Origin of the sequence: Roseofilum acuticapitatum BLCC-M154, assembly GCF_030068475.1 — a bacterium.
In the GTDB taxonomy this organism is placed as follows: domain Bacteria; phylum Cyanobacteriota; class Cyanobacteriia; order Cyanobacteriales; family Desertifilaceae; genus Roseofilum; species Roseofilum acuticapitatum.
Window position 1 is genome coordinate 115,344 of record NZ_JAQOSP010000116.1, and the last position, 56,484, is coordinate 171,827.

The 56,484-nt window shown below is 45.6% G+C and carries 61 protein-coding genes, 1 tRNA gene and 1 pseudogene (2 of these 63 running past the window's edge); 39 read left to right on the plus strand and 24 right to left on the minus strand.

All coding sequences use genetic code 11. From position 1 onward, the window contains the following. From PMG71_RS18695 to puuE, 6 genes are all read left to right on the plus strand, one after another. Positions 1-821 carry the 3' portion of an ABC transporter substrate-binding protein gene (locus PMG71_RS18695; RefSeq protein WP_283755236.1) on the plus strand. 712 nt of this gene lie to the left of the window's left edge, so the window shows 821 of its 1,533 coding nt (coding positions 713-1,533); the start codon falls outside the window, past its left edge; the stop codon is at positions 819-821. A 31-nt stretch (positions 822-852) separates the two neighbouring features. Beyond that, positions 853-2,529 carry a SpoIIE family protein phosphatase gene (locus PMG71_RS18700; protein WP_283755237.1) on the plus strand — a complete coding sequence of 559 codons (1,677 nt, stop codon included), beginning with the start codon at positions 853-855 and terminating at the stop codon, positions 2,527-2,529. 26 nt (positions 2,530-2,555) lie between these two features. Next, positions 2,556-3,446: a GGDEF domain-containing protein gene (locus PMG71_RS18705; RefSeq protein ID WP_283755238.1), complete on the plus strand. Its 891-nt coding sequence runs from the start codon at positions 2,556-2,558 to the stop codon at positions 3,444-3,446. Positions 3,447-3,743: 297 nt separating this feature from the next. Then, complete coding sequence (locus PMG71_RS18710; protein WP_283755239.1) at positions 3,744-4,319, plus strand: slr1658 family protein; 576 nt, start codon at positions 3,744-3,746, stop codon at positions 4,317-4,319. Between the two features lie 78 nt (positions 4,320-4,397). Next, a complete protein-coding gene (locus PMG71_RS18715; protein ID WP_283755240.1) occupies positions 4,398-4,760 on the plus strand; it encodes a slr1659 superfamily regulator in 363 nt (120 codons plus the stop codon). 20 nt (positions 4,761-4,780) lie between these two features. Next, positions 4,781-5,710 carry an allantoinase PuuE gene (gene puuE, locus PMG71_RS18720; RefSeq protein WP_283755241.1) on the plus strand — a complete coding sequence of 310 codons (930 nt, stop codon included), beginning with the start codon at positions 4,781-4,783 and terminating at the stop codon, positions 5,708-5,710. 23 nt (positions 5,711-5,733) lie between these two features. Here the strand turns inward: puuE and PMG71_RS18725 are convergent, their stop codons facing one another. Beyond that, positions 5,734-6,099: a DUF6464 family protein gene (locus PMG71_RS18725; protein ID WP_283755242.1), complete on the minus strand. Its 366-nt coding sequence runs from the start codon at positions 6,097-6,099 to the stop codon at positions 5,734-5,736. 337 nt (positions 6,100-6,436) lie between these two features. On the opposite strand from PMG71_RS18725, the gene PMG71_RS18730 reads away from it, so the two are divergent. Beyond that, the gene (locus PMG71_RS18730) at positions 6,437-6,907 is read left to right on the plus strand and encodes a M23 family metallopeptidase (protein WP_347179336.1); all 471 of its coding nucleotides are present in this window, start codon (positions 6,437-6,439) and stop codon (positions 6,905-6,907) included. Between the two features lie 80 nt (positions 6,908-6,987). Here the strand turns inward: PMG71_RS18730 and PMG71_RS18735 are convergent, their stop codons facing one another. Both PMG71_RS18735 and PMG71_RS18740 read right to left on the minus strand, forming a co-directional pair. Then, positions 6,988-7,968, minus strand: a complete 981-nt coding sequence (locus PMG71_RS18735) for an aldo/keto reductase (protein WP_283755244.1) — start codon at positions 7,966-7,968, stop codon at positions 6,988-6,990. Between the two features lie 27 nt (positions 7,969-7,995). Beyond that, positions 7,996-8,439 (minus strand): VOC family protein, encoded by a 444-nt coding sequence (locus tag PMG71_RS18740; protein ID WP_283755245.1) that lies wholly within the window; start codon positions 8,437-8,439, stop codon positions 7,996-7,998. 43 nt (positions 8,440-8,482) lie between these two features. Here PMG71_RS18740 and PMG71_RS18745 point away from each other — a divergent pair, with 43 nt between their 5' ends. Next, entirely contained in the window at positions 8,483-8,914 is a 432-nt protein-coding gene (locus tag PMG71_RS18745) for a molybdenum cofactor biosynthesis protein MoaE (RefSeq protein WP_283755323.1), read from the plus strand. 31 nt (positions 8,915-8,945) lie between these two features. Here the strand turns inward: PMG71_RS18745 and PMG71_RS18750 are convergent, their stop codons facing one another. The 3 genes from PMG71_RS18750 to PMG71_RS18760 all read right to left on the minus strand — a co-directional run bounded on the left by PMG71_RS18750 (position 8,946) and on the right by PMG71_RS18760 (position 11,235). After that, positions 8,946-9,374 carry a hypothetical protein gene (locus tag PMG71_RS18750; RefSeq protein WP_283755246.1) on the minus strand — a complete coding sequence of 143 codons (429 nt, stop codon included), beginning with the start codon at positions 9,372-9,374 and terminating at the stop codon, positions 8,946-8,948. An 87-nt stretch (positions 9,375-9,461) separates the two neighbouring features. After that, positions 9,462-9,857: a nuclear transport factor 2 family protein gene (locus tag PMG71_RS18755; RefSeq protein WP_283755247.1), complete on the minus strand. Its 396-nt coding sequence runs from the start codon at positions 9,855-9,857 to the stop codon at positions 9,462-9,464. 193 nt (positions 9,858-10,050) lie between these two features. Continuing rightward, a complete protein-coding gene (locus PMG71_RS18760; RefSeq protein ID WP_283755248.1) occupies positions 10,051-11,235 on the minus strand; it encodes a hypothetical protein in 1,185 nt (394 codons plus the stop codon). A gap of 243 nt (positions 11,236-11,478) precedes the next feature. Here PMG71_RS18760 and PMG71_RS18765 point away from each other — a divergent pair, with 243 nt between their 5' ends. Further along, on the plus strand, positions 11,479-12,384 hold the full coding sequence (locus PMG71_RS18765) for a S66 peptidase family protein (RefSeq protein ID WP_283755249.1): 906 nt from the start codon (positions 11,479-11,481) through the stop codon (positions 12,382-12,384). 428 nt (positions 12,385-12,812) lie between these two features. Here PMG71_RS18765 and rbp read toward each other — a convergent pair whose 3' ends face one another. The 5 genes from rbp to PMG71_RS18790 form a co-directional block, all read right to left on the minus strand. After that, positions 12,813-13,082: an RNA-binding regulator gene (gene rbp / locus PMG71_RS18770; protein WP_283755250.1), complete on the minus strand. Its 270-nt coding sequence runs from the start codon at positions 13,080-13,082 to the stop codon at positions 12,813-12,815. A gap of 547 nt (positions 13,083-13,629) precedes the next feature. Beyond that, a tRNA-Leu gene (locus tag PMG71_RS18775) sits at positions 13,630-13,711 on the minus strand. A 169-nt stretch (positions 13,712-13,880) separates the two neighbouring features. Beyond that, on the minus strand, positions 13,881-14,789 hold the full coding sequence (locus tag PMG71_RS18780) for an NF038130 family PEP-CTERM protein (protein ID WP_283755251.1): 909 nt from the start codon (positions 14,787-14,789) through the stop codon (positions 13,881-13,883). Positions 14,790-15,120: 331 nt separating this feature from the next. Then, the gene (locus PMG71_RS18785) at positions 15,121-16,293 is read right to left on the minus strand and encodes an LL-diaminopimelate aminotransferase (protein ID WP_347179337.1); all 1,173 of its coding nucleotides are present in this window, start codon (positions 16,291-16,293) and stop codon (positions 15,121-15,123) included. A gap of 58 nt (positions 16,294-16,351) precedes the next feature. Then, positions 16,352-16,675 (minus strand): thioredoxin family protein, encoded by a 324-nt coding sequence (locus PMG71_RS18790; RefSeq protein WP_283755253.1) that lies wholly within the window; start codon positions 16,673-16,675, stop codon positions 16,352-16,354. Between the two features lie 220 nt (positions 16,676-16,895). On the opposite strand from PMG71_RS18790, the gene PMG71_RS18795 reads away from it, so the two are divergent. The 14 genes from PMG71_RS18795 (at position 16,896) to PMG71_RS18860 (ending at position 27,045) form a co-directional block, all read left to right on the plus strand. Then, on the plus strand, positions 16,896-17,795 hold the full coding sequence (locus PMG71_RS18795; protein ID WP_283755254.1) for an alpha/beta fold hydrolase: 900 nt from the start codon (positions 16,896-16,898) through the stop codon (positions 17,793-17,795). Between the two features lie 164 nt (positions 17,796-17,959). Beyond that, positions 17,960-18,220 (plus strand): DUF4258 domain-containing protein, encoded by a 261-nt coding sequence (locus tag PMG71_RS18800; RefSeq protein WP_283755255.1) that lies wholly within the window; start codon positions 17,960-17,962, stop codon positions 18,218-18,220. Continuing rightward, on the plus strand, positions 18,217-18,441 hold the full coding sequence (locus PMG71_RS18805; RefSeq protein WP_283755256.1) for a DUF2283 domain-containing protein: 225 nt from the start codon (positions 18,217-18,219) through the stop codon (positions 18,439-18,441). Before PMG71_RS18800 ends, PMG71_RS18805 begins: the two co-directional genes overlap by 4 nt. 214 nt (positions 18,442-18,655) lie before the next feature. Beyond that, entirely contained in the window at positions 18,656-18,880 is a 225-nt protein-coding gene (locus PMG71_RS18810) for a DUF433 domain-containing protein (RefSeq protein WP_283755257.1), read from the plus strand. After that, positions 18,868-19,215 carry a XisI protein gene (locus tag PMG71_RS18815; RefSeq protein WP_283755258.1) on the plus strand — a complete coding sequence of 116 codons (348 nt, stop codon included), beginning with the start codon at positions 18,868-18,870 and terminating at the stop codon, positions 19,213-19,215. Before PMG71_RS18810 ends, PMG71_RS18815 begins: the two co-directional genes overlap by 13 nt. Positions 19,216-19,341: 126 nt before the next feature. Next, a complete protein-coding gene (locus tag PMG71_RS18820; protein ID WP_283755259.1) occupies positions 19,342-20,274 on the plus strand; it encodes an RpnC/YadD family protein in 933 nt (310 codons plus the stop codon). 167 nt (positions 20,275-20,441) lie between these two features. Further along, positions 20,442-21,875 (plus strand): hypothetical protein, encoded by a 1,434-nt coding sequence (locus tag PMG71_RS18825; RefSeq protein ID WP_283755260.1) that lies wholly within the window; start codon positions 20,442-20,444, stop codon positions 21,873-21,875. Between the two features lie 376 nt (positions 21,876-22,251). Then, entirely contained in the window at positions 22,252-24,174 is a 1,923-nt protein-coding gene (locus tag PMG71_RS18830; RefSeq protein ID WP_283755261.1) for an FtsK/SpoIIIE domain-containing protein, read from the plus strand. Positions 24,175-24,207: 33 nt separating this feature from the next. Further along, on the plus strand, positions 24,208-24,423 hold the full coding sequence (locus PMG71_RS18835; protein ID WP_283755262.1) for a hypothetical protein: 216 nt from the start codon (positions 24,208-24,210) through the stop codon (positions 24,421-24,423). Positions 24,424-24,425: 2 nt separating this feature from the next. Then, entirely contained in the window at positions 24,426-25,112 is a 687-nt protein-coding gene (locus tag PMG71_RS18840; RefSeq protein WP_283755263.1) for a GIY-YIG nuclease family protein, read from the plus strand. A gap of 4 nt (positions 25,113-25,116) precedes the next feature. Continuing rightward, positions 25,117-25,350, plus strand: coding sequence for a type II toxin-antitoxin system HicB family antitoxin (locus tag PMG71_RS18845; RefSeq protein WP_283755264.1), 234 nt, complete (start codon positions 25,117-25,119; stop codon positions 25,348-25,350). 21 nt (positions 25,351-25,371) lie between these two features. Continuing rightward, entirely contained in the window at positions 25,372-25,608 is a 237-nt protein-coding gene (locus PMG71_RS18850; RefSeq protein ID WP_283755265.1) for a DUF433 domain-containing protein, read from the plus strand. Then, positions 25,605-25,958 (plus strand): DUF5615 family PIN-like protein, encoded by a 354-nt coding sequence (locus PMG71_RS18855; RefSeq protein WP_283755266.1) that lies wholly within the window; start codon positions 25,605-25,607, stop codon positions 25,956-25,958. Before PMG71_RS18850 ends, PMG71_RS18855 begins: the two co-directional genes overlap by 4 nt. Before the next feature lie 151 nt (positions 25,959-26,109). Next, entirely contained in the window at positions 26,110-27,045 is a 936-nt protein-coding gene (locus tag PMG71_RS18860) for a hypothetical protein (RefSeq protein WP_283755267.1), read from the plus strand. A 92-nt stretch (positions 27,046-27,137) separates the two neighbouring features. Here PMG71_RS18860 and PMG71_RS18865 read toward each other — a convergent pair whose 3' ends face one another. Further along, the gene (locus PMG71_RS18865; RefSeq protein ID WP_283755268.1) at positions 27,138-27,755 is read right to left on the minus strand and encodes a Uma2 family endonuclease; all 618 of its coding nucleotides are present in this window, start codon (positions 27,753-27,755) and stop codon (positions 27,138-27,140) included. A gap of 85 nt (positions 27,756-27,840) precedes the next feature. Here PMG71_RS18865 and prfB point away from each other — a divergent pair. Next, positions 27,841-28,957, plus strand: a protein-coding gene (prfB, locus tag PMG71_RS18870) for a peptide chain release factor 2 (RefSeq protein WP_347179329.1) whose coding sequence is annotated in 2 segments (ribosomal slippage) — positions 27,841-27,912 and positions 27,914-28,957 — 1,116 coding nt in all. Because the reading frame shifts where the segments join, the coding sequence is not laid out codon by codon here. 159 nt (positions 28,958-29,116) lie between these two features. On the opposite strand, the gene PMG71_RS18875 is transcribed toward prfB, so the two are convergent. Next, positions 29,117-30,568 (minus strand): hypothetical protein, encoded by a 1,452-nt coding sequence (locus tag PMG71_RS18875; protein ID WP_283755269.1) that lies wholly within the window; start codon positions 30,566-30,568, stop codon positions 29,117-29,119. A gap of 67 nt (positions 30,569-30,635) precedes the next feature. On the opposite strand from PMG71_RS18875, the gene PMG71_RS18880 reads away from it, so the two are divergent. After that, entirely contained in the window at positions 30,636-31,823 is a 1,188-nt protein-coding gene (locus PMG71_RS18880) for an FAD-dependent monooxygenase (RefSeq protein ID WP_283755270.1), read from the plus strand. On the opposite strand, the gene PMG71_RS18885 is transcribed toward PMG71_RS18880, so the two are convergent. Then, entirely contained in the window at positions 31,802-32,455 is a 654-nt protein-coding gene (locus PMG71_RS18885; protein WP_283755271.1) for a Crp/Fnr family transcriptional regulator, read from the minus strand. The two genes, PMG71_RS18880 and PMG71_RS18885, sit on opposite strands and share 22 nt — an antisense overlap. A 151-nt stretch (positions 32,456-32,606) precedes the next feature. Between PMG71_RS18885 and PMG71_RS18890 the strand changes: the two genes are divergently transcribed. Further along, complete coding sequence (locus PMG71_RS18890) at positions 32,607-34,298, plus strand: serine/threonine protein kinase (protein WP_283755272.1); 1,692 nt, start codon at positions 32,607-32,609, stop codon at positions 34,296-34,298. Between the two features lie 15 nt (positions 34,299-34,313). Here the strand turns inward: PMG71_RS18890 and PMG71_RS18895 are convergent, their stop codons facing one another. Together PMG71_RS18895 and xth are read right to left on the minus strand one after the other, a co-directional pair. Next, the gene (locus PMG71_RS18895; protein WP_283755273.1) at positions 34,314-34,949 is read right to left on the minus strand and encodes a response regulator; all 636 of its coding nucleotides are present in this window, start codon (positions 34,947-34,949) and stop codon (positions 34,314-34,316) included. A gap of 13 nt (positions 34,950-34,962) precedes the next feature. Continuing rightward, positions 34,963-35,754 carry an exodeoxyribonuclease III gene (gene xth / locus PMG71_RS18900; RefSeq protein WP_283755274.1) on the minus strand — a complete coding sequence of 264 codons (792 nt, stop codon included), beginning with the start codon at positions 35,752-35,754 and terminating at the stop codon, positions 34,963-34,965. 240 nt (positions 35,755-35,994) lie between these two features. Here xth and PMG71_RS18905 point away from each other — a divergent pair, with 240 nt between their 5' ends. Continuing rightward, positions 35,995-36,381 (plus strand): DUF2237 family protein, encoded by a 387-nt coding sequence (locus PMG71_RS18905; RefSeq protein ID WP_283755275.1) that lies wholly within the window; start codon positions 35,995-35,997, stop codon positions 36,379-36,381. A gap of 56 nt (positions 36,382-36,437) precedes the next feature. Beyond that, positions 36,438-37,298: an Rpn family recombination-promoting nuclease/putative transposase gene (locus PMG71_RS18910; RefSeq protein ID WP_283755276.1), complete on the plus strand. Its 861-nt coding sequence runs from the start codon at positions 36,438-36,440 to the stop codon at positions 37,296-37,298. A gap of 141 nt (positions 37,299-37,439) precedes the next feature. On the opposite strand, the gene PMG71_RS18915 is transcribed toward PMG71_RS18910, so the two are convergent. Beyond that, positions 37,440-37,913, minus strand: coding sequence for a hypothetical protein (locus tag PMG71_RS18915; RefSeq protein ID WP_283755277.1), 474 nt, complete (start codon positions 37,911-37,913; stop codon positions 37,440-37,442). Between the two features lie 442 nt (positions 37,914-38,355). On the opposite strand from PMG71_RS18915, the gene PMG71_RS18920 reads away from it, so the two are divergent. The 5 genes and pseudogenes from PMG71_RS18920 (at position 38,356) to PMG71_RS18935 (ending at position 41,184) form a co-directional block, all read left to right on the plus strand. After that, a complete protein-coding gene (locus tag PMG71_RS18920) occupies positions 38,356-38,859 on the plus strand; it encodes a cyclic nucleotide-binding domain-containing protein (RefSeq protein WP_283755278.1) in 504 nt (167 codons plus the stop codon). Further along, a pseudogene (locus PMG71_RS24020) lies at positions 38,859-39,203 on the plus strand (cyclic nucleotide-binding domain-containing protein); the annotation flags it as partial. The gene PMG71_RS18920 and the pseudogene PMG71_RS24020, both read left to right, overlap by 1 nt. Positions 39,204-39,242: 39 nt before the next feature. Beyond that, positions 39,243-39,932, plus strand: coding sequence for a Mo-dependent nitrogenase C-terminal domain-containing protein (locus PMG71_RS24025; protein ID WP_347179338.1), 690 nt, complete (start codon positions 39,243-39,245; stop codon positions 39,930-39,932). A gap of 90 nt (positions 39,933-40,022) precedes the next feature. Next, positions 40,023-40,703 (plus strand): GIY-YIG nuclease family protein, encoded by a 681-nt coding sequence (locus PMG71_RS18930; protein ID WP_283755280.1) that lies wholly within the window; start codon positions 40,023-40,025, stop codon positions 40,701-40,703. A 43-nt stretch (positions 40,704-40,746) separates the two neighbouring features. Next, complete coding sequence (locus tag PMG71_RS18935; RefSeq protein ID WP_283755281.1) at positions 40,747-41,184, plus strand: GNAT family N-acetyltransferase; 438 nt, start codon at positions 40,747-40,749, stop codon at positions 41,182-41,184. 47 nt (positions 41,185-41,231) lie between these two features. Here PMG71_RS18935 and PMG71_RS18940 read toward each other — a convergent pair whose 3' ends face one another. Both PMG71_RS18940 and PMG71_RS24210 read right to left on the minus strand, forming a co-directional pair. Next, entirely contained in the window at positions 41,232-41,438 is a 207-nt protein-coding gene (locus tag PMG71_RS18940; RefSeq protein WP_283755282.1) for a DUF6887 family protein, read from the minus strand. Continuing rightward, the gene (locus tag PMG71_RS24210) at positions 41,428-41,553 is read right to left on the minus strand and encodes a DUF6888 family protein (protein WP_430540978.1); all 126 of its coding nucleotides are present in this window, start codon (positions 41,551-41,553) and stop codon (positions 41,428-41,430) included. Before PMG71_RS24210 ends, PMG71_RS18940 begins: the two co-directional genes overlap by 11 nt. A 118-nt stretch (positions 41,554-41,671) precedes the next feature. Between PMG71_RS24210 and PMG71_RS18945 the strand changes: the two genes are divergently transcribed. Continuing rightward, a complete protein-coding gene (locus tag PMG71_RS18945) occupies positions 41,672-44,200 on the plus strand; it encodes a glycosyltransferase family 39 protein (RefSeq protein WP_283755283.1) in 2,529 nt (842 codons plus the stop codon). A 21-nt stretch (positions 44,201-44,221) separates the two neighbouring features. Next, complete coding sequence (locus PMG71_RS18950) at positions 44,222-45,016, plus strand: hypothetical protein (RefSeq protein ID WP_283755284.1); 795 nt, start codon at positions 44,222-44,224, stop codon at positions 45,014-45,016. Between the two features lie 6 nt (positions 45,017-45,022). Here the strand turns inward: PMG71_RS18950 and PMG71_RS18955 are convergent, their stop codons facing one another. The 3 genes from PMG71_RS18955 to PMG71_RS18965 form a co-directional block, all read right to left on the minus strand. Next, positions 45,023-46,195, minus strand: a complete 1,173-nt coding sequence (locus tag PMG71_RS18955; protein ID WP_283755285.1) for a DNA cytosine methyltransferase — start codon at positions 46,193-46,195, stop codon at positions 45,023-45,025. A gap of 27 nt (positions 46,196-46,222) precedes the next feature. Beyond that, positions 46,223-47,104 (minus strand): peptidoglycan DD-metalloendopeptidase family protein, encoded by an 882-nt coding sequence (locus tag PMG71_RS18960; RefSeq protein WP_283755286.1) that lies wholly within the window; start codon positions 47,102-47,104, stop codon positions 46,223-46,225. Between the two features lie 198 nt (positions 47,105-47,302). After that, entirely contained in the window at positions 47,303-49,021 is a 1,719-nt protein-coding gene (locus PMG71_RS18965) for an ABC-F family ATP-binding cassette domain-containing protein (protein WP_347179339.1), read from the minus strand. A 300-nt stretch (positions 49,022-49,321) separates the two neighbouring features. On the opposite strand from PMG71_RS18965, the gene PMG71_RS18970 reads away from it, so the two are divergent. Then, positions 49,322-49,618, plus strand: coding sequence for a hypothetical protein (locus tag PMG71_RS18970; protein WP_283755288.1), 297 nt, complete (start codon positions 49,322-49,324; stop codon positions 49,616-49,618). A 136-nt stretch (positions 49,619-49,754) separates the two neighbouring features. Continuing rightward, positions 49,755-50,234 carry a pentapeptide repeat-containing protein gene (locus tag PMG71_RS18975; protein ID WP_283755289.1) on the plus strand — a complete coding sequence of 160 codons (480 nt, stop codon included), beginning with the start codon at positions 49,755-49,757 and terminating at the stop codon, positions 50,232-50,234. Positions 50,235-50,651: 417 nt separating this feature from the next. Here the strand turns inward: PMG71_RS18975 and PMG71_RS18980 are convergent, their stop codons facing one another. Both PMG71_RS18980 and PMG71_RS18985 read right to left on the minus strand, forming a co-directional pair. Beyond that, positions 50,652-51,548: an ROK family protein gene (locus PMG71_RS18980; protein ID WP_283755290.1), complete on the minus strand. Its 897-nt coding sequence runs from the start codon at positions 51,546-51,548 to the stop codon at positions 50,652-50,654. A 163-nt stretch (positions 51,549-51,711) separates the two neighbouring features. Continuing rightward, positions 51,712-55,032: an AMIN domain-containing protein gene (locus PMG71_RS18985; RefSeq protein WP_283755291.1), complete on the minus strand. Its 3,321-nt coding sequence runs from the start codon at positions 55,030-55,032 to the stop codon at positions 51,712-51,714. A gap of 267 nt (positions 55,033-55,299) precedes the next feature. On the opposite strand from PMG71_RS18985, the gene proX reads away from it, so the two are divergent. Both proX and PMG71_RS18995 read left to right on the plus strand, forming a co-directional pair. Next, positions 55,300-56,328: a glycine betaine/L-proline ABC transporter substrate-binding protein ProX gene (gene proX / locus PMG71_RS18990; protein ID WP_283755292.1), complete on the plus strand. Its 1,029-nt coding sequence runs from the start codon at positions 55,300-55,302 to the stop codon at positions 56,326-56,328. Positions 56,329-56,432: 104 nt separating this feature from the next. Further along, positions 56,433-56,484, plus strand: partial view of an Npun_F2552 family protein gene (locus tag PMG71_RS18995; RefSeq protein WP_283755293.1) — the 5' end (the start) only. It continues 920 nt past the right edge of the window; only the first 52 of its 972 coding nucleotides appear in the window; its start codon is at positions 56,433-56,435; the stop codon falls past the right edge of the window.

The window sequence follows — 56,484 nt, forward strand, 5'->3', positions numbered from 1 at the left end:
AAGGCACTCGTCAAGGCCTCTTTTTTGACCCTGAAACGATGAAACCCTTGGTCAAAAATGAAGCCTTTGCCAAAGCCTTAGAAATTTATCAACAAACCACCCAATACGCCCCCCCCAATGAAGCGGAACTCACCATTCATGATGTTCGCGATCTCTTTGCTTCTGGTCGTTGTGCCCTCACTTTAGATTGGGGAGATACAGGAACTATTGTTATTAACCCAGAAATTTCCCAAGTGATTGATAAAGTCGGTGCAGACATCACTCCCGGTTCGCGGGAAATTCTAGACCGAGAAACCGGACAATTAGTCCCCTGTGATAAGATTACTTGTCCCTATGCCATTAATGGCATTAATCATGCTCCCTATGCTGCTTTTGGGGGATGGTCAGGTGCGGTCAATGCGGCCAGCGAGGAAAGCCGCAAGAATGCCGCCTATGCTTTTTTATCCTATATGAGTCAACCGGCACAAGCGAATGTGGATGTAACCATTGGTGCAACTGGATTTAATCCCTATCGTTTCTCCCAATATTCTGAACAAAAATTGTGGATTGAAGCGGGAATGAGCGTCGAAGCAGCCCAGAGATATTTAGGCGCGATTGGCTTAAGTTTAAGTAGTGCCAATGTGGTCTTAGATTTGCGGATTCCCCACAATAATCGCTATCAACAGGAAGTCTTAGATCGGGTCTTAGCCGCTTATCTCAGGGAGGAAATCACTACAGAACAAGCCATACAACAAATTGAACAAGACTGGGAAAAGATTACCAATGAAGTGGGGCGAGAGTCTCAACAGCAAGCCTATCGAGCCAGTATTGGGGTTAAATAACCTTGGGGGGTTCCATAGAGGAGGGATAGTTTTGTTGGTTTCTATCAGTCGATGGTATAAGGGGATTCAAAACTGGAGTTTAAGTGCCAAGTTAACGGCTACTTATTCTCTGTTAATTACTCTGGTGGCCGGTTCACTGACACTCAGTTTGTATCTCCAATTTCAAAGGACTCAACGGCAAGCAATTAAGGAGCGTTTGCGCGATATTATTGCCCTATCGGTTCCCCAGATTGATAGTGATTTTCATGCCCTGATTGTTACGCCTAGCGATCGCATCAGCTCCTATTATCAGATTACTCAACAGCGACTCAAAGAGATTCAAGCCATGAGTAACTCCATTAAGCACATTTATACACTCAGAGAAAGCCAAGAAGGATCAATCCGGGTGATTGTAGATTACGCGCCCCCTCCTGCCTCTATCCGCACCGTAGGTACACCCCTAACTCCCATCACTCCCCTTTTAGAAAAAGGGTTAGAGCATATTCAGGAACCCAAAGTAGAGAGCCGGTTTTTCACCAATGCCAAAGGAGAATTAGTCGTTTATGGCTATGCCCCCATTGTCAACTCCATTGGTCGCCTCGATGGGATCTTAGCCATTGAACTCGATGCCTCACCAGTCAGGGAGAGTGAAAAACGAGCGCGGGCGATCGCCTCCATCACCTTTTTGACCAGTCTTCCCCTCGCCCTACTCCTTGGATGGCTCCTCGCTCGCCATCTCACTGCCCCCATTGCCGAGTTAGTAGAAGCAGTCGAGCGTATTGCCCAAGGCGATCGCGACACCCTAGTTCAAGTCCGTACTCAAGATGAAGTCGGCATCCTCGCCCAAACCTTCAACCGCATGAGTCGCCAACTCAAAACCTCCTTTGAAACCCTTGAAGCCAAAGTTGCCCAACGCACCACCCAACTCGCTCAAGCCAATCAAGCCATTACCGCCCTCAACCAGCGCCTAAAACAAGAAAATTTACGGATGGGAGCAGAATTAGAAATCACCCGTAAACTCCAGCAAATGATATTACCTAAATCCGAAGAATTAAGTCAAATTCTCGGCTTAGAAATCGCTGGATATATGGAACCCGCAGCCGAAGTTGGTGGCGATTATTACGATGTACTCGAACAAGATGGACGCATAAAAATTGCGATTGGTGATGTTACCGGCCATGGCTTAGAAAGCGGCGTAGTCATGATTATGGTACAATCGGCTGCCCGCGCCCTACTCGCCAATAATGAAACCAATCCCGTTAAATTTTTAGATGCCCTCAATCGGACAATTTATAATAACCTTGAGCGGATGAAAATAGATAAACATTTAACCTTCATGATCCTCGATTACTACGAAGGTATCCTTAAGCTCAGTGGTCAGCATGAAGAAATTATTATTGTGCGTTCTGGAGGCATAATTGAACGCATAGATACCATAGATCTAGGGTTTCCCATTGGTTTAGATCGCGAGATTTCCCCCTTTATTGCTGAAGAAAATATTCTTTTAAACTCAGGTGATATTGTTTTTCTTTATACAGATGGTGTCACGGAAGCCGAAAATTCAGATGGGGTACACTATGGAGTAAATCGTCTGTGTGAAATTCTCAGGCAAAACTGGCAAAAGTCCGCCGAAGAGATTCGGCAAAGTGTCATTGAAGACATTTTACGTCATATTGACCAACAGAAAATCTACGACGATATTACCTTATTGGTCTTAAAAAAACGATAGCTCTTGACGCTCGAACAATGAAGCCTATGACTGCTGAAATTTCCCCCAAATCTACTCTTTCTTATTCCGGAACATTGACAGCCATGAATATATCCTCTCAATCTCTTCATCAATACCAGAAAGAAATTGAGAAATTGCGGCAAGAAATGGCTCTGCTGAAGCAAGAAAAACATGATTTAGAAATCCTGCTAGAAAATACAGTCGATCATGCTGATACTGTAGAAACCCTGCTCCATGAATCGAATCGCAAACTCCGCGCAGAAATTTTAGAACGCAAGCAAATAGAAAAAGAACTCCAACGCTCGCAAACTGAACTTCAGCGTCTTCTGGAAATCGTCTCTAGGGATAAAGAAGATTTAGAAATTATTTTAGAGACCATTACTGAACATGGCGATTTTATTGAAGAACAAACCCATAAACAAAGTATTCATGATGCTTTGACTCACTTGTATAACCGTCAATATTTGGAAGAAGTTCTCGATCGAGAACTCGATCGCGCCGATCGCTATCACTCTAACTTAGGTTTTGTGATGATTGACATCGATTACTTTAAAGTGTTCAATGACACTTTTGGCCATGATGCTGGAGATAAAGTCTTACAAGCGGTTGGCCAATGCTTACAAGAACAAGTTAAAGAAAAAGGGGTGGCTTTTCGCTATGGAGGAGAAGAATTAACTTTGGTCTTACCCCATCATAATCTTGAACAAACAGCCCAATTGGCCGAACATATTCGTCAAGCAGTTAAAAATATTGAGGTTCATCACCAAGAAAAACTCTTAGCCCCTGTAACCATTTCCCTCGGAGTAGCCTGTTATCCAATCCACGGGCCAACCCCGACAGAATTGATGAAAGCGGCAGATCTGGCCTTGTATCAAGCCAAAAATCAAGGACGCGATCGCGTTATCCTTGCTCATTAACTTTCTCGATCCTAAAATAAACATCCATAGTACAATGAACAAGTGTCATCTCATATATCCCAATTTAAGGAGAAAGAGCATAACCCTATAGTATTTTCAGTTGATTTACATCAACGCACATGAAGGTAAAGCAGCCCAATTGGCCCTCCTCCCCGCCCTCTACTGTCCTGGCACATACATGAAGAGGCATTTAGGGAAAGCCAGGTTATCTCAAGCTGTTCTCTCATGTGAAAATGCTATACATATATAGAAGTTGATTCAGTAGAGCAATCCAAATGGTCAAAGGTGAACTCAAAAATGGCAGAATTTTTTGGTGATTATATCGATAACTTACCAGAGAGTCCAGAATACTTAATTATTGGATTTTCCCCCAGCTCTGTTCCCTTAAAACAGCGTTGGCGCAACAATGGCTTATCAGCAGACTTTCTTGCTGACTATCTGACCACCTTTTTCCCTGCCAAAGATGATGTTACAGAACAACAGCAAGCAGAAGTCAAAAGTGCTGTCAGCTACATTGCCAATGAATTATTAGAAAATGCTATGAAATTTAATGACGAAACTTCAGAATTTCCAATTAGTATTCGTCTCCAAGTTCGCGAGGACAAAATCATATTTTTCACCTCTAACAGTATTCCCCCTAAAGATGTGAGCAAATTTCAAACTTTCTTGCGAAAAATAGAGCAAGTTGATCCACAAACCCTGTACCTTGAACAACTGGAAAATAGCGTCAAAGAAGAGACTCACTCGAATTCAGGATTAGGACTATTAACCATGCTTAATGACTACCTGGCAAAGTTAGGATGGAAATTTGAAAACGTTTCCGACTATCCGGGTGTGGTTAAAGTCACGACTATGGTTCAACTGCCCATATAATGCCATAGAATACTGAATGGTTTGAGGTTAGCGGAAAGTAATCAAGGATAATTCATAGATAACAAGGAGAATAAATGAATGACTACTGAACCCATTCACAGTATCAAAACAGAAGAATATAGAGTAGACTATGATGAAGGAACAAACACCATTAGCTTTCAAGGTTCTCTTCGTTTGAGCGGCATGGAAGAATATGCCCCAATTGTGAAAATTTTGGAAACTATTGCTAACCAAGATCCTCCTGCGATCACCTTAGATTTACTAGAATTGGAATTCCTCAATAGCTCAGGGATTAGTATGCTGTCTAAATTTGTGATTAAAATTCGACAGAAAAAGGAGATTAATATGGTCGTGAAAGGATCAAAAGGTATCCCTTGGCAAGGTAAATCTCTGAAAAATTTACAACGGTTAATGCCTTCCTTAACCTTAGAAATCGAGTAAAACAGTTTAAACTTTTGGTTATGCTCCCTCCATCCCATCGTGAATTGGTCGGTTATGGCCAAAATCCTCCCGATCCCAAATGGCCCAACCAAGCCAGACTTGCCGTTCAATTTGTCATTAATTACGAAGAAGGCGGAGAAAACTGTATTCTTCATGGAGATTCCCATTCTGAATCATTTCTATCAGAAATCATTGGCGCAACTCCATTATATGGCGTTCGCAATATGAACATGGAATCGATCTATGAATATGGCAGTAGAGCCGGATTCTGGCGACTCCATCGCCTGTTTACCCAGCGCCACATCCCCGTGACCGTCTATGGGGTCGCCATGGCCTTAGAGCGCAATCCAAAAGCTGTTGCGGCCATGAAACAAGCAGAGTGGGAAATTGCATCCCATGGTTATCGCTGGATTGACTATCAGCATATCAGCGAGGAAACAGAACGGGAACATATACAAAAAGCTATAGATATTCATACTCAAGTGACGGGATCTCGTCCCTTGGGATGGTATACCGGGCGAGTCAGTCCCCATACTCGCAAATTGGTGGTAGAAGCTGGGGGGTTTTTGTATGATGCGGATAGTTATGCTGATGATTTGCCCTACTGGATCATGGAGTACGGTGCGCCCCATCTGGTGATTCCCTATACTCTAGATACGAATGATATGCGGTTTGCCACTTACCAAGGGTTTAATAGTGGAGATCAATTTTTTACTTATTTGCGAGATGCCTTTGACCTGTTGTATGCAGAAGGTGAAGAGCATCCTAAAATGCTCAGTATTGGTCTGCATTGCCGATTAGCAGGACGACCTGGAAGAGCAGCCGCGTTAGCTCGGTTTTTAGATTATGTGCAACAACAAGAGCAGGTGTGGATTTGTCGTCGGGTAGATATTGCCCGTCATTGGCATAAATATCATTATGTGGAAGATCATTATCCGGAAGATCGTTAGGGCTATATTGAAGGCGATCTTATTTAAGTATTAGGACTTCGCTGTTCATAGAATCGACAGCTAGAACAGGGGCCTTCTGGATAGACTGCACAACGAATCAATTCAGATAAGGCATTAAAGCGACAACTGCTATCACCAATAGTCCACCGTCCATTGACTAAGCTTTGTTCGCTGGGAGGGGAGGAAGGTTGAACATAGAGGGCAATTTTCTGTAAACGATATTGACCCGATTTGAGGCTATAGCGGTGACGACGCTCTAGGACAGTATAGGTTTTGCCTTCAACATGGAGATAGTTGCCTGGTTGGGGAGTCCAATCGAGTTGAACTTTGCCGAGGGTTTGCCGGGGATGGGTAACAATAATCTCTGTGGGTAATGAATCAGGTTCCATTGATAATTAGATAATCTGCTGGCAACAATCCTTTAAGGTATCGCATTGAATCAATTCTGGCTGTCTGGATTTTAGATTTTTTTATAAAATCTAGACCATCTGAAGCCATAATATGGGGTATCCGGATCGGGACAACTGTAATCAGAATAGTCTAAACATGAGTTTTTAAGTACACTATCTAGAGCGATCGCAGAGGGGAATCATGGTAGCACACAAACATGGATTAGGGTTCTGGAAAGCGTTTTTAGGTTTAGGCCTGACTTTGGGGTTGAATACAACCGGGTTGCCGGTTCAAAGTGTGGAGATCGATCGAGGCCAGGTGATTCAGTCTATACCGATGGCTACAATGAGTGGTTGGGAAAGTGCATCCTTTCCGGTGGAAAATTTTGTCGAGTATACTTCCCGGTTTGGGCCGCGCTCTGGAGGGTATCACTACGGCTTAGATTTGGCTGCTCCCTATGGTAGTTATATTCGCAATTGGTGGCAAGGGCAAGTGGTGGAAGTGTGGGAAGATAATCGCTGCGGTACGGGAATTGTGATTGAGTCGGGATATTGGGAGCATATTTATTGCCATGTGCAGGGACGGGTAGGAACCCATCAAGGCCGTCCCTATTTGATGGATCAAGGAGGGGGGATTCTTCTTTGGGAAGGTCAGATGGTGAATGCAGGCGATCGCATTGCTAGAGTAGGTATGACCGGACGCACCAGTGGCCCTCACTTACATTGGGGCTTGAAATATGCCGGTCAATGGGTTGACCCCAGTGTGATTCTATTGGCTATGTCCCAATCTCGCGTTGCTGGACGGTAGGGGGAATCGGGGAATGGGGGAATGGGGAGATGGGGGAAATTGCCTTTTGCCTATTCCCTATTCCCTATTACCCAATTCCTTTAACCCGTCTGAAAAATATTCTTGACCATTCCCTTTTTCAAACCCGCAGCCGCTCGATCGAGTTCATCGATTTCCCCAAGGTTTAAAGACCAACCTAACGCGCCAATATTGTCTTGAGCTTGTCTAACATTTTTAGCTCCAGGAATGGGAATAGTTCCTTTTGCCATACACCAATTTAAGGCAACTTGTGAGGGGGTTTTGTGGCGACTTTTTCCTATTTCTTGCAAACATCCTAAAACCGGTTTCACTTGGGGTAATAATTCCCGAAATAATCCCTTACGCAGTCCTTGGGGAAATGGGCCAGATTCTGTATATTTTCCCGTTAATAGTCCTAATGCTAAGGGACTATAGGCAATCAGTTGGATGCCCAAATCATCACAGACGGCTTTCAAATTGAGTTGGGTAACTGGAGCAGTGGATAAGAGAGAATATTGTACCTGTAGGCTGAAAATGGAAACGCCCCTTTTTTGCAGATGGTTCACCACTTTTTGCAATCGTTTCGGCCCATAATTGGATAAACCAACGGCTTTGACTTTTCCCTGTTCATATAAATCCCCTAACCCATCTAAAAGCGCCCATTCTTGCCAAGGAGCATAATTAGCGGTAGACCAATGCATTTGCACTAAATCAATCGGTCTTTGCAACCGTTGAGCAGATGCCTCTCCAGCTTGTACCATGGCATTTTGGGTTAAGCGCCAAGGATAGGGAGCGAGTTTGGTGGCGATGCAAAGACTATCTCTATTCGTCGCTATGCAACCTTGGGCAAATTGTCCGAGAAGTTTTTCACTTTGTCCGTTTAATTTTCCTGTTCCGTAGGAATCTCCGGTATCAAAGAGGGTAATGCCGTTGCCTATACAAAGATTAAAGACTTTTTGTAATTCTCGATCCATGCTGGGGTCATATTGCCAGAGTAAACGATTGCCCCATGCCCAGGTTCCGCATCCCATTTTGGGTAAAGATAAGGTGGAAGTGTTTGCCATTATGAAGGGTAAATTTGGATTGGGTAACTAATTGGGATCGCAGCGAATTTCGACCAGGAAGCCATCAGGATCGTAGAAGTAAATCCCGCGTCCTGTGGGGCGAGTGACGGGGCCGTGGTCGATGGGAACTTGATGATGATGGAGGACAGAAAGGGCGTGTTCAAAGTCTTCTGGGGCGATGTCAAAGGCGAGATGGTTGGCGCGGGTAAATTGGGTTTTCGGATTGGGGTCTGGGGGGGATAATTGGGGTTCCCAGAAGAGGTCAATAATGATGCCGTCGGGGGTGCGAAAGTTGGCGACTTTTCCGGCAGCGACGAGGTTAATGAGGGTTTCGGGAATTTGATCGCCGGTGAGTTCTTCTAAGCCGAGGATTGTTCCGTAGAAGTGTCGAGAAGCGTCCATATTTTTGACGTTGAGGGCGATATGATGGACGGTTTTAAGATGACCTTGGAGGAGGGGAGGGGAGTTCATGTTTATTTAGTATAGTTAAAGGGTTGATGATGGCTAGGGTGTGATGTTAGAGCAGTTTAAGATTACTTACGATCGCCTGTCTTTAGAGGAAGTGTATCATTTAGCCGAAGATCCTGGCAATGGGGCGATCGCCTTGATGAGTGGTATGGTTCGCAATCAGACTGAAGGTAAACCGGTGATTGCCCTAGATTATCAAGCCTATGAACCGATGGCCCTAGAAGTCTTTAAGCAGATTGCCCAACGGATTCATCAAGCTTATCCTACCGTTAATCGAGTCGTGATTCACCATCGATTGGGATATTTAGAAATTGGTGAAGTGAGTGTGATTATTGCTGTGGGTAGTCCCCACCGTGCCGAAGCCTTTGCTGCTTGTCAGTATGCCATTGATGCGCTCAAGGAGGATGCGCCCATCTGGAAACATGAATGTTGGGCAGATGGGACACAAAGTTGGGTGAAACCGTCAGTGAGGCTTTAAGAAATTGGTGGTCTGATATTAGGCAGACCGTTTATTTGCCTTTTTTTGCCTCTTGACCCGATTTTTGGAATTTACAGGAAATACTAGGAGGAATTCCGAGTTTAATATCAATGACTAAATCTTGGAGAATGGCAATATATACCCCTTCAAGTTTTTCATGAAATCCCTTAGCCATCAAAACCGCTTTTAGGGCAGCAACTAAGAGTTTATTGTTCTCATTTTCGCTAATGATGCGCTCAACCGTGGCATTGTCAATATTATCGACTGAACCGATGAGAGTGGCATTGATTTCCGGTAAAATTCCGGCTTCAATATTAAAGCTTTCAAGGCTTAAACCCAGGTCTTCAGCTAGAGGTAGAAACTTGTTAAATTCATCAATAACTTGTTCGAGTTTATCCTGGGCTGCACCCGCAACTTCGGATGCTTTTTGTTGGGCTTGATTTTTGATGTTGCCAAACATGACTTAAATTGGACTTCAGAATGAGAGAATATTCTGTTTACTATCATGAGGCTCAAGCCTAGTCAAGAAAGAAATCGTTAAATTCTATTAAGTCCCTTTGAGTTGGGCAATCAATTGAGGTTCATCCCAATAGGATGATAACGTTATTATTTTACCGGCTTCATTAAATTCAAATACGCTAATCCCTTCGGTTTGGGCTGTTTTTCCCGTTTTAGAAACAACCTTCATCTGCCATTTGACGGCTGCACCTGTACCCGAAATAAAAGGAGTTTCGGGAGTAATCTCTAGGCGTTCATAAAATTGGGCTAAGAATTGGAAAAAGGCCGTCGCTTTTTCATGGGCGATCGCCGGAGGTTTGCCTACAGGATCGGCAATTTTGGCATCCGGGGTAAAGAGTTCAACCCACCCTTCAGGGTTCATAGCACTCATTTGGGTAAAGTAGCCCTTGAGGGTAGTTTTCATGAGTTCAGGGGACATAGACATAGGGAGATTGATCCACAGCAATATAGCTAGTCTAAATGAATTGTGCAACGAGAAAAGCCCTCTCCCTTTCGTATCCCTCTCCCACAGGATTCTTGACTTTCCCCTTCTCCTGTGGGAGAAGGGGGTAGGGGGATGAGGGGCAGCCATTACATAACTCATTTAGGTTTACTATACTCTACCCGTTTTTCCCGATTCAGAGATAATTGAGGATAAATCGCCGCAAGATTTCAGTAATTTCTGTGGCCATGCGAGCATCAATTTCTGTAGCTTCTTGGTTTTCTCGCGCCTTTTGATCCGGGCCATTTAACGCTTTTGCCCCTCGTAGCGTTAAGGTTAAAGATTTGACTTGATTTTGATATTCAAATTGCACAAAACCAGTGTAAGTCATTTCTGTCCGTCTGCGGGATGAGCTGTAACCAAAGCCCATTTTAGAAAGGATAATAGGGTTTTGGATCTCTACTGCTAAGGTGGCGATCGCCAGATCGACAAATCGAGCCGTATCTTGACCTAAACAAGAGGCCAATAGGTTGATTTTTCCTCCATCTAATCCTGGAATTTGGCCCGATTGGGGGAGATGATCGTGCCATCCTACCATGGACAAGATCCGAGTCAAGGCATAGGCAGGAATCAGGTTTTCTCCCGGTTGACTAGAGCGAGATTTGGATTCAACTGCTGAGAGTCGGATGTTATCAGAATCCACAATTTGAGGGGTAGGGGTAAAGGGTTCTTCTCCATAGAGTCCTTGGAAATTTAAATCCGTTTGTCCTGTGAGATCTTTAACCCACTGTTCTAAGCCTGCATAGGTTTGAAAACATTTTAGGGTCGCGGCGATCGCATTGGAACTGTAATATTTTCCCTCATAGGTCACCAAATCCTCTAAAATCCCCTCTAAGGGATCGTAGTTTTGGCGATAATGCTCCCCATCGCTTACGCGATCGCCAATTGCTAATCCCTCTAAACCTCCCGTCAGTTGTCCGAGGGTATTGATCAGGGGAAAAATCTTAGTAGCGCTCCAAAACTGCACCTTTTCTAGGGCATTTCTACCTAACCATCGAGTTTGAAATTGTCCCTCATGCCATCCCCCCACCGCAATACAGGCATTTTTAATATCGGGATGGAGGAAATCTAAGCCTTGTTCATCTATGATCATCGGCAGCTCGCCCACTGGGGGATACTCCTGGCCAGGGATAGAGCTTAACTGGGGAAGTTGTTTCAGGCGATCGCCATACTCCCCAATCTGATTTCCATAGGGGGAGCGATCGATTCCCCAGTCCAAAAAGGCCAAACGCTCAGAATCACATCCTGCCTCTTGCTCCCAGAATTGGGTATACCACTGTTTTCGGCGATCGCTCAAAGGCACAGCATCGGAGCTAGTCATAAACGGGGTTTAAATAAACATTAGACATCATACCCCAAGGAGTTAACTTATATGATGAGGGGTTTGATCTTCTTCCGGATACTATCGAAATCAGAGAGTATACAGAAATGGTAGATGCACCCTGATGAACTCCTCCAGTTGGGGACAACTGGGGGATTACTTTCTTTCCGTTTTTCCTTCAAACTCCCCAAAAACCAAGGTATCCTAGACAGGGTAGATCTGAATTCCCCTCTCTTTGAGATTATGCCCCTGGCTTTAACGCTCCCTCCTCCCCTACAAGTCGGAGATCGATTAACGGTCATTGCTCCTAGTGGCCCTTTGCAAGAAAAGCAACGTTTTCAAGCCGGTCTAGAACTCTGGCAACAACAGGGATATCAACTCAAGGTAGATGAAAGAATTTATGACCAATGGGGATATCTCGCCGGAAAAGATGGCGATCGCCGCGCTCAGTTACTCGATGCCCTCCAAGATCCCGACTGTCGGGGGATTTTGTGCGTTCGTGGCGGTTACGGAACCACCCGACTTTTAGAACCCTGGATTAAGGATTTACCTTGGCAACAACACCCCAAATGGCTCATCGGCTTTTCTGATATTACTGGACTATTTTGGAGCCAATTTTATCAAGGAGTCGGCGGAGGCATTCATGCTCCCTTACTCACCACTCTGGCTCAAGAACCCCTCTGGTCACGGGAGCGCTTATGGAGTGCTGTACGAGGAGAACCCTTAGCCCCTCTACAAGGTCAAGGATGGGGAGGAGGGCGCAAGCAAGGAATCTTACTGCCCGGTAATTTAACCGTCGCCACCCATCTCCTAGGCACACCCCTACAACCCCCAGTTGAGGGAGTCATTTTAGCCTGGGAAGATGTGGCAGAAATGCCCTATCGAGTCGATCGGATGCTCACCCAGTGGCGGATGAGCGGTCTGTTAAGCCAAGTGCAAGGGATCGCATTAGGTCGATTTAGCCAATGTGAACCCCCGGAAGGACGACCCAGTTTAACCGTAACAGAAGTTTTAGGCGATCGCCTTTCAGATTTAGGGATTCCCATCATTTCAGAGCTACCCTTTGGCCATGATGGCGAAAATGGAGCCTTACCCGTTGGCGCTGCGGTGCGCTTAGATGGAGAAAGAGGAAGACTGGAATTTATTTAATATCAAGTCCGATTATTCATGTCCGCGAAGCGGAAATACCCTAATTAAAAATTTAGGGAGCGAGACGCTCCCACTCCAACAATATCAAGGGATTAGAGGAGTGCGGGCATCTTGCCCGCTTCTTAACAAATTTTCATGTCCGCTTGCGGAAACCGGACTTGATATAAATCCCAGCCCCCTCAACTAGACAGACTTTAAGCAGAAATTGACCATCTCAACTTCACTCATCTGTTTTGCCAATTAGTCCCTATAAAATGGCATTAGCGCAAAGGCTATTGCCAACCAAGTATTGGTATAGCAAGATACTTTTTGAAGGCTATTGATCTGCCTACTTAAAACCCTTGCTCTAACTTCACCGAGTCCATGATTATAATGGGGTCAATTGGCAAACTTGATGAGTTTTTGCTTAATAGTTACTGCTCTAAATCTTAAAATCTTCTCTTGTTACCTCTATCCTCACGGGGTCGAGCTTTGTTCACCGTCAGTGTACGCCCCATCCACTCAGCACCATTAAGTGCAGAAATTGCGCTTTCTTCTTCTTCCTCAGTGGACATCTCTACAAAACCAAACCCTCTCGGCCTACCGGTTTCTCGGTCTGTAGGTAGAGTAATCTGTTTAACGGTTCCATAATCCTTGAAGACTTCTTGTATATCTTCTTGCGTAACCTGGAAAGAAAGGTTACCTACATAAATTGACATCGAGACTTTCCTACAATCAAGGCAAACATCAAAGAATCAGGATTTGGGGAAAATGTTCTTAATATTTAAACGAGTTCACCAATTTCTATTCTCGCTATCCATTCTAGCAGCATGAGATTAATTTTGGGAAGTCCCAAACTAATTCAAGTAAGGGAAGTCGTAGTCAAGAAGAAATCTCCTAAGTCATGAGGGTAATCTCCTTCCTTGAGCGCAGTGGAGGTGAATTCAGAATGTCAAAGAGATTAGTGCCGTGACACAGCTAAAAATGTGCATTAGCGTAGGGTGGGTTAGGCGGCTAATATCAAGTCCGGTTTCCGCAAGCGGACATGACAATTTGTTAAGAAGCGGGCAAGATGCCCGCACTCCTCTAATCCCTTGATATGACTGGAGTGGGAGCATCTTGCTCCCTAGATTTTTAATTAGGGTATTTCCGCTTCGCGGACATGAATAAGCGAACTTGATATAAAACCTAGACTGGGATAGCAATCTCTCAATCCGCCGTAACCCACCATTTTAGGGTTGTCACGGCATTAGGATAGATTAGTGATGCGGATGAAAGGACTTGAACCTTCACTCATTGCTGAACTAGAACCTAAATCTAGCGCGTCTACCAATTCCGCCACATCCGCATGGGCATCACAATCTCTAATCATAGCAGAGAGCTATGCCAATGTCTAGCTTGATTTTGAAAAAGAACAGAAAAAGAGAGCCATATGGCTCTCTTTCTTGTTCTATAGTTCAATTCGGAGGAAATCTGACTTTCTTACCCGATGCATACCAGCTTCACCAGCACTTGACCTAGGCATTCTTGCGGCGCTTGGCAGCAGCAACTAGACCACCGATCGCAGCTAAACCGAGGAGAGCGGAAGGCTCAGGAACATCAACGGGGTCGGGGTTGGGCGTGCCGACGGTGAATTGGAAGTTGCGGGTGAAGGAGAAGTTATCACCCGCATCGACGACACCAGAGGCATAGGAATTTTCTCCAAAGCTGTAGGCGTATTCCCAGTTTGTACCGCCATCTAAGCTGTATTTAACGACTTCACTAGCTTTCATGGAGTTAAAGAGAAGGTACTGACCCATATCTTTTTCAAAATCTTCCATCTTACCGGCAGCCATATATTCCGCCAACTTCGGCTCTTTAATTTGCAGACCACTAGCGAAGGTGTCATGACCGGCTAATTCAAAGGAGAATTCCCCATTGTTGCTGGTGACGGATTGGATGTTGGGGTCGCTCAGGCGTTGGAAAACATTTTTGCCAGACAATTGGGGATCGTATTTTATAGCCATTAAAAGATCAGAGCCAGAGCTAATACCCAATTGACCAAACTGAGCGTCGTAAGTATTATAAATTCCGTTAGTCCAGTCAGTGCCCAAGCTACCTAACCAGTCAGCTTGACCGACGGAACCAAACATGATGCTGCCGTCGGTGAAGTTAGCGGTTAAGGTAGAGGCGGTTTCATTTCCCCAGCCGTAGTCGATGTTGTCATCTAGCTCAACGCTACCTGCACTTCCGAGAGCATCGATAATAGCTGCGCTACCGTTGCTACCAGAGAGTTCTACTTCTCCCGCATTAATTTGTTCAAATACGCGAACATCTCCAGTTGTGCTGACTCCGGTTAGAGTACCGGCAAAGGCGGGAGCGCCAAGGACGCTAACACCAGCGACGACGGAAGCACCCATAGCGATTTTTTTCATAGTGTTAAACATAGTTTCAGTCTCCTAGAATTTTTTAAGCGTGTTGGCTGTCTGAGTAATGGTTCAGGTTGTTTGGAAGTTGGTTTCCTCTCAACTGATGCCTATCTTAAGCTGCTGTTTGGGGAAGGGATGTGACCGAGTTCACTCAAGGAACGTGATTGTTATTCTTTGAAAAAACCCTTTTCTTCCCAGAGCTGGGGATAGGTGAGTTGAGAAAAGTTGTTTCCGTTCAACTTGTTCCTATCATAGCCTGAAACCCTTGCCCTGTGGTGAAGTTACCATGAAGATTCCATCAAGTTTCGATAAAGTTTTCCAGGGTATTCAGATTCAAGTTTCCGTATTTTTACGATCGCAGAAACTCGCCGATCCGAGTGGCTGCCTGTTGCAGTATGTGGGGGTCGTGAACGAGGGCAAAACGGACGAAACCCTCGCCATTGGGGCCAAAACCGGCTCCGGGGGAGGCGGCTACCCCTGTGGTTTCCACGAGTTTGGTGCAGAAGTCAACTGAGTGTTTTTCCCATTTTTTCGGTAGTTTTGCCCAGACAAACATGGTAGCGGCGGAGGGAGCAATGGGCCAGCCGATGTCGTCCATGGCGCGAATAAAGGCATCTCGGCGCTGTTGGAAGCGGTTAATGGTGGTCTGGATATGGGTTTGGGAGCCTTGGAGTGCGGCGATCGCCCCATTAAAAATCCCCTGGTACTGATTAAAGTCTACGACTGCCTTAACCTGCCGCAGTCCGGCGATCAGTTCAGGATTCCCAATGGCATAACCCACCCGAAACCCGCCCATACTGTAGGTTTTGGACAGGGAGAAGAATTCAATGGAGATGGCTTTATCGGGGTCTGCTTGCAGGACGGAAGGGGACGCAGGTTTGCCATCAAAGACGAATTCGGCATAGGGGGCATCATGAATCAGGGCGATATTGTGGCGCAAACAGAGATCGACGGCTTCTTTGAAGAAGGAGAGGGGAGCAGTAGCGGAGGTGGGATTATGGGGATAGTTCAACACCATCATCCGCGCTTTGTCTAAGACGGATGCGGGAATATCGCTAAAGTTGGGTAAAAATCCGTTGTTTTCGCGCAAGGGCAGGGTGTAGAGTTCGCCCCCAGCAAAGTAAACTCCGCCATAGTGGGAGGGATAGCCGGGATCGAGAAGGATGGCGATATCTCCAGGGTTGAGGAGGGCTAGGGGGAGATGGGCGGTTCCTTCTTGGGAACCAATGAGGGCGAGGACTTCGGTTTCGGGATCGACGGGAATGTTGTATTTATCGGTGTACCATTTAGCGCAGGCTTGGCGGAAGGGGAGGGTACTGTTAAAGAGTTGATAGCCATGGGTGCGGGTATCGGGGAGGGTTTTGGCGATCGCCTCTATCACCTGGGGAGCAGTGGGTTGATCGGACGATCCCAAGGATAAATCGATGACTTCTAAACCGGCAGCTCTGGCTTTTCCTTTGCCGCGATCCATGTCAGCAAAGACATTATGTTCAAAGGATTTGAGGCGATCGGCAAAACGAATCATGGGACGGGGGATGGGGAGATGGGGAGATGGGGGGATGGGGAGATAGGGGGAAGGGTTACAGGTGGGGTTCGATCAGTTCGACTAATTTTTGTTGGGTGAGCGCTCCTTCTCCAGAAGCTGCGAGTTTTCCTGATTTGAATAGGCGCAGTCCGGGAACTCCTTCTACGGCATAAGCTTTCACGGATTCTGGGTTGGGGTCTACTTCCATTTTGACGACTTTTAGGCGATCGCCGTATTCACTGGCTATTTTATCAATTGAAGGACTCACCAAGCGACAAGGACCACACCAAGAAGCCCAAAAGTATACCAGTACAGGTTGAGAGGCTTTGAGGACTTCAGATTCAAATTGAGCGTCGGTAATCGTAATCGGGGTACTCATAAGGAACTCGGATAAACAATTTAGACCAGTCTTGGAAGACCCATTTTAGGTTAGCTTAGGTTATTATACCCTGATTCGGGACTTTCCCTTTACTCAACTAATTTTAAGCGATAGCGATCGCTCAGGCGGTGATGACAGACTTAAATTCTGAAGCCTCGCTATTGTAAGCTATTGCCTATTGCCTATTGCCTATTGCCTAGCGCGAAGCGCTCTAATTTCCATGAATCCTATTTTTGCTTCTGAGCTGAATACTTTTACAGAAGAGACTTCTATCCGGATGATCCAAGCGATCCAAGAGCAGGCGATCGCCACTCCCTTAAGTCCCGAACCGATTATGAGCGCCTATGTGCATCAGGGCAATGGGGGCACTCCGATTGTCTTATTGCCGGGGTTTGATAGTTCCCTATTAGAGTTTCGGCGGTTATTGCCCTTGTTGGCTCAACATCAGGAGACTTGGGCGATCGATTTATTCGGGTTTGGCTTTACGGAAAGACGGCCCGATTTACCCGTTAATCCAGAAGCGATCAAGACTCATTTATACTCCGTTTGGCAAACCCTAATCCAAAAACCGGTAATTTTAGTCGGCGTTTCCATGGGAGGCGCAACGGCGATCGACTTTAGTCTGAGCTATCCCGAAGTGGTAGAACAGTTAGTCTTAATTGATAGTGCCGGATTTGCTAACGGTCAAGCCATCACCGCCAAATGGTTAAAACCCCTGGTTTATGGAGCAGCTAATTTTTTACGTCAACCTTGGGTGAGGCAATCTGTAGCCGTCCAAGCCTATTATGACCGTAAATGGGCTTCTGTGGATGCCCGGCTCTGTGGAGCGCTGCATTTAAAGATGCCCTATTGGACAGAAGCCATGGTTAGTTTTACCCTCAGTGGCGGCTATAATCACATGGCGGATAAAGTAGGAAAAGTCACTCATCCGACGCTGGTTTTATGGGGAGAAGGCGATCGCATCCTCGGCACTGCTGATGCTGCCAAATTCGAGAAAGCCATCCCCCACTCTAAACTGATTTGGATCGAGCAGTCTGGCCATACTCCCCATTTAGAGCAACCGCAAAAAACCGCCGAACTCATTTTAGAACACTGTAGCCAACCCTCCTTAAAACTATGAGTAAACTAGAAAAACATCATTCTGGAAGAATGGAATGATGAAGATCGAGATTAAGCCGCAAACCTGGCAAGATTATCTGAACATAAGCTATCCCATTACACTATACCCGGAAGCCGAGGGAGGGTATACCGTGGCGATCGCACTAAATAATCATGATTTAAGTAATGAATTTCCAATTTTCCAATCATGCTTTAGAAGAGATCCAAAAACGGAATATTCCTATGGTTTTGATAGAAGCAGTATTATGGAGTCCCCAACAAACCCTAAAACAAAGTGAAGATATTGCAATTTATCAATCTCAACTGGACTTTGGTACGGGGAAACTATACTTGCTACGAGTTTTTATTAACATTACTGTCGATCCCCAACTGGTAGTTACAGTTTATCGCACCAGTAAAATTCAAAAATATTGGAGGAACCCATGAAAATCAAATATGATCGCCAAGTTGATATCCTACGCATCACCTTTAAAGAAGCAATGATTACCGAAAGTGACGAAGAAACACCCGGTATGATCCTAGACTTCGATGAGAATGGTAATGTCGTCGGGATCGAGATCCTGCGAGCCTCTCAGCACATTGACAACCCTGAAGGCATAGAATACAGTATCAGTCCATCAATACTGATATCGTCGAAACTAACCTGAGTCAGGCTCAAACTATAGCTAGTCTAAATGAGTTGTGCAACAGGAAATGCCCTCTCCCTAATCCCTCTCCCACGGGAGAGGGACTTCTGCTCCCCTTCTCCCTTCGACTTCGCTCAGGGCAGCGCCTGCGGGAGAAGGGGCTGGGGGATGAGGGGCAGCTATTACATAACTCATTTAGGTTTGCTATATCAATCCAAGCATCCCATAAAAAACAATGACTGAATCCCTATTAGAACGTATTTCCATCGATCCTCACCTCTGTCATGGTAAACCCTGCATCCGAGGATTACGCTACCCTGTGGAATTCTTGCTTGAGCTGCTCAGTTCCGGTATGACTCATGAAGAAATCTTGACTGACTATGATGATTTAGAAGAAGGGGATATTTTAGCGGTACTCTTGTTTTCAGAGCAGGAGGTGATTGTGTCATGGATGAGCTAGAACAATATCGGACAGTCATCAAAACACTGTTGTCGGAATTTACCACTCGTCAATATGCTAATCCTGATATCTTAGAACTTCAAAATAAAACTGTATTTGACACCACTCAAGACCATTATGTTGTCATGTCCGATGGCTGGAACAAGAATGGTTCTCGTATCCATGGCTGTTTGATGGATATTCAGATTATCAATGGTAAAATTTGGATTCAACGGGATGGTACAGAATACGGTATTGCCCTCGATTTAATGGAGGCGGGAATTCCCCAAGATAGGATTGTCTTGGGATATAAAGAACCCTCCATTCGCCCCTATACTGGATTTGCGATCGCTTAACAAGATTAAGCCGCAAACCTTGCAAGATCATCTGAACATAAACTATCCCATTACAAGGGTATACGGTGGCGATCGCCCCAACTGTAATAAAATAGAGTATCAATCCTACTCAAACCCTCTCTTGTCGTGACGCGCCAACCCCACGATCAATTTGCCAAACAGTACCTAAAAGAACTGCTTGAACCCTTGGGATTCGTAGAAATTAGTCGGGAAATTCCAGGGGAAACTCTGGCTATTGACCTGATTTTTGAGCCATCCCCTAAACCGCCAAACAACCCTCCAGCCTTGGGTTTACTCTCTCAACTCGCTTCGACTCCTTGTTTATTAGAACCCTATCGCAACTGTCCTAGTAATCCAGAAATTCGCAACTGTATTCTCAAGCTGTTCCATGTCCATGCAGAACTCCAACGTCAGGCAAAACGGGAACAGCGAACCCTGGAGGAAGAGCAATTGCCTCGACTATGGATGTTAACGCCAACTGTTTCTGAGAAAGTCTTAGAAGGATTAGGCGCTCGTCCTGACTTAAAACAATGGTGTACAGGGGTGCATCTTTTAGCAAAAACACTCAAAGCGGGGATTATTGCCATCAACAAGCTCCCAGAAATCCCAGAAACCTTATGGTTAAGGATGTTGGGGAAAGGAGGAACCCAAAAAAGAGCGATCGAACAAGTGCTGGAGCTACCCAGAGAACATCCTCAACGGCGCAATATTTTAGAGCTAGTGGGGATATGGCGGATTAATGTAGCCAGTAAAATAGAACTCGAACCAGAAGAAAGGGAGTTGATTATGGAGTTATCACCAGCGTATCTAAAATGGCGAGAAGATACCTTGCAACAAGGGATTGAACAAGGGATTGAACGGGGGATTGAACGGGGGATTGAACGGGGACAGCGCTTGATGGTTGAAGCCTTATTACGAACTCGGTTTGGTGAGTTAGATGAGGTGCTTTTGGGCATCATTGACGCTTTGTTGCTCTTGTCTCCGGATGAGTTTATGCCTTTGTGTTTGCAGTTATCCCGTGAGGAGTTGTTGGAGCGATTTGGCGATCGCCAATCTTAAACATATCATTTCTAAATACATTCCCTTCCTGTCGGTGACAGCCGACACATTTGCCCTCTCCCCTGGGAAAGGGCAAAATCTGATAGACAAACCTTGACAGCCCACCGAACTGAGACTTATTCTATACTCTAGGGTAAGCTACTGAATATACACCCAGGTGTAGAGCCATGGACTTCTCAGAGATTCAGCCGGTATCGCTCAACTCCCATCTTGGGCAACCGATTTCGATTAATAACGCTGCCGATCTAAGTCTGTGTTTTAACAGTATGGCTAATGTGGGCGATCGCGTCGAGATGTTCTTCTCCATCGCCGAAAACGACCCCAAAGTAGCCATCCGCTCCTTCATCACCGTCATCCGCAATTCAACCAGCGCCCCCATTCGCGCTCTAGCCATTCAAAGTTTGGGGAAAGTTGCCCAACCCTACAAGCAACTGTTAGCTTCTTGTGAGTCTCAAGAAAGCCAAGATTTATTAAAGCTCCTCTGTGCTGAAGTTCAAAGTCGAAAAAACGATCTCACCACTTGGGCTGCCCTAGAAGCCTTGAAAGAAATTGGATTTTCACCAGACAATATACAGCATCCAGATGGGGGTAATTTATCCGAGCCACCTAGACGAATTCAAAATGAACTTCTAGACCGGCAAGTTGCACAAATAACTAAAATCAAACCAGCCAATACTAGAGGACAGACCACCGCAGAATATGAAAGATTTTTAGAGTTTTGGGCTTATGGCCCAATATCAGAATTATTTAATGAAAATCTTCGGCACTTTAATTACTTAAACCTTGTCCGAGATGTTCTTCACCTTACTCAAATTCGAGGAGTCCAGTTAGGGTTAAGTGCCAATAACCAAACTGTTAGGGAAGAATCTTTCACAAAAATTCAGGAAATATTTCGAGGTTACTCTGACTCTCAAGACAAAAAATTCAGAAAAGCGTTGGAGAACACTCTTAAGATCCGTTTCTTGAAAGAAGACAAAAGCCAAGATGCTGATTTAGGAAAATTAACTCGTGCAATTCTCTATAATGAGCTAACGAAAACAGATTATACAAATTCTGATTTGCAAGAAATGACCGTCAAGGAAATGGAAGCAACAGCCGCTTTTATGCAGAAACAATCTTGTGATATTTCTACAATTTTTTCATCTGCCATAGAAGTTTTACACAATACTGAATTAAGTATGTTTCTAATCAAAATTCAAAAGAGCTACTTGGATCGACTAAAACCATGCATAACAATGCTAGGCAAACGGATAGAGTTGCTTCGAGCAGAAATACTTAGAGTATATCATAACGTCAATCTATTGAACGAGATATTTCAAGACATTAGCAGAATCAATTTTAAAGAACTCGATGACAGTCGAATAAATACACATTCTTCAACCAATCGCAGTCTTTACGATTCGGTGGAATATGATGAACTCTGTTTCGCGCAACAATCGAATACTTTATATCGCGAACAATTCTTAAAAATACAACATGCAGGAATACCAAGATCATTGACAGAGTGCAGAAAATTAGACATTGAACTAGATTCCGTAAAGCGCAATTTACAAAGCCAAATTTGTAATTGTTTAGACTCACAGAAAAAGCTGATTAATTAAACACATATCAAACTAGAAAGGAATACTATATGCTTCGATGTTTTTTAGAACTATTAATTTCAAATCTATGGTGTATATCTACTTACATTGTTCTCGCAGTTCTCATAGCTATTAATGCCCAGTATGAAGTTGCAATCTGGTTTATTTTCCTTTTAACGATTTTTTTCGGGACTGCAATTGTCGGGAGTAGTCATAATTTAATCAGGTATAAGAAGATTCGTGAAAGGCATAAGCAGTTGACTGCTATTTCAGATAAGTTGCAGGAACAATGGAAGTCATGAATAGCAATTTTACTTTCAATTTTGATGTCACTTTTAGAGGACAAAAGAATAGCCCACAATTTATCCAACATATCCTCTCTAACCAGAACACACTATTGCCATTAATCTCTCAACTAGATCTGGGCCTAGTCTTATCTTGGAGATACTTATATACTCCATCGATAAAACAGTCTATCAAGCTATTACTATCTATAAAAAAAACATCAAGATTTGAGGATTTTAACCGAATTCAACAGATTGCTAAAATCTTAAAAAGAAGTAGTTTTAGCCAATTCTATGATTTCCGACTTATAGATGGGCATTTTCTGGAACTGAATTGGGTACACTCGGTCAGCGAAGTCATTAAACATGCAGAATTAATCAATCCACCCGGATTAACTGGATACCTACCCCATAGTTTTGAAACCCATTTACAGGACAACGAGTTTTCCTTACTCAACTTCCTACAAAGCGCCGGATATCAAGACTTAATCTTAGAAATTTCCCTACAAACCCATAACCCTGTAACTGAACCAACCCATTGGAAACCCGCACTCGACGACTTAGTAGAGCGCCTCAACAAAAGCGAACATCGCAAAAACCCTGAAACCAACCAAGCGCTCCAACTCTACAGAAAATATCAAACTCATTACGCCAACACTCAGCTTTTCACCTACAACATCAAAGCATTAGGAAAAAATCCCACAGATACCTTTGCCATTCTGCAAACCCTACTCGAACTCACCACTCCCAACACCGCCAAACCTATCCCCTCCATTCTCACCTTTCAACCCGGTGATGCTCGATTCCAAGAGCATTTACAAGCTACGGAAAATGTTCAAGTTGTTCAGACTCTTGACTGGGAAGGTTGGCAAACAGAAACCGGTCAACAACTCGCACAGAAATCCATCAAAGACACCATTCAATCCGGTGGAATACTCAGCAGCTTAGATGATGGTTCCCTCAGTTTTCCCACCATTTCCTCCCGTTCCACCTTCTCGCAACCCCAACAACCCTCCCTCTCTACCTCCACTAATGCCAACCCTAACCCCAACTCCAGCGATTTAGTCCTACGAAAAGATTCATCCCTCGCCAAAATCTTCCAACCCCAACATCCCAAAGTCGAACACTTAAAACCCCTACAGCGACTCACCACCTACGAAGAAATCCAAGGCTTCTTGCAATTCTTCACTCCTCCCCCATCCACCACAACCACCAACCCACCCACCCTATCCGCAGAAGAAATCTTTAACCAATACAAACACCTGATTACCTCAGACACCTACATCATCGGACTCGATGACAACGGTAACCCCGTAACCTCCAGTTGGGCCGAAATTCCCCATCGTCTCATCGCAGGTTCAACAGGTGCAGGAAAAACAAACTTTATCAACTGGCTCATCTTTCAATTTCTCTATGTGAATCCTAGACGAAAAGTTTATATTGCTGACTTTAAGGGGATTGACTTTAACTATCTAAAGAAACTTTCATTATCTATTGAAATCGTTAATTCTGTTGAAGGTTGCCAAGAAATGGTAGAAAAAATTAATCGCAAAGAATATACAGAACGGGTGCGGTTAATGCAGGAGATTGACGCAGATGATTTCAAAGATCTCCAGGAAGAAGGTATAGATATAGACCGCACTCTTTGGATTATTGACGAAGCGGCTGATATTGCTGACGAATCATCCAGTTTGAAAAAAACAATTGAGAAATGCTTAAAACAAATTACTCGAAAAGGGCGTAGTTTTGGTATACAAATCCTCTATTGTAGTCAGCGACCAACTTCTGAAGTGATTACTAAACAAGTTTTAGATCAATGTGAAGAGAAGGTTGTATTTAGAGTTTCTAACGGTGCTAGTCAACTGATATTAGGTGGTGATATAATTGCCGGGGACATCCCCAAAAATGCTCGTGGTCGAGCGTGGTTAGATGGTTCTGCGGGTAGAATGTTTGTTAATGTTCCCAAAATGGAAAAACCTAAAGGAACAAAAATTCCTATATCAAAGACCCTCTGGCGCTATTTTGAATCTGAGTAACTGACTTTCTTTTCAATTACAGGAGCAAATATTATGAGCTTATATGAGACAATGGACGAATTTCGTATTAAGATCAATCAACTGGTTGAGCAAATAGAAGAGGTCAGCAGTTCCTCTCAAACGCTTCCTTCAACAGATTTTGATCAACTAGGGCATAAATTCGCTGGATTAATGGAGAATTTGGAGGAAGCGCATGGTCAAATGCGAATGGCAACTGAGTTATTAGAAGAGATGATTAACACTTTATAGTTATGTCTCTAACAGAAGAAATTACAAATTTTCAAATTCGTATTAGGAATTTCTTAAAGTATGTCTATGCAATTGAGGAACTGTCCAAAGAATTAGGCTCCTGCCACACTCATGAAGTCCGCGAACGAATTGCCGAACTCCAAGATTTATGTCAGGGAGGAGTGTTTGATATTACACAACTTATTGAACAATTGCATGAAATAAACCGTCAATTAGGTTCAACACCTCCAGACAGCTTTAAGTCTGTATCCTCCATTGCAAAATCAAAAAATTCCCCTCTATCTTCTCGCACTAAGACTTCTACCCGTAAAATCGTTGGGCAGAACTCAGATTCTCTATTGTTCGCTAAAGACGAAATAAAAGGAGGAATCTTTAATGAGACTTGTGTTAATGAGATAGAGCCTCATCTCAAAGGAATTTACCATATCTGGGAATCTCCTGAAGTCCAATACGTCGGCAAATCAGACGACTGCATACGCGGGAGATTGGAAAAACATTTAAAGGGAGAAGGCAACAAAAGAATTGCCAAAGCGATTCGATCAGGTGCAGAATTAGTCTTTTCCTACTGGGAATCTCCCCATCCCACCTACGAAGAAGCTCTGGAGATCGCTAGACTTAAAAAGACCGGATTTTTGAATAATCAGAAGCGCGAAAGAAAACCCTTAATTATTTATTTAGATGATGATTAATGGAATGATGAAGATCGAGATTAAGCCACAAACCTTGCAAGATTATCTGAACATAAAGTATCCCATTACACTATACCCGGAAGCCGAGGGAGGGTATACGGTGGCGATCGCCGACTTACCCGGATGCATTTCCCAAGGAGATACCCTAGAAGAAGCGGTTGCCAATATCCAAGACGCTAAAACTGCCTGGATCGAAACCGCTTGGGAATGTGGCGATGACATTCCCTTACCCAGTTAGATCAATGACACTGAAACAATAATGAGTGAATCCCTCTTAGAACGTATTTCCATCGATCCTCACCTCTGTCATGGCAAACCCTGCATCCGAGGATTGCGTTACCCTGTGGAATTCTTGCTTGAGCTGCTCAGTTCCGGTATGACTCATGAAGAAATCTTGACTGACTATGATGATTTAGAAGAAGAGGACATTTTAGCCGTACTTTTATTTGCTGCTCGTCTAAGTCAAGTTAAAAGTATTTATCTGTTAGCCTCATGAAATTTCTAGTCGATGCTCAATTACCCATTAGACTGGCACGATGGCTACAATCTGCTGGTTATGATACATTACACACTCGTGATTTACCTCAACAGAATTCAACCCCCGATTCTGACATCAACCAGCTTTCTGTTCAAGAGCAGAGAATTGTAATCACAAAAGATAGTGATTTTGTTGACTCATTTTTACTTCAGCAACAACCGTATAAACTTCTGATGATTACTACCGGAAATATTAATAATACAGAACTTGAACGACTTTTTTATCAAAATCTACCGCAAATTGTCACCTTGTTTCAAATTCATAGCTACCTTGAACTCAATACCTCTGGGATTGTTGTGTATCAATAGTATATCTTCCCGATCGCCATGAGTCCATAACACTATCTGAACCACCACTATCCCATGACACTATACCCCGAAGCAGAGGGAGGGTATACGGTGGCGATCGCCCCAACTGTAATAAAATAGAGTATCAATCCTACTCAAACCCTCTCTTGTCGTGACGCGCCAACCCCACGATCAATTTGCCAAACAGTACCTAAAAGAACTACTCGAACCCCTGGGATTCGTAGAAATTAGCCGGGAAATTCCAGGGGAAACTCTGGCTATTGACCTGATTTTTGAGCCATCCCCTAAACCGCCAAACAACCCTCCAGCCTTGGGTTTACTCTCTCAACTGGCTTCTACTCCTTGTTTACTAGAACCCTATCGCAATTGTCCCAGCAACCCAGAAATTCGCAATTGTATTCTCAAGCTGTTCCATGTCCATGCCGAACTGCAACGTCAAGCCAAAAGGAAGCAGCGAACTCTGGAGGAAGAGCAATTGCCTCGATTATGGATTTTAACCCCCACGGCATCCCAGAGACTCTTGGAAGAGTTAGGTGCGAAGGCAGATACTGAGTATGAATATACAGGCATGTATCGACTACCCCAGATTAACCAAACCGGGATTATTGCCATCAACCAACTCCCAGAAATCCCAGAAACCTTATGGTTAAGGATGTTGGGGAAAGGAGGAACACAGAAAAGAGCCATTGAGCAAGTGCTGGAACTACCCAGAGAACATCCTCAACGGCGAAATATTCTACAGTTAGTGGGGATATGGCGAATTAATGTTGCTAGTAAAATAGAGTTAGAAACAGAAGAAAGGGAGTTAATTATGGAATTATCACCAGCCTATATAAAATGGCGAGAAGATACAATTCAAGAAGGGGTTCGACAAGGACTCCAACAAGGACTCCAACAAGGACTCCAACAAAGTGTTCAGCGACAACGCTTGATGCTTGAAGCTCTTTTAAGAACTCGGTTTGGTGAGTTGGATGAGGCGCTTTTAGGCATTATTGACGCTTTGTTAGTATTATCTCCGGATGAGTTTATGCCTTTGTGTTTGCAGTTATCCCGTGAGGAGTTGTTGGAGCGATTTGGCCGCCCGTAGTGAATTGTAGGGTGGGCAGGAGAAGCAGCGATATCATTCAACGTCTAGCGCAATCCCTGCCCACCTCACCCGACTCTACCCATTTGAAATGATTAACTGTTCTCCCCCCAAACCCGACACAAATTCAAGACAAAACCGGGTAAAACTTCCTCACCCAATAACTCCGTGGGATTAGACAAAACTTCGACTTCTAAACCCACTCGATAAACTTCCACTGTTCGATTTTTAGGATCGATCAACCAACCCAGTTTCGCTCCATTATCCATATACTCCTGCATTTTCTCTTGCAGGGACTTAAGAGTATCGGAAACAGAGCGCAATTCCACCACAAAATCCGGGCAAATATTGGCAAACGTTCCCTTTTGTTCCTCTGTGAGAGCATCCCAACGCTCTTGACTTATCCAAGAGGCATCCGGGGCGCGATTTGCACCATTGGGTAAAATGAAAGCAGTGGAAGAATCAAAAATTTCTCCTGGTTCAGCCGCATTGCACCACCATAGATACAACTCGCCAGAAATTCTGCTATTTCGTTTTCCACTTTCCCAACCTGTCGGTGGATTCACGATTAATTCTCCTTGTGCGGTTCTCTCTAGTTGTAAGTCTCGATTGCTGGCAGCGAGAGCTTCAAACTGTTCTTGAGTGACAGAGAGCTTTAGGCTTCTGGGTAACTCCAATAACAGGGTTTCGGGTTGGGGGGAAGTTTGTACCATGACCTCTCCTATTCTAGAGATGGGCTAGTTACAGTTTATGATATATAAATAAACGCGCAAAGAATTTAGACTGAATCAAAACCTTATGGATACGCTAACGCTCAAACGTGAAGTAGACTTGTTGTGCGATCGCCTGGGTAAAACCCAGGACTATCTTTGAGCTACCCATCCTCAACGCCAAAATCCAAGACCTGGAACAAGTCGCTTCTCAGCCGGAATTCTGGGATGATCAAGCCCAAGCCGGGCAAACCTTGCAAGAGCTAAACGACCTCAAATCCTCTCTGCAACAGTTTCAGGACTGGCAAGGCACACTAGAAGAGGCGAGGGCCATCTTGGAGTTGTTAGAGTTAGAAGCTGATGAATCACTACTCCAAGAGGCCCAATCTCATGTTTCCCATTTAAGTCACGATCTCGATCAATGGGAACTGCAACAATTGTTATCGGGAACCTACGATAAAAGTGGAGCAGTGCTAACCATCAATGCGGGAGCTGGGGGAACCGACGCTCAAGACTGGGCAGAAATGCTGCTCCGCATGTATGAGCGCTGGGGAAAGGCCCAAGGCTATAAAGTCCATCTGACAGAGATTTCGGAAGGGGACGAAGCGGGGATTAAATCCGCTACCCTAGAAATTGATGGGCGCTATGCCTACGGTTATCTGAAAGCAGAAAAAGGAACCCATCGGTTAGTGAGAATTTCGCCGTTTAATGCCAATGGCAAACGGCAAACCAGTTTTGCTGGGGTGGAAGTGATGCCGATTTTGAATGAAGAGGTAACACTGGACATCCCGGAAAAAGACTTGGAAATCACCACCTCTCGCTCTGGTGGAAAAGGCGGTCAAAATGTGAACAAGGTGGAAACAGCCGTTCGGATCGCTCACTTACCCACCGGTTTAGCGGTACGCTGTACTCAAGAGCGATCGCAACTTCAAAACAAAGAAAAAGCCCTAGCTCTGCTCAAAGCCAAATTACTGGTGATTGCCCAAGAACAACGGGCCCAGGAAATTGCCGACATTCGCGGCGATATGGTCGAAGCAGCTTGGGGAAATCAAATCCGAAATTATGTTTTTCATCCCTATCAAATGGTCAAAGATCTGCGTACCAACGTGGAAACTACCGCCATTACTGATGTCATGAATGGTGAGATTATGGACTTCATCGAAGCCTATTTACGCCAAGAAAACTCACTTATCGAAACCAACTAAACCCCAACTATAGCTAGTCTAAATGAGTTGTGCAACAGACAATGCCCTCTCCCTAATCCCTCTCCCGTGGGATTCTTGACTTTTTCCCCCTTCTCCTGCGGGAGAAGGGGTTGGGGGATGAGGGGCAGCCATTACATAACTCATGAGGTTTGCTATATATTACCCATGAGCCATCCTCTCCTTCCCCCGCTCATACAACACTCGCGCATAATCCGTCCAAGTTCCCTGTCCCCAATATCGAAAACAACTGGTTTCTAGCAGTAACACATAAAGCAGGCACTCTTGATAATCTTCCTGTTGTGTTACAGTCGGATCTTCTGCTACTAAAGCATCATATTTCTGATGAAATAAAGCACTTAACTGATGCATTGGCTCTAAAACATTTTCATACCCTTTCACCCAACTGAGATCGTTCGTCCAAGAAGCTCCATCAAGATGAAATTTGGGATCGGTTTCCTGTAGGTCACTTAACACCATTTTCACTTTCTCTGGTGTGACATTATCTCCCACTTTTTGCCAGATTTTATGTTGCTGGACTGCCTGACAAACGGGATAACTTTCTGGCTTAACCCCCGCATTTTCGAGTAGCTCTAAATATTCTGTCCCATTTAAGCCCACTACGCCATTTTTTTCTTGACCATTCCCTTTAATTTCATCCCAGACTGGAATAAAATCGCGGGGATATTCGTTCATCATCACGCCCCCATTCTCACCATCGGCAATTTGGGTAACACAACTGGGGATCTCTACATCACCCAAAGTTCTTCTAGAGCGCGTTTTTGCTTCATGATAAGGTTGCATTTGCGCTACTAACTTTGTATCTGAACCTTGGGTTTTAATCAGAGCGGTAATCTGGATTTCTTGCCCTTGGGAATTGCGAGCTATTAAACAATTGGGAATATATTTATCATCCTGATTTAATGGACTTCCGTTCAATTGTTCTACAGAATGTTCCTGCACCAATAACCAGCGATAGCCACATTCTTTCAAAGCTTTAATATATTCATAGAGGGTATCAGGATGGTTGGGAAGATGCATTTCTGGCGGAGAAAATCCCTTCACTCGCTTGAGGGCATCTGTACCAAAAATTGCCCTAAATTGATGCTGCCAAGCCAAGATATGCAGTTTAATATCGGGAATGGGTGTAGAGGGAACAACCGCATGACTCCACATTGTCCCCAACCATTCTACACAATCAGAATGAGGGGATTTTGTCAAGGTTTTTAAGGACTCTAGAATATCCTCACGCCCCATTTGTTGTAATCCCCACAGGAGGTTACCCGAATAATCTAACATGATGCGCGGATGACAGCCTTGATTGACTAATTTGGGGATAAATTCTCCCATCCGTTGATAACACCAAGCGAAGGGAGCTGCATTATGATTATCACCTTCTTGGGGATGGTCAAACATATAGTGTAAATTGCTGATTAATGCACTATTTTCGCCTGCGGGAATGGTGGGTTGATGCATATGTAGGGCACAGGCAAAGGCGGCACTTATTTGGTTGAGATTCCAGGGAGTAGAGCCATAGATGGGGGTTTGCTCTTGGACAAGGGCGCTGATTTCTGCTTCAGAACCACAGATGGGAGGTAAGGAGATTGGAGTCATAGTATTTAGACCAAGATTGGAGTTTTGACTTAAAATTATTTTAGTCTTTATTTATAGGGTATCAGTCATGACCCCAAAAGTAATTATTATTGGTGGTGGTATTGGTGGTTTAACTTGTGCCATTGCTGCTTTACAAGCAGGATTTGAGGTAGAAGTCTATGAAAAACGCACATGGGAAGGCATGGTATCGGGTGCTGGAGGTATTTTTATCCAACGTAATGCTATGACTGTGTATGCTCAATTGGGGTTGTCTCAGGTACTTTATGAAAAAGGAGGAAAAATCGAGAAAGGGGGATTTAGCAATTATCAAGGAAAACCATTGTATATTAACTCGCCTGAGTTTGTTAATTGCTCGGATTTAGGGGTTTGTCTGAGTCGTCCTGCATTACAGAGTCTGTTATCTGATGGGCTACCGTCAGGAATTCTAAAAACTGAAAAGAAGTTTGTCAATTTTAGGGAAAGGGATGAAAAAATAGAGGTTGATTTTGAGGATGGGGATTCAACTTGGGGTGATGTTTTGGTGGGTGCGGATGGACTCTATTCTCAAGTGCGGGCATCTTTGAACTCAGATTCGGTGCTGGAGGAGCCTATCTATAGTGGGATGCGCTGTTGGCGGGGATGTTTTAACCCGGAAGGAATTGAGTTTAATCGAGAATATAGTTGGATGGAATACTGGGGAATAGGCGATCGCTTCGGCTATTTTACCATTGGCGACGGTCAATGCTCCTTTTATGCCTTTGATAATATGCCGCTAGAGACTCCTGGCAGTGAACCGGGAACCCGCAAAGCTCTATTGCGCCAAATCTTTCAACACTATAGCTCACCGGTTCCTGAGATTATTGAGGCTCTTGAAGAAACCGATATTTATGAAGATAATATTTATGACCGTCCGCCTTTATCTTCAGTTTGGGGTCATGATCGAGTTACCCTAATTGGAGATGCGGCTCATCCTGTGCAACCTAATCTTGGTCAAGGGGGATGCATGGCGATTGAAGATGCCTATGAGTTAGTGTATTCAATGCAAACTTGTGCAGATTTATCTCAAGTTGCCCCAAGTTTACGGGAATTCGAGCAACGCCGTACACCACGGGTTACCCAAGTGTTTGCTACTTCGCGCCAAATTGGTTCTTTAGGGCAATTAGAAAATCCCCTAAGTTGTCAGTTGCGGAACTGGATTTATCGTTTAACCCCGACTTGGTTAGGGGATTTACAGTTTAAGTGGTTGTTTGATTATCAACCTTCTGGGAGGGTTTGATATCCAGTCTGTTGCAGGGTAATGTAACGCTGGGAGTCTAGGGTTAGCCATTCATCTTGACGCAATTCTTTCATTAACCGAGTGACGGTTACCCGTGTTGTACCGATTGTATTGGCTAAGTTTTGATGGGTTAATTTAATGGGTAGGCGTATCCCTTGGTTGTCTTCGGTGGGTTGGCCCATTTCCTGGGCTAATAATAGTAATAATTGTTCTAAGCGTTCTTTGACACGCCGATGAGTGACTAAAGCGAGAATGGATTCCGTTTGCCGTAGACGACGGTTTAATTCATGCCATAAACTCCTGGAGAGGAGGGGAGATTTTTCTACCTCAGTGAGACTAAAGCGCATTAAACTGACAGAGGAGAGGGCGATAGCTTGATAGCTCTCAATCCTGGTTAAGGGTAGGCCGAAGGGCATGGAAGGAACGGCAAAGCCTAATAGAGATTCTTCTCCATTGGTCTGAATTGCACTTAAACTGACGACTCCCCGACAGACGACCCAAAGATCATTAGAATGGAGGGGGATGAGTTGCCCACCAGTAAAGTCTACTAAACTGCGACCTTGGTAGAGGTCTTCGAGCAGTTGACGGAACTGGATTTGAGGATTAGGGGTAGGCAGAAATGAAGAAACCATGCCACAGTTGAGGTCGTGTTGTGAATATCAGCTTGCTTGTCAGTCTAGGATATTCGGTTCACGAATAGGTAATCTTCAGGTTAAGCTTTGGTATATCCTGTGCTATACACTGATGTTGGGTTATTGGTAATGGGTAATTGTATTGTGAAATATGGTTAAAAGCTTACAGGCAGGAAAATATACCCTTGATGAGGAACTGGGTCAAGGTGGGTTTGGATTAACGTTTAAGGCAACTCATCATTATTTACACCAGGTGGTGGTGATTAAAACCCTGAATCAGTCTATCCGCAAACAGCCGAATTTTCAGGAGTTTGTGCAGAAGTTTCAGGATGAGGCTCGCCGGTTGGCTTTGTGCGTGCATCCGCATATTGTGCGGGTGAGTGATTTTTTTACGGAAGATGGGATGCCCTATATGGTGATGGATTATATTCCAGGGCCGACGTTAGGGGAGTTGGTGTATCCCGATCGCCCCTTAAATGAGGCAGTCGCCATTCATTATATCCGTCAAATGGGAGCAGCGCTAGAGGTGGTGCATCAGAAGGGCTTGTTGCATCGAGATATTAAGCCCCAAAATATCCTCTTGCGGGAAGGAACCCAAGAAGTAGTCTTGATTGATTTTGGGATTGCACGGGAATATGAGCAAAATTTGACCCAAACCCATACCAGTTTGGTTTCGGAAGGTTATGCTCCTATCGAGCAGTATATGCGATCGCAGCGTCGCAGCGCCGCCACCGATGTCTATGGACTCGCAGCTACCCTGTATACGCTACTGACGGCCAGAATACCTGTCGCTTCTATTTTACGCGATCGCCACCAAATGCCCAGCCCCAGAGACCTACAACCCTCTCTGAGTCCTGCGGTTAACCAAGCGGTGCTGCGGGGAATGGCTCTCAATGTTGAAGACCGACCCCAAACCATTGCAGAATGGCTCAACTTATTACCCCAAACCTCACTAACTGCCATTCCGACTACACCTCAACCTCCCGCCCTCTCATCCACCAGCCAAGCGGCAACTATTGCCCTGGTTCCCCCATCCCCACCCCATCAGAATATCCCTGGTGCATCAGCAACAGTGCAACCGAGAACCTCCACAGAGTCTCGGCCATCTATAGCGCTGCCCTTACTGGTTTTAGTGGCGATCGCTGCTTTAATAGGAGGCATAACCGCCACCCTACAATTGGCCAACCGTCCCTCTGACCCCGTTTCCTCCCCCAGTCCCCAACCCTCCCCCAGCCCAACCCCAACCCCTGAGCCGTCCCCCTCTCCCTCTCCCACTCCTGAACCCGCGCCCTCTCCCCTACCGACTCCTACGCCTACCCCAGCCCCAGCCCCCGTCCCTACCCCTGCACCAGCCCCCGTCCCTACCCCAGCCCCAGCCCCCGTCCCTACTCCAGCCCCAGCCCCCGTCCCTACTCCCACACCCCAACCCGCCGAACCCACGCCCCCTCCCATAGCTAGGGGATTTCCGCCCGGAACCTCAGAAGCCCAAATCCTAGAAGCCTTTGGAGAACCGAGCCAAACCACTTCCGGACTCTGGGGAACGGACGCAATCAGCTATGATTTAGGCACAATTAAATTGGGGTATTTACTCGATCCCAATAGTCGCCAAATTCGCCAAACCGAAGTCTCTTTTGATCCAAATATCGATCGATTTATCAGCCGGGTGATTGTCAATGGCATGTTAGGCAGCAATGCCCCTCTAGAAGTGATCGATGAATTTGAGCAAGTGCGCCAAGGTCAAGAACAATACTATGAGTTTTCCCATGAGAACTTTAGGGGCGTAATTGAACGGGAAAGTGATGGCCGCATTTATGTGGGGGTTTGGGATCGGCAGTTAAAGTAATGGATACCCGTTGGACTAGGAAAACTTAGTATTGATCAGGATAGCCGCTTGAGTGCGATCGCGCACATTTAAGCGACTTAAAATATTAGCCACATGGTTTTTCACCGTGCGCTCGGAAATATACAAAGTTTGGGCAATTTCCCGGTTACTATAACCCGCACCAATCAGCTTTAATACTTCCTGTTCTCTTGGAGTCAACAGTTGTAATTCGGGTGGCGCTGAATTCACCTCTGGTTCCGGTTGAGCAGTGAGCATTTTTTCTAATAATCCTGGCCCCAAATGGGTATAGCCTTTATAAACTGCTCGAATAGCTGCGGCTAAATCTTCTGAAGGCGTATCCTTTAATAAATAGCCCTTCGCGCCATAGCGCACGGCTTGGCTCACATACTCATCATCATCAAAGGTAGTTAAGACGAGAACCTTAATCTGGGGACACTGTTCTTGCAGCACTTTCGTAGCTGCAACACCGTCCATGACAGGCATCCGCACATCCATTAATACCACATCGGGTTGTAAAGATATGGCTTGTTCAACACCCATTTTGCCATTTTCAGCCGTTCCTATCACTTCGAGATCGGGTTTGGTTTGGAGGAGGCTACATAACCCTTCTCGGACTAAGCTTTGATCGTCTACTAATAATATTCTAATCATGAAAAAAGAGGGATTAAAACTCCACAATTACAGGGGTATGATCGCTGGGTTTGGGTAAGTGTCGAGGTTCGATATCAATGATACAGTCTGAAGCGCGATCGCCTAATGGAGCCGATAAATAATGATGATCGATCCGCCAACCTCGCTGACGCTTAAAGGAGTTTTGGCGATAATCCCACCAGGTATATTGACCTTCTTCTTGGTTGAATTTACGGAAAGCATCGGCTAATCCTAAATTGAGAATGCGTTGCAAGGCTTCCCTTTCCTTGGCAGTTGTACCGGTTTTTTGGCTATTGGGGGAGACTTCAAAATGCACATCTCTATCTTCGGGCACAATGTTAAAATCACCACAAATACATAAGCCTTGGGGATGGCGCTTCAGGAGGAGATCGAGATAATCTTGTAGAAGGGAGAGCCAATCTAGTTTATAGAAATATTTATCACTCTCAAAGTCGCCGCCATTGGGTACATAAACGGTGATGATGCGGATATCGTCTAAAACGCCGGTAATTAAGCGCTTTTGCTCGTCAAACTCCCCTACCCGATCCGCGCCTAAAATGGGGGTAAAACCGGTACTGACATCGGAAAGGGGCGATCTCGTAATCAGAGCAACACCATTATAGGACTTCTGGCCAGAGACATAAACCTGATATCCTGCCTCTTCAAAAGGCGATCGCGGAAACAGATCGTCAATCACCTTTGTTTCCTGCAACCCCAACACATCTACCGGGTTATCTCGCAGCCAATTAACAACTATATCCAGTCGGGTACGAATCGAGTTAACATTCCAAGTGGCAATTTTCATCAACAACGGGGGTAAGAAGATGATCCCCTAGAATTGTAGCGGAATCAGGTACAGATCCATAATATCAAGTCCGGTTAATTTGTTAAGAAGCGGGCAAGATGCCCGCACTCCTCGAATTCTTTGATATGACTGGAGTGGGAGCATCTTGCTCCCTACATTTTAATTAGGGTATTTAAGCGAACTTGATATAACTCTTGACGAAGGCTTAAAATAAACCCAAAAGTGACTCCATTAACCCCCATGTCTGAAACCCAATCTGAAGCCAAAAATGTATTCGGTGAACCCTTACAAACCTGTTGCACCGATCCGATGACGGGATATTATCGTACCGGATATTGTGAAACCGGGCCGGGAGATTTCGGGCTGCATGTGGTTTGTGCAAAGGTGACCGACGAATTTCTAGAGTATACCCGCAAGCAGGGCAATGACCTCAGTACCCCCGTACCGATCTATGGGTTTCCGGGGCTTAAAAGTGGCGATCGCTGGTGTTTATGCGCCTCCCGTTGGCAAGAAGCCCTCGAAGCTGGCGTTGCCCCTCCCGTAGTTCTATCCGCTACCCACCTCAACACCTTAGCCGTGATTCCATTAGAATTGCTGAAAGAGTATGCTGTTGATGGAGAAGCTTAACCCAATGTAAGTGTAGAATGATAGATGATCTTCAACTTTAGCTCTCGGTTCAGATTGTGGCTTTTGACAACACCTGTAAATTCCTGGCAACCCAAAACCCAATTAGTTTTGTCCGTTGGCTGCTTCCCCAAGTCAACGCCAGTAATGTGCAAGTCATTAAAACAGAACTCTCTACTGAACCGGTTCGTGCTGACTCCCTAATTTTACTCAAAGCTGCCGATACTATTCTACATCTGGAATTTGAGCGCGTTCCTAAAGCTGACCCCCCTTTACCAGAGCGAATGATCGACTATTGGCTCAGGCTTTATCGCAAATATCACTGTACCATTGAGCAAGTGGTCATTTTCCTGAAACAGACCAACTCACCAGAAGTCTTTGTCGATCGCTTCCAAGTCCAAAATACCATTCACAGATATCGCGTCCTCCGTCTGTGGGAACAAGACCCCGCTCCTTTCCTCAGTGATGCTGCTCTGCTTCCCCTCGCGCCTCTAACCCGTAGCAATACACCGCGAGATCTGCTACAACAGGTAGCAGAGGCCACGCGCAAAATTCCTGACCCTAATCAACGCAAAGAAATCATCGCCTGCACTGCTATTATGTCTGGACTCATTCACAACCCGGAAATTATTCAAGACCTCTTCCGCGAAGATTTGCTAGAAGACTCCTCTTTCTATCAATTTATCCTGCAAAAAGGAATGAAAGAAGGGGTTAAACAAGGTCGCCAAGAAGGTCTGAAACAAGGTCGTCAGGAAGCGGTCTTAATGATGTTACGCCAGAAAATTGGCACGATCGCAGCAGAGACGGAAGAGAAAATTTATGATCTTTCATTTACCCAACTCCAAGGGTTAATGGAAGCGATGCCTAACTTCCAACAACAGCAGGACTTAACTGAATGGCTTGCTAGTCTACCCCAATGACCGTTGATGAAGCCTTAACTTGGGTGGAAACGATCTGATCCGCATTTATGACCAGTTACAGTGTGCGAGTGAACCCGTCGCTGTGATTGACCAGTTTTTAAACGCATTCTAAACCGGATCAGATCATTGAGGAGAGAAACATCACTCTTCTGGGTTATCTGGCTCTTGTGCTGATGTAGCCATTTCATCCACTACTGTTTGAAAAGAGGGCAAAGATTCGGTTGTTACAGCTTGAGTCAACAATTCTGCCAGCACTTCCAAGTTGGCGATCGCCTTCACTTGCTCTTTTAACTCGGCTGGAACCTCCACAAAACGGACTTCCAAAATGCGAAGGATAGCTTCTTGTCGTTCCTCAGCGCGTCCTTCTTCGCGTCCTTCTTCGCGTCCTTTCTCAATTCCAAAGCGTTCAATACTGGTAATGTAAGGCATGACTTTCTCCTTCTCTAAGGTTTCCATTTCTGCCCATAACCGCCGCTCTTCTGGTTCTGGAAGTTCCATCAGCCAGTCGATGAGCCGAAATAGCTCTACTATATCCTGGCGGGATAATCCTCGTTCATAGAGGCTTTTGACTAACCTAAGTTTGTTTGGATAGCCATTTTCTGGGTTTTCACCCATGGCTTGAGCGGCTCTATGAGCTTGAACTATGGCCGCAAAGGGGTTTGGGTCACTCTCTAGTTCACTGATATTGTAGTCTAGAAGCTTGACTATGGGAAAGTTTAAGCTCGACTTGCATCCCCACAGTTTTCGTTTGTAGCGATGGGGTCTCCAGGAGGCTCGCTCGTCGGCTAAGACGGCTAAACTTGGGCGGGTTTAGGAAAGTTATTTGTGGGTGTCCTAAATTTGGGTTAAACCCGCCCCTACTCGACGATAGGTGTCGAAGAGCCTAGAGTTATAAATATACATGCGCTCGGCAAATTCCGATTGGGGCTGAGATTGGACTTCGATTCGATTTACTGATCCAGAAGCTTAACCCATGACTTGGGATGTTTTCCCTACTGCTCAGAACCTAGACGACATGGTAGCTTAGAAACAGGCCGTTTCAATTCCTTTAAAGCCTATGGTGACTGATACAGGCGATCGCACAACCCTCACACTCAGTGTGGCAGACCGACTCAAATTTTTAACGGAGCTGGTGATCTTCCAGGATCTGGCTCAAACGGAGTTTATGGAACAATTAGCGACTCATCTAGAACAGGTGCAGTTTCCCGCAGACCATACCATTTTTGCCCAGGGCGATCGCGGGGACTTACTCTATATTCTCTTTTCCGGTCGGGTCAAAGTCCATTTTGATGAGGTGCAACTGGCCGAACTCGGCCCTGGATCGTATTTTGGTGAAATGGCGATCTTTGAATCCCGGCCGCGATCGGCTTCAGTGACAACCCTAGACCCCTCTCAATGTCTGGTTTTAACCCAAGAACAAGTTTATCAAGCCATTAAAGAACGGCCCAAAATAGCTATCAAAATGATTAATGTTCTCTGCCAACGGGTGCGTAAACTCAATCGCCTGTTTGGAGCCTCTGAAGACCTCTTTTATAACCAGGTACAACAGCAAGTCTTATGATGATTTCTACACAGTCTCTTGAACTCATTCAAGATCTTCCTATTTTTAGCAACATTGAAGACAAGAAAAATAAGTTTTTAACGGAAATTACCAAGCAACTGGGAGAAATTGAATTTCCGGCCGGTCACACCATTTTTCGCCAAGATGAAACCGGTTCCTATCTTTATATTCTGGTATCTGGCGAAGTAGAAGTTCATATCGGGGGGCTGAGACTGGCCCATCTGAAACCGGGGGACTATTTTGGAGAAATGTCGGTTTTGGATGCCCAATCCCATTCTGCTTCAGTGACAGCCCTAGAACAGTGCAAATGTTTGGTGTTATCTCAAAAAGATCTCTATTCAGCGATCGAAAAATATCCAGAATTAGGATTAAATATTATTCGCATGTTGTGCGCAAGAGTGCGTATTCTCAACCATCATATTACTGCCTGGCTGAGAGGTTTACTAACCATTGCCTGGGCAGATGGTGAATATAATCCAGAGGAGAAAGAATTAATTGCTGAATTAATTAAAGATGAGTTGGGGAGTAATATTAATTTGGGTTCCCTAAAACCGATTACCGGTGAAGAATTAGCAGCCGTTTTAGGAAGACAAACTTCAGTGGCGGAGAATTTCCTGCGGACTGGGGTGATTATGGCCTTGGCTAATGGAACTTATTCAGAAGATGAAGACCGAGTGTTACAGCAATATTGTGCAGCTCTAGAACCCTCTAGTGAAGTATTAGATGTGCTGAAGTTTTTATTGATTACTTCAGAAAGTTTACCGGAACAAAAACGCCAAGCGCTCATTGAGAAGTTGCAAGCCACTTTTCCACAAGGTGATGTTTTGCATCCGGTGCGCGAGTGGTTAGATGGGTTGGATATTAATACGCCTTATATGGCGAGATTTCTCTGTAAAATGATTCCTCCCCAATGTCCGTTTGAACGGGATATTAAGCTGTTTGGCCATAAAATTGTCCATATTCCACCCATGTGTAAGTTAAATCCCCTTTATGAGCAGTTGGTGGGCTTGCGTTTCCGCGCTTTGTCTTATCTGGCAGATGATTGTAAAGAGGATATTTCGCGATATATTTAACCTGAGTTGAGGTAAATAATTTTTAAAAACAACCAACTTTTTATATAGGTTGGTTAAACTAGAGACAAAGAAAACCGAGGATATTAACGAATGGCCAACCAAATCGAACAGAAACAAGATGATGACGTACAGCTTGTTCCAGTTTTTACTAGCCTGACTATCCAAAAACTGGTGAAAACAAACCTTAAACATCTACAGGACTTACCCGAATTGCCAGGTATTTACTTCGCGGTTGATAGTGGGTATCGCGTTCATTACGTTGGAATAAGCACAACCAACCTATCCGAACGGTTGCAAAATCATGATAAATTAGTGGATTTCAAGCGATCAAACGTTCAATATATTGCTTATAGGACATGCTTTGATAATGAAGATTTAGAGAAAATGGAAGCTCAAGCGATTTCCTACTTTAACCCTCCCCTAAATAGCAACAAAATTGACTTAACACCCATTGTCGATCTGGGAATTAACGAACTCGATTTATTAGAGCGTTATGCAGAATTAAAACGGCAACAAAAAGCAATTGAGCTTGAGCTTGAGGCGTATAAACCCAATGTCCTGTCTATTATCCAAGCGGCCGGAGGAAAGATTCAAGGAACTGGATATACCGCCTCTACACAAGTTAAACCTAAATGGCTGTATTCTCAGGAATTAGAAGATTTAGCTAACGAAGTTAAAGTTAGGCAGAAAGAAGAGCGGGATAACAACATTGCAACTTATGAAGAAGTCACAACCTTTCCGGTCATTCGTATTTCACAAGAGGACGTTTAAGAACAATTAAGTTGAATGTTTCTGGGGCATAAGGCAATCGAAGATGAATGTGGTGATTGAGCGAGTTTCTTATGGGGAACAAGGGGAGGCGATCGCCTCTATTCGCATAGAAGTGTTTCAAAACGAACAAAAAGTTGATCCGAGTTTAGAGTTTGATGGCTTAGATGAACAAGCGGATCATCTCCTCGCTTATCTGGAATCTAAACCCGTGGGAACCGCGAGGGTACGACAGCTCAATGCTGAAACCGCAAAAATTGAACGGTTGGCGGTTTTGGCTCCGTTTCGCGGTCAAGGAATTGGGCGAAAATTAATGCAAACTGCCCTAGAACTGACTCAATCTTATGGGGTAAACGAGGTGATTATCACGGCTCAACTCTATGTTCAATCTCTTTACGATCAGCTTGGATTTATACCAGAAGGGGAAGCGTTTGTAGAAGCGGGAATGCCTCATATAAAGATGCGGAAAAAATTCCATGACTAAGGAAGCGTTGGGGAAATAAGACCAATGGCAGTTAGAGGTGGATTCTACTATAAATTATTCTGACCTTTCTGGATATGACGATACTGCTCAAAAAGTATAGAAAACTCTTGAGCATCAACCTCTCCATAGACTTGATTCTGGGGGACTGCATCAACTCGATCCATCAATGCTTCAAATGCGGCTTGGTCATTTCTATGCTCTAGAACATACTTTTGAAGTTCTCTGATCGTCATCCCCTCAAAATCAGACTTCATTAACAAACCTCCAATTTCCATTTGGGTAAATTTCAATTATCATTTCTTCTCCTATAAGGAGAATGACATTTCCTGTTCTCTCATCTAAACGCACCATATCCACAGAACGGTACATGCTTGTGAGATTCTGGCAAATCTGAAAACATCGAAGTGCCTGTTGAATTGTTGGCAAGTATCTGACTCCATCTTTATGATAGCTTAATTAGCTTATAGCAGTTTTCGCTAACGATCGCATGACTAAGGAACCATTGGAAAAAACTCAGCACCGTTGGTCTGAGGAAAATACGGGAACCGATCCGGTGTTGGCACTGGGGTTGATGATGTTTCTGATTATAGTGGGCGATCGCCTCTGGTTGGCGATCGATCGCCGGGTTCCTGCTTGGGATCAGGCCGATTATCTCAACTGGGTCTTAGAATATCAGCGTATCCTGGACACTGCCCAACCTTTTTCCGGCGACTGGTGGCATCAGTTTTGGCTCCTCTCTCCGAAAATTCCGCCCCTGGTTTATGTCACTACAGTTCCCTTTGTCCAGATCTTTGGCGCGGGGCCCGATACCTCAAGCCTGGTGATGCTGCTCTATAGCGCCATTCTCCTGGGTTCAGTTTATGGGTTGGGTCGCCTGCTGTTCAATGGCTATCTAGGATTGTGGGGCGCTCTCCTGTGTATGCTGCTACCTGGACTCTATCGCTATCGCCTGGATTTTCTCCTCGATTATCCCCTGACTGCGATGGTGACATGGAGCTTTTTCTGTCTCACTTTATGGCACTTTTCCCGGAAGTCACCGCGCTTACAACAGTGGGGAATGGCAGCACTGATGGGGGTTTCTGTGGGATTAGCCTTTCTGAGCAAACAAACGGCGCTGTTTTTTTTGTTCACTCCGATCGCCGTTTCCGGAATCACCAGCCTTTATCGGCGACAATGGGAACGCCTCGGCCAATGGATTTTAGGCGGTATAATTGCTCTCACCCTCATCTATCCCTGGGTGCGTACCAACTGGTTACTGATGCTCACCTCTGGAAAACGAGCCACTGTAGACGCGGCGATCGCCGAAGGTGACCCCCCCCTGCATACCCTAGATGCTTGGCTCTATTACTGGAAAGACCTGCCAGAGTTGGTCTCCTGGCCCCTATTATGGATGGCGATCGTTGGTTTCATCGGGTTAGGGATTCAATTTTGTAGCTCCGAACAACGGCTAAATCCCAAACAGCATCCCAAAACGGTTTGGATACTTCTCTTCCTAGTCGGGTCTTACTTCCTCTGTTCCCTCAACGTCAACAAAGATACTCGCTACATTCTCCCCTTTCTTCCCGTTCTCTCTCTCCTGCTCGCTTTCGGTTTAACTCAGTGGGATAAACTCAGTCGCAAATGGGGCCCGAAAATCCGTTGGGGAACCGTAGGATTAGCTGGTTTATTGATGTTCTTAAATCTCTATCCTTTGGGGGGGCAAATCTTCATTCAAGCATTGAGTCCCGGAGCGATGCATTATCCAGAATTGGGGTTACCCGCTCCCCATCCCAAAGTCATCGATGAAATTATTAAAACCGAACCCTATCTACGCTCGAATGTTGGGGTTTTGCCCTCCAAGCCAACCCTGAATCAGCATAATGTGAACTACTATGGGCAATTGCGAAATGGACAGGTTTATGGTCGGCAAGTGGGAACCAATAGCGAACACATTGTACAAGATGGGCGATCGCTCCGTTGGTTTATCACCAAAACCGGTCAACAAGGATTAAATCCCTCTGCTGAACGACAACAGTTAACCCAATTCATCGAAACCGGTGGCTTATTTAACCTGCATCGATCCTGGTCTCTCAACGATGGCACTCAACTCAATCTCTATCACCAGCATACTCCCCCCGTGCAGGTGGTTCCCCTAGATCAACCCCAGTCTCAAGTCCAGCTCTATAACCTCTTTGTCTCCAGTCCCGTCCCTCCCGGAAGTCCTGTTCCCGTCACCTACCAATGGCGCGGCCCCTGGAAAGATCTACAATCGGGATTAGTCCTCATTAGTTGGATTCGGGAAAGAGATGGTCAAATTGCCTGGATACAGGATCATGGCTTTGGGATGGGAAACCTCTACGCTCCGGAAAATCTCGATCCAGAGCAAGCGGTGGAAGTGAGCGAGTTAACCTCCATGCTCCCCCCTGCGAATATGGAACCGGGAAGTTATGTGTTAAAGGTGCAATATCTACCCAACCGAAATTGGGAGACTCCAGCGCAAGAAATTCCCATTCCTCCCATTCGCATCAGCTTATCTTTAGACGCTCCCATTCAACCCGCTTTAGAGTTAGATTTATCCACCCAGTTTCGCCAGTTTGCAGCCACCCTATCCCAGGGCCCGCCTGCCCTAGAACATATTTTCGCCGAAGTCGGCCGCATTAACCAATACGATCCCACTCAAGACTATTTACTGCAAGTCGATCGCACCTTGAGTTATAGACTACAGCAAGATCCGAACCGGGTAGACTGGCTCTATGGCTTGGTGTTATCGCGGGTATTGCGCCAAAATGTGCCGGGGGCGATCGCCGCATTAGATCCCCTCACCACCCTAGAGCCAAACAGCCCCTATCCCTACGCTTATTTAGCCGTAGTCTATCTGTATGACTGGAAACCTCAAAAAGCGCAAAACGTCCTCGAAACTGCCCTACAGCTCAAACCAGACGAGCCAGAACTGCAAGCCTTACAAGCCGTTTCTTGGGCTATGCAAGGCCGCTTCTTCAAAGCTTGGCAACTGGCGCAAAGCCTGGATTTAATTTAAGAGAGTTCTACTCGTTTAATTATGCTGAGTCCATTATCTGCTACAACGTTAGTATCCCTTGCTGTTGAAGAACGGAAATCACTAATTTTGCATCATGCTTCATTGATTGATGTGACCCATATTACCGATGAAGATTTACATCGGCCATACCAATATGGAAAAATCATTTCCTCAATAGCACCGGATTACTTTGAATACCAACTTGAACAAGATCGGCAAAATGGAACCCTTTTAGAATTGGACAAACAAGATCAGTGGATTTCTAGCAAAACCAACCCATTTGCTGATAGGTTTATTGAGTGGATAAAAGAAGATTTTCACAACAAAAATCTCCTGTTAGAATCCAACCCTAAACCTAAAAATCTTTTTGAGCTATGTGGGGCAAAATTACTAATGACCAGTAACTCAGTAACCAGAAGTCTAAGTACAAAGATGGGTACGCTTTGGGAAGATATAGCTGATATTAGTCCTTATGTCATTATTCCTGAGATTCAATTTGGAATTAAAATCAAGGGAATCGATCTGGTTATCTTATTACAAGATAAAATTGTGTTTGCACAAATCAAGACCTTAAAAGGAACATTGACCGGTTCGCAACGCAGTAGAGCCAAAAAGGAATTAGAGATTCATGAAAATCCAGTTTTTATATCAGCTTTTGATTTAGGAGAATGGACGTTTAATGATGGCCAGATTCCCCGTTTTGCAGGCAAAGAGTTTTGGGATATGATTTACATTAATTATGATATCCTAGAGGAGAGAGTAAGACAGATGTTACTCAAAATCGATCGGGCTTTTGCAAAACTTGCAGCTCAATAGACAAAATCAAGAAAATAGAGAAAGTTGTTCAGCAATGGGTTGACCTCTTTGTTGATTTCCTTGGATTAAGTTGAAAAGATAAACACCAATTTCTTTCGAGAGTAAAACTGGTACAGCATTGCCAATCTGTTTATATTTAGAAAGAGTGGAACCAGAGAAAATCCAATCATCAGGAAACGTTTGCAGTTTCGCCGATTCACGAACTGTTAAACAACGCAGTTCGACGGGATGACACATATCTGTAGCTTTTTGATTGGGACTGGTTGTTATAGTAGGAGAAGGCTTATCCCAAGATAATCTTCTATAAAAACCGACTTTTCCCCCTCCTGAATGATAAGCACCTCCCATCGCTTCTTGTTTTAAGTCTTCTGGTAGAGCTTTCCAATTTTGTCCAGCGTTCAATAGTTTTAAATACTTGAGGCGATTTTCTGAATAGGGTATAAACTCTGGTTCTGAATCTACCAACCCTTTTAAACCCTCTCTTAAAGTACGCCATTTTGGTAATTTTTGCCCATTTTTGGAATATTTTGGTAGAGGAAAAGTCACAGATTCAGAATCTCTCGAACCCATGAAGATGACACGCTGTCTGGTTTGTGGAACACCATAATCTGCTGCTTCTAAGGTATTATAAATAACCTGATAACCTATATTCTTCATTTCTGATAGTATCACCTGCAAAGCTGCTCCCTTCATTTCATCTTTCCCTAAAGGAGGATAATCTTTACCTCGTTGATTAATTGGTCGGTGACGTAGAGGAGCAGAAAGTAAACCCTTAACATTTTCCATTAAGAAAAAACGAGGTTGTACTTCTTTGACAATCCGAATAAAATCCATGAATAAACTACCACGAGGGTCTAGTACAGAACCTCTTTTTCCTGCCGTACTAAAGGGTTGACAAGGCGGCCCACCGGTGACTAAATCTACTTCACCCGGTTGTAAAGGACGACCTAAACCTAAAACTCTGCCTCCTTCCTCAAGTAATTCTTGGGCCGTCACTTGTTCTATTTCTCTGGGAATAGCACTGTTTTTAAGAAAAGGTCTATTCAGAGCAATGGTCTTGACCGCATTCAGATCTTTCTCGACTACACTGACTGTGATAAAACCAGCTTGCTCTAGACCTAAATCTAGTCCATAGGCTCCAGTAAATAAGGAAATAGAAATAGGTTGATGATTGATCATTTTTATGAATCATAATAGCGAGTAGAATCAGTAGCGCAAATTCCGGCCCAAGGTGGGAATATACACCCCCGGATCTTCTGCAACCCAACCCACGGCAGAGCGATAGCGCATTTCAAAATGAAGGTGGGGAATGGAAAACTGGGGATTACCAGTAGTTCCTACGGTTCCGAGTAAGTCTCCTTGACGGATGGTTTGACCGGGGGTAACTTCAATGGTTTGCAGATGAGCGTAACGGGTTTGTCGTCCCCCAGGATGGTTGATGACCACGAGTTGACCATAGGAGTCGCGATCGCCTGCATAAGCGACTATACCATCTCCCACTGCCGAAACGGGAGTCCCAATCGCAGCACGAATATCAACTCCGCTACTAAATTCTCGCTTAGAGGTCTGTGGATTTAAATACCAACCATACCCTTTGAGTAAGGGGGAAATCTCCGGCAGGGGATAGGCCGAGAGCTGGGTTTGAATTTCCCTAGAGGGCCGACCAGGAGACCAGTTTACCCCCGGAACAAATACCATTTCTGGATTTTGCTGACATCCATTCACCTCAAAGAGGGCATCAACGGGTACTCGGTAAGCTTCGGCTACATCGCGCCAAGTTTTACCCTCTGGAATCCGTACTAATACCCCATCATAGGGAGGAATGACAATTTGTGTACCAATTGGAGCTTCTCCATTGCGTAAGGAACGATTGAGACCCATTAAAGTTGCAGGCATTAATTGATATTTGGCGGCTATCTGGGTTAAGGTTTCTCCGGGGGCGATGGTGTGATAAATAAATCGATCTATGGCCGGCTCTTGCGGACAAAGTTGCTCTGGGTTGGGTCGTAAGGGAATGAAAGATGGCTCATCTGTAGGGGTTTGGGCGAGGCTAGGGGAAGTCCATAGAAATGATAATATTAAACACACTCCAGGGATTGAGATCCCCCTACATTCCCCTTGAGAAGGGGGACTTCCATGACTCTCCCCCCTTTCTAAAGGACTTCCATGACTCTCCCCCCTTTCTAAAGGACTTCCGTGACTCTCCCCCCTTTCTAAGGGGGGCTGGGGGGGATCGTTTCGGGACACCAACTGCTGTATCAAGTTCCACATAATCAAGAAGAGATATTAATTCGCTTTGGCTTGCTTTTTCGCCTTTTGTTTCGCCTTGTGCTTCTCTCGTTTCGCCGCCGCTTTTTCCGCCTTAGCTTTAGCAATAGCGGCTAATTGTTCCTGGTCTTTTTCTTCGGCAATTTTATCGAGATAATAATGGTAGTTGCCCAGATAAACTTTAAATTCACCGTCCCGAACCTCCACAATTTTATTAGCGACTTGGGAGATAAAATAACGGTCGTGGGAGACAATAATCGCTGTGCCATCATAATGTTGTAGGGCTTCTTCCAACATTTCTTTGGCGGGAATATCTAAATGGTTGGTCGGTTCATCTAAGATTAAGAGATTAGCCGGTTGTAATAACATTTTGGCTAGGGCTAACCGGGCTTTTTCTCCTCCACTGAGGGCTTCGACTTTTTTATAAACCGTATCCCCACTGAATAAGAAGCGTCCTAACAGGGTTCGGACTTCCTCATTTTTCCAATCGGGGACTTCATCATGAATGGTATCCATGACGGTTTTATCGAGGTCTAAGGCTTCCGCTTGGTTTTGTTCAAAATAACCGGGTATGACGTTATGTTTTCCTAGGCTGACGCTGCCTTCGATGGGATGTTCCCAGCCCATCATTAATCGCAGGAGGGTGGATTTTCCGCACCCGTTGGGGCCTAAAATGGCGATGCGATCGCCCCGTTCAATCCCCAGAGATGCCCCCAGAAACAGGATTTTCTCATCATACAAGTAGGTTAAATCCTGGATATTCACCACATCTCGACCACTGCGCGGGGAAGCAGGAAAGCGAAAATGTAGGGTTTTTAAGTCACTGACAGGGGCTTCGATGCGTTCAATTTTATCAAGCTGCTTCTCCCGGCTTTTGGCTTGGGTGCTGCGGGTGGCACTGGCGCGAAAGCGTTCGATATAGGCTTGTTGTTTTTCCAGTTCCTTTTGTTGATTTTCGTAGGCACTGAGTTGGGCAACTTTTTGTTCGGCTTTTTGTTGCAGATAGGCGGAATAGTTGCCGAGATAGGTTGTCGAGACTCCCCGCTCGGTTTCCACAATTTGGGTACAGAGGCGATCGAGAAATTCCCGGTCATGGGAGACGATCACCATAGGAAGGGTTGAGTTTTTGAGATAGTTTTCTAACCATTCAATGGTTTCTAAATCTAAATGGTTGGTTGGCTCATCGAGGAGGAGCAGATCGGGCGATTGTAGCAAGATTTTACCCAATTGAATCCGCATTTGCCAGCCTCCAGAAAAGGCGCTGACGAGGCGATCGCCGTCATCAGGGGCAAACCCCATTTCTGGTAACATCTTCTCGATCTGCGCGTCTAATCCATAGCCATTCAGAGCCTCAAAGTGCCGTTGCTCTTTATCCAGTTTATGGATGAGGATCTCCAGCTCGTCTGGGGTAGCGGTTTGCATCTGATGCTGAATATCGGCGATCGCATGATGAACAGCATTCGCCTTATGGAACACCTTCCAAAACTCTTCCCGCACCGTATCCCCCGGCTCCACATCAAATTCCTGGGTCAAATAGGCGATTTGTAAATTCCCCGGCCGGATCACCTCCCCAGAAGTCGGCTCAATTTCCCCCGCAATAATCTTGAGCTGGGTCGATTTTCCGGCCCCATTCACCCCCACCAAACCCACGCGATCGCCCGGTTTCACTTCCCAGTTGATATCATTTAGCACTTGGCCAGTCGAATAGATTTTGCTGATATGCTCTAATCGCAGCATTAAAACCTCCAAGGGCAGGGTAACAGTCAAGATTTAGGGGGGGAATGAGTCGATGGGCCTCCGGTTTTGTCTTAGAATCACAGAACATTACCGTTAGCGTTCATCAGGGGTTTATAATTCTTAACCATTATATCTGTTTCAGTCCCCTAATCCTGATTTTCCCTAGATTTCTCGGTTAAAGGTGTTCTTTCACACCCAAGAAGTGTAAACTGATCTCACTGAAACTCGAATGCAAGGTCTCAAGTATTGAGTCCTGACCTAAATCATCATTCATTCTGGCGGCTCTGTTTAAACCCAGCTATGGCTACATCCTCTAACTCAACTCCCCCCATCCTATCCAACGAATCGAGATCTTTAAACCCTACTACTCAAATTGCCCTGTATCTTAAAGACTCTCCCCAAAGTCAGCCCCTCTCCACCTTCATCGAAGTCAGTCGCATTCCCATGATGGGGGAATTCATCGAAATCGGAGGCACACTTTATCGGGTTTTTCTCGTTTGTCACCAACCCGAATCCCAAGAGAGTATCGCCTCCATCGCCGCAGTCAAAACCCCTTGGGAATCCTGCCAAAGTTTAATTGAGACCCAAAGTATATAACCCGTCTAACAATTAACAATTAACAATTAACAATTAACAATTAACAATGAGTCCAGTAGGGTGGGCACTGCCCACCTTACGAATTTAGCGATCGCAGTGTGATACAATCGTCACAGAGTATTTCTACGCTACAACTATGATCGGGAAAACCTGGAAAACTTGGGGATTGAGTGCCATTGTATTGGTGTTAGCGCCCAGTGCGATCGCCCAAAATACCAACCCTTTGCAGCAACTGCAAACGACTGGGAACTGTTATGAGTGCGATTTGAAGCGGGTTGATTTACAAGGAGCCGATCTCAGATTAGCCGATTTAAGGCGAGCCGATCTCAGGAGAGCGAATTTAAGAGGCGCGAACTTAGCCGGAGCTGATCTTGATGGCGCAAATCTGGAAGGGACTAATCTGAGGGAAGCAAATTTGAATGCAGTCACCCTAAGAAAAGCCAATCTCAGAGAAGCTGATCTCAGAGACTCCAACATGACTACAGTAATTTTAACTGAAGCAGACTTAAGCGGAGCCAATCTCACTGGCGCTGTTGTTGATGCCCTAAATGTTGATGAAGCCATCTTTTGCTTAACCGTCTTACCTTCCGGGAGGATTAGCCGAGAATGTCCTTAAGTTATATCACTACGAAGTTAAGAAGCGGGCAAGTCTCGCTCCCTAGCGAATTAAGTTAAGAAGCGGGCAAGATGCCCGCACTCCTGGAATCGGTTGATATTACTGGAGTGGGAGCATCTTGCTCCCTAGCGAATCAGATAAGAAGCGGGCAAGTCTCGCTCCCTAGCGAATCAGATAAGAAGCGGGCAAGTCTCGCTCCCTAGCGAATCAGATAAGAAGCGAGCAAGTCTGGCTCCCTAGCGAATCAGATAAGAAGCGAGCAAGTCTCGCTCCCTAGCGAATAAGTTAAGAAGCGGGCAAGTCTCGCTCCCTAGCGAATCAGATAAGAAGCGAGCAAGTCTCGCTCCCTAGCGAATTAAGTTAAGAAGCGAGCAAGATGCTCGCACTCATTACTCATTACTCATTACTCATTACTCATTACTCATTACTCACACACTCCCACGCCAACTTAGCCGCCCCCACCATTCCCGCTTGATTGCCCAACTCGGCCACTAAAACCTGGAGTCCTTCGCGAGAACTCGGTAAGACACGGTGTTCGATTTCTGCTAGGGTAGCCGGGAGAAAATAGGCCGCACTTTGACTGATGCCACCACCCAGAATAATCGCTTCTGGAGTCAAGACATAGATTAAATTCGCCAAACCTGCCCCCAGACGATGACCGTAGTTTTGCCAAAATTCTAGGGCTTGCCGGTTGCCACTTTCGGCCAGGTGACCCAACTCTTGCGGGTCAAGATGGCCGAGACGGCGAACGGCAGGAATAGAAACCTGTTGTTCGAGGGAACCAGAATTACCACTGTTACAGGGATGGCCGTAGAGGTCAATCGTGATTAAGCCCAGTTCTCCGGCTGCTCCATGGCGACCGGTAAATAATTTACCATCAATAATGATAGCTCCACCGACTCCCGTTCCCAGGGTGAGCAGGATCAGGTCTTGGAAGTTGCGCCCGGCTCCGATCCAGAATTCCCCCAATCCGGCGCAGTTTGCGTCATTGGCGAGGACGGTGGGTTTGCCGGTTTTGTCTTCTAACCAGGCGGCTAGGGGCACGTCTTTCCAGTCGGTGAGGTTGATGGCGATGCGCGAAATTTTACCGGTTTGGTCTACGGGGCCGGGGACTCCGACTCCGAGGGCGAGGGCGCTGTGGTCGGGGTCGAGTTGGGCTAGGGCAGGCAGAAGAGTGCTGATGACGGCTTCCGGGGTTGCCGGTTGGGGAGTGGGTAGGGTGAGAGTGTTTTGGCAACGACCATCTTTAGCAAACCGGCCCAATTTAATGCCAGTTCCGCCGATATCGATGCCGATGACTGTGGGTTCGTTCATGGTTGGGCATGGGTTGGGGGTTGGGGGTTGGGGAGATGGGGGGATGGGGGGATGGGGGGATAGGGAGATGGGGGGATAGGGAAGATCAACTCTTGCCTTTTGCCTTTTGCCTATTCCCTATTCGCACCCCCATTTTTAATTTTTAATTTTTAATTTTTAATTGTTACCTACCTGGATAGCGGAAGCCTCGGTTACGCAGTTGTTGCTGCACATTGGAGCTGGGGGCGTAGCCATATCCCCAGTTGGCCTCCTCCACATCTTGGATGATGTTGGGGGTAACCACAACCACAACTTCTGTACGCTCAGATTCTTTGAATGTTCGGCGGAACATACGGCCGATGATGGGTAGGTCACCGAGAATGGGAAGTTTAGAAATGCTTTCCCGTTCTTGGTCTTGAATGACTCCAGCAATTAAGAGGGTTTGACCATCGCGTAGACGGATTTTACCAGAACTCAGCTCCCGTTTGGACACCAGCGCTAGATCTACTCGCCCACCTTCTGTATCCACAGTATAGATATCAAAAGGGGCCGAAATTTCTGGAGTGATTTCCATGGTGATAAAACCATTGTCATCAATCCGATTAATAGTAATGGGCAATAAGAGACCCACTTCACTAAATATAACTCTAGTTAAGATTTGAGTTGACGTATCATTAGTAACAGTTTCTATTTCGTAGTCCGTTGGCACTCGATCTGTTATGTTAATCGTGGAGGTTTCACCCTCTTGAATGGTGAGGGTGGGGTCGGTGAGTATCTTGGCGTTGCCTTCAACAATATTGGCTTGCAGTTGGGCTAGAAACTGTTGGGGATATTGGAAGACTTGCGGCAGTTGGTAGGCAAGTTGGGCGGCTTGACCGACAATGGCAGGTAAGCCGTTAGCTCCTGTGGTAGCAGCAGAAATGAGTTCACCCACAGAGTTGGTTAAAGCGGGAATCGTTCCACCACCTGGGATCAAGTTATTCAGTAACTGGGGAACACCATTGGCATCGAAGAATGTAGGCGCAATGGCTTGAGTTACAGGAACTAAATCTTGGCCATCAATTAAGGGTTGAAATTGACCATTGAGAATTTGAGTTACTAAACGGGGTACTCCTGCTGCATCAAAGAACAGAGGAGCAGACTCACCTTGGGTCACTGGGACTAAACCACTTTCTGGATCAAGAAGCGGTTGAAAGACTCCTCCACCAATAGTCAAATTGTCAAAGGTTCTGGGAACTCCACTAATATCAAAATACAAATCACCTTGAGTACCTGCGGGAGAAGGATTTCCTCCTTCATCAAGTAAGGGCTGGAATGGGCCAGTAGCTCCCTGAATATTGGGAATATTCAATTCACTGAGTAACCTGGGAGTACCAGTTGAATCAAAAAAATATTGGGGTGCAGCACCTGTATTAACAACAATATTCCCATCTGGAGCGCGTAGAGGATTAAACTGACCCCCACCAACCGTGAGTTCATTAAAGAGTCTTGGTTGACCTGTTTCATCAAAGAATCGAGGTGCAGGAGCAGATCCTGTGCCAGCAGAAATTAAAGCACCGTCAGGAGTCGTCAGCGCTGGAATTTGTCCCCCACCGACTTCCAACTGACTTAACAGTCTGGGTTGTCCGTTAGTATCAAAATACAGAGGGGCTTGCGTGCCATCAGTAGGAGCAGTAACTAGCTCATTGGTTTGACTATTAATTAGGGGCTGGAATGTACCGCCCCCAACCGTGAGTTCATTTAAACTGCGGGGAATCCCATTGCGGTCATAGTACAGGGGCGGGGTTCCAGAAGAAGGAGAAACTTGACGACCCGCAGCACCGGGAATACCGGGGGCAGTGCCATCAAAGCCAGCCACTCCGGGAGTGGTGGGTAAGCCACCGGGGGAGAACACAGAACCAGGTTGATTTTGCCCCACGGGAACCAGTTGCCCGGTAGCCGGGTCGCGCACCAGTTGGGTTCCATTGGGGTTAACGAAGGGCTGTACTCCTGCGAGGGGGTTACCAAAAATGGGCCGACCAAAGCGATTGTCGGGGTTGTCGCTGTCAATGTCGGCAGCCCTGGCTGGGGTAAAACGTCCAAAGTTAGCGATACCTAGACCGCCATCCACGACGAAGAAAGAATCCCCAGAACCGAAGGAAAAACTACTGTTAGAGAATTCATCATTACTGAGGTTAATATCAACAACTTTGACATTCACGGAGACTTGGCGGCGGCGTAGGTCTTGTTGAGACAGTAGACCCGTAGCCATTTCTACTTTGCGGGGGTCACCGACGAGAGTAATGGAGTTGAGGCGCTCATCAGCAATCACCGAGAGACCGCGCAGGAGGAGGGGGCCGTTGGCTTGTTCAACGGTCAGGTTTTGAATGCTGGTGTTGGTCTCTTCAGTCACTCGCTGATCTACTCCTGTGCCTTCCTGGGTGCGAGTGGTTTGGCTCACTACCCGTTGATAGTCCGCTCCTTGGGAGGCGAGGAGGGTGGCGGAGGTTTCGGCTTCGGCTTGGTTGAGGCGCAGGGTGCGGGTAATGACCGGACTTGATTCTAGGGGTAGGTTTGCACCCACAAAAATAGTGCGCCCAACCCGGTTGGCTTGCATTCCGCTTAGTTGCAAGACGCTGTTGAAGACGTTTTGCACGGGTTCATTTTCGATGTCGAGAGAAATAGTCCGCCCGGTAACGGTGGTGGCTGCTCCGGCTTGCCCTTCGGGAATGTCGCCCGCGCCATCAGTAAAAGCCAGGTTCATGCCCGCAACCCGCGCTAGGAGGGCGAGAACATCCCGCACAGGGGCATCCCGGAGAACGAGACGGGGCACGTTTTCGGAGGAGCCGAGGTTGATGGTGCGGCCGGATGCGTCGATGGTGGATACAGAGATATCACCGAGGGGTGGGGCGATGGCTCGTTGCCGGAAGGGAGGCGCAACCCCGGTTCCAGGGGGGAGGCTGGGGATACCATTTTGCAGGCTGGGCAGGGGTACGCCGTTGTAGGGAGCGCCCTGGGCCATCTGTTGGGGCGGCATTTGGGCCATGGGTTGGGGCGGTCTTTGAGCCACTGGCCGAGGTGCGGGGGGGTTGGGGGAAGTGTTTGCAGTGGGTTTGGGGTCGTCTTGCTTCAGGGAGAGAATGAAGTTGTTTCCGTCTTGGATGCTGATGCGGCCGCTCAGACTGCCTTGGTTACCGGTGACGGTGACGCGGACGCTGTTGCCATCGACGGAGTTAATCCTAACAGCAGCAATGCCTGGAGCGGGGTTGGCTTGCATGAATTCCCCACTCGGAAGGTTGAGCTGCATGTTGGAGATATTCGCAACCCATTCGTTGCCATTGGGTACGGCAAACACTTGGGGGCGATCGCCTTCTTGAGTATCGAGAATGACTTCAATTCCCCCATTGGTGGGGTTCAGGGAGACATTATTAATCCGGGTCGGAGCCGCCCATGCTGCGGAGTTTGCCAGGATAACGGCGGTACTACTCACCAGCGCTCCACTCAGTCCAAAATGATACTTGTTCATTGCTCTCCTCACGCGATCGCCTTAGACACTGAATTAATATATTCTGATGCAAAGCCCAGTAAAATTAGAGTTTGCCTACTTAAGCATAGATTATGGTTACATATCTTTCCTTAAGTGACCCTCAATCGTCAATAGTTTAAGGCAAATTGGGGGAGATGGGGAGATGGGGAGATGGGGGGATGGGGGGATGGGGCTTTTTTTGTTCCCTATTGTGGCTTTCCTCAACTACGATGATAACCAACCTATAGGATTGAGTGACCTTGATTTATGCCTGGAATCCTTTACCGTCCGTTGTTTTCCTTGAGTTTGCTCTCAGCGATGTTAGGCTTAATTGCCTGTCAACCCAATCCAGAAACCTCTTCAGAGAGTACCAATCCGCTACCGGTGCGTTCTGCCCATGGGAGTTGGGTAGAAGAGAGTTTTCAAACCGCAGTAGTCAATATCGGCTTACAACAACTGGGTTACTCGATTGATACGCCTAAAGAATTAGATTATGCGGCCATTTATCTCTCTATAGCCAATCAAGACATTGATTACAGTGTCGTTTATTATGATGTCGGCTATGAAGCCTTTTTTGAAGCCGCCAACCGCAATAACCAATTAGAAGGAATCGGCAAGCTTGTCCCTCCAGGAACCCAAGGCTATCAAATTGATAAGAAAACGGCTGATGAATATGGAATTACTACTATTGAACAGCTAAAAGATCCGAAAATTGCTTCACTTTTTGATAGTGATGGGGATGGTAAAGCAGATTTAGCAGGATGTAATCCCGGTTGGGCTTGTGGAGCAGTAATCGATCATCATATTGAAGCCTATGGACTGGCCAATACCGTAGAACAAAATCAAGGCAATTATACGGCGCTGTTGGCGGATACCATCGCTCGTTATAAGGAAGGAAAACCGATTTTATATTATGGCTATAATCCCCATTGGATATTTGCGGTCTTAAAACCCAATGAAGATGTCATTTCTTTGCAAGTTCCGTTTACTTCTTTACCAGAGAGTGAAGATATGGCGGATTTGACCGCAGAGGATACCACATTTGAGGGCAAAAATTTAGGGTGGCCCGGTGTCGGACAAAAATTTGTGGTTAATCGAGAGTTTCTGGCGAAAAATCCCATAGCTCAACGCTGGTTTGAAGTGGTTACTATTCCGGTAGCAGACATGAATGAGGTGAGTTTTGCTATTCAGGAGGGTGCAAATACTCCGGACGATATTAACCGTTTGGCACAGGAATGGGTAAGTGAGAATCAAGCCCAATTTGACACTTGGTTAGCCGAAGCCAAAGAGGAGTAGGGAATGGGGGAATGGGGAGATGGGGAAATTATGACTATAATGAACGGGAAATGAGCAAAACCCTCATTTTTAATTTTTAATTTTTAATTTTTAATTGAATGGTCATGAGTCAAGTAAGTTTTGTGCGGGCGAAGTCCTATGAGCGAGAGGTGCTGA

Excerpts from the sequence above, each read along its gene's own strand:
- PMG71_RS18705 (WP_283755238.1), top strand. The coding sequence starts at position 2,556 with ATGACTGCTGAAATTTCCCCCAAATCTACTCTTTCTTATTCCGGAACA.
- PMG71_RS18710 (WP_283755239.1), top strand. The coding sequence starts at position 3,744 with ATGGCAGAATTTTTTGGTGATTATATCGATAACTTACCAGAGAGTCCA.
- PMG71_RS18715 (WP_283755240.1), top strand. The coding sequence starts at position 4,398 with ATGACTACTGAACCCATTCACAGTATCAAAACAGAAGAATATAGAGTA.
- puuE (WP_283755241.1), top strand. The coding sequence starts at position 4,781 with ATGCTCCCTCCATCCCATCGTGAATTGGTCGGTTATGGCCAAAATCCT.
- PMG71_RS18725 (WP_283755242.1), bottom strand. The coding sequence starts at position 6,099 with ATGGAACCTGATTCATTACCCACAGAGATTATTGTTACCCATCCCCGG.
- PMG71_RS18730 (WP_347179336.1), top strand. The coding sequence starts at position 6,437 with ATGGCTACAATGAGTGGTTGGGAAAGTGCATCCTTTCCGGTGGAAAAT.
- PMG71_RS18735 (WP_283755244.1), bottom strand. The coding sequence starts at position 7,968 with ATGGCAAACACTTCCACCTTATCTTTACCCAAAATGGGATGCGGAACC.
- PMG71_RS18740 (WP_283755245.1), bottom strand. The coding sequence starts at position 8,439 with ATGAACTCCCCTCCCCTCCTCCAAGGTCATCTTAAAACCGTCCATCAT.
- PMG71_RS18745 (WP_283755323.1), top strand. The coding sequence starts at position 8,483 with ATGTTAGAGCAGTTTAAGATTACTTACGATCGCCTGTCTTTAGAGGAA.
- PMG71_RS18750 (WP_283755246.1), bottom strand. The coding sequence starts at position 9,374 with ATGTTTGGCAACATCAAAAATCAAGCCCAACAAAAAGCATCCGAAGTT.
- PMG71_RS18755 (WP_283755247.1), bottom strand. The coding sequence starts at position 9,857 with ATGTCTATGTCCCCTGAACTCATGAAAACTACCCTCAAGGGCTACTTT.
- PMG71_RS18760 (WP_283755248.1), bottom strand. The coding sequence starts at position 11,235 with ATGACTAGCTCCGATGCTGTGCCTTTGAGCGATCGCCGAAAACAGTGG.
- PMG71_RS18765 (WP_283755249.1), top strand. The coding sequence starts at position 11,479 with ATGCCCCTGGCTTTAACGCTCCCTCCTCCCCTACAAGTCGGAGATCGA.
- rbp (WP_283755250.1), bottom strand. The coding sequence starts at position 13,082 with ATGTCAATTTATGTAGGTAACCTTTCTTTCCAGGTTACGCAAGAAGAT.
- PMG71_RS18780 (WP_283755251.1), bottom strand. The coding sequence starts at position 14,789 with ATGTTTAACACTATGAAAAAAATCGCTATGGGTGCTTCCGTCGTCGCT.
- PMG71_RS18790 (WP_283755253.1), bottom strand. The coding sequence starts at position 16,675 with ATGAGTACCCCGATTACGATTACCGACGCTCAATTTGAATCTGAAGTC.
- PMG71_RS18795 (WP_283755254.1), top strand. The coding sequence starts at position 16,896 with ATGAATCCTATTTTTGCTTCTGAGCTGAATACTTTTACAGAAGAGACT.
- PMG71_RS18800 (WP_283755255.1), top strand. The coding sequence starts at position 17,960 with ATGAATTTCCAATTTTCCAATCATGCTTTAGAAGAGATCCAAAAACGG.
- PMG71_RS18805 (WP_283755256.1), top strand. The coding sequence starts at position 18,217 with ATGAAAATCAAATATGATCGCCAAGTTGATATCCTACGCATCACCTTT.
- PMG71_RS18810 (WP_283755257.1), top strand. The coding sequence starts at position 18,656 with ATGACTGAATCCCTATTAGAACGTATTTCCATCGATCCTCACCTCTGT.
- PMG71_RS18815 (WP_283755258.1), top strand. The coding sequence starts at position 18,868 with ATGGATGAGCTAGAACAATATCGGACAGTCATCAAAACACTGTTGTCG.
- PMG71_RS18825 (WP_283755260.1), top strand. The coding sequence starts at position 20,442 with ATGGACTTCTCAGAGATTCAGCCGGTATCGCTCAACTCCCATCTTGGG.
- PMG71_RS18835 (WP_283755262.1), top strand. The coding sequence starts at position 24,208 with ATGAGCTTATATGAGACAATGGACGAATTTCGTATTAAGATCAATCAA.
- PMG71_RS18840 (WP_283755263.1), top strand. The coding sequence starts at position 24,426 with ATGTCTCTAACAGAAGAAATTACAAATTTTCAAATTCGTATTAGGAAT.
- PMG71_RS18845 (WP_283755264.1), top strand. The coding sequence starts at position 25,117 with ATGATGAAGATCGAGATTAAGCCACAAACCTTGCAAGATTATCTGAAC.
- PMG71_RS18850 (WP_283755265.1), top strand. The coding sequence starts at position 25,372 with ATGAGTGAATCCCTCTTAGAACGTATTTCCATCGATCCTCACCTCTGT.
- PMG71_RS18855 (WP_283755266.1), top strand. The coding sequence starts at position 25,605 with ATGAAATTTCTAGTCGATGCTCAATTACCCATTAGACTGGCACGATGG.
- PMG71_RS18865 (WP_283755268.1), bottom strand. The coding sequence starts at position 27,755 with ATGGTACAAACTTCCCCCCAACCCGAAACCCTGTTATTGGAGTTACCC.
- PMG71_RS18875 (WP_283755269.1), bottom strand. The coding sequence starts at position 30,568 with ATGACTCCAATCTCCTTACCTCCCATCTGTGGTTCTGAAGCAGAAATC.
- PMG71_RS18880 (WP_283755270.1), top strand. The coding sequence starts at position 30,636 with ATGACCCCAAAAGTAATTATTATTGGTGGTGGTATTGGTGGTTTAACT.
- PMG71_RS18885 (WP_283755271.1), bottom strand. The coding sequence starts at position 32,455 with ATGGTTTCTTCATTTCTGCCTACCCCTAATCCTCAAATCCAGTTCCGT.
- PMG71_RS18890 (WP_283755272.1), top strand. The coding sequence starts at position 32,607 with ATGGTTAAAAGCTTACAGGCAGGAAAATATACCCTTGATGAGGAACTG.
- PMG71_RS18895 (WP_283755273.1), bottom strand. The coding sequence starts at position 34,949 with ATGATTAGAATATTATTAGTAGACGATCAAAGCTTAGTCCGAGAAGGG.
- xth (WP_283755274.1), bottom strand. The coding sequence starts at position 35,754 with ATGAAAATTGCCACTTGGAATGTTAACTCGATTCGTACCCGACTGGAT.
- PMG71_RS18905 (WP_283755275.1), top strand. The coding sequence starts at position 35,995 with ATGTCTGAAACCCAATCTGAAGCCAAAAATGTATTCGGTGAACCCTTA.
- PMG71_RS18915 (WP_283755277.1), bottom strand. The coding sequence starts at position 37,913 with ATGGGTGAAAACCCAGAAAATGGCTATCCAAACAAACTTAGGTTAGTC.
- PMG71_RS18920 (WP_283755278.1), top strand. The coding sequence starts at position 38,356 with ATGGTGACTGATACAGGCGATCGCACAACCCTCACACTCAGTGTGGCA.
- PMG71_RS24025 (WP_347179338.1), top strand. The coding sequence starts at position 39,243 with ATGTTGTGCGCAAGAGTGCGTATTCTCAACCATCATATTACTGCCTGG.
- PMG71_RS18930 (WP_283755280.1), top strand. The coding sequence starts at position 40,023 with ATGGCCAACCAAATCGAACAGAAACAAGATGATGACGTACAGCTTGTT.
- PMG71_RS18935 (WP_283755281.1), top strand. The coding sequence starts at position 40,747 with ATGAATGTGGTGATTGAGCGAGTTTCTTATGGGGAACAAGGGGAGGCG.
- PMG71_RS18940 (WP_283755282.1), bottom strand. The coding sequence starts at position 41,438 with ATGAAGTCTGATTTTGAGGGGATGACGATCAGAGAACTTCAAAAGTAT.
- PMG71_RS24210 (WP_430540978.1), bottom strand. The coding sequence starts at position 41,553 with ATGTACCGTTCTGTGGATATGGTGCGTTTAGATGAGAGAACAGGAAAT.
- PMG71_RS18945 (WP_283755283.1), top strand. The coding sequence starts at position 41,672 with ATGACTAAGGAACCATTGGAAAAAACTCAGCACCGTTGGTCTGAGGAA.
- PMG71_RS18950 (WP_283755284.1), top strand. The coding sequence starts at position 44,222 with ATGCTGAGTCCATTATCTGCTACAACGTTAGTATCCCTTGCTGTTGAA.
- PMG71_RS18955 (WP_283755285.1), bottom strand. The coding sequence starts at position 46,195 with ATGATCAATCATCAACCTATTTCTATTTCCTTATTTACTGGAGCCTAT.
- PMG71_RS18965 (WP_347179339.1), bottom strand. The coding sequence starts at position 49,021 with ATGCTGCGATTAGAGCATATCAGCAAAATCTATTCGACTGGCCAAGTG.
- PMG71_RS18970 (WP_283755288.1), top strand. The coding sequence starts at position 49,322 with ATGGCTACATCCTCTAACTCAACTCCCCCCATCCTATCCAACGAATCG.
- PMG71_RS18975 (WP_283755289.1), top strand. The coding sequence starts at position 49,755 with ATGATCGGGAAAACCTGGAAAACTTGGGGATTGAGTGCCATTGTATTG.
- PMG71_RS18980 (WP_283755290.1), bottom strand. The coding sequence starts at position 51,548 with ATGAACGAACCCACAGTCATCGGCATCGATATCGGCGGAACTGGCATT.
- PMG71_RS18985 (WP_283755291.1), bottom strand. The coding sequence starts at position 55,032 with ATGAACAAGTATCATTTTGGACTGAGTGGAGCGCTGGTGAGTAGTACC.
- proX (WP_283755292.1), top strand. The coding sequence starts at position 55,300 with ATGCCTGGAATCCTTTACCGTCCGTTGTTTTCCTTGAGTTTGCTCTCA.